Here is a 55399-nt window from a genome sequence, read left to right on the forward strand (position 1 = left end):
CGCCCGCGGCCCCCCCGCCCCCCCCCCCCCCCCCCCCCCCCCCCCCCCCCCCCCCCCCCCCCCCCCCCCCCCCCCCCCCCCCCCCCCCCCCCCCCCCCCCCCCCCCCCCCCCCGGGAGGGGTCAGCGGCGCCGGTTCTCCGGCAGCTGCACCCCGGCGCGGTTGGGCTTGTCGGTGGGGTGGGCGTAGCGGATGCGGTCGGGCGGCAGCGGGAAGCTGTGGTCCTCGCCGAACGGCGACAGCGGGCCGGCCATCTCACCCAGGAACTCGGTCACCGGGGGGCCGGCGTCCTCCGACTGGCCCCAGGTCGGCTCGACCAGGTGGGCGTGCTTCTCCTTGCGCTTGGCCATCTCGCCTCCGTGCTCGGGCGCACCCACGGGTGCGCGTTCGGCGCCATCCTCTCGCGCCGCTCCTCCTACCCGCACGACGCCCGGCCGCGACACGGGTTCAGCGGGACCGGCGGGCGGTCCGGGCGCCGTAGAGCGTCGGCAGTCCCTCCGCGGTGAGCACCCACTGCCCGCTGCCCACGGGGGCCGCCCGCACCTCCCCGCCGTCGAGGCCCTGCACCTGGCGGGTCCGCCACACCGAGGTGCTCACCAGGGTCAGCCGCACCGGCTCGTCGTCGGGGTCCCACTCGTCGTAGCCCTCCGGCTCGAAGGCCACGATCGCCGGGCCGGCGATGCGCAGCAGCCCGCGCTGCCACGGGACGGCGGCCAGCGCCCGGCGCCAGCGCAGCGCCCGCGCCAGCGCGCCCAGGCCCGCGGCGGCGGCCACCAGCCCGCCGAGCACCAGGCCCACGACCACCAGCCCGGCCAGGGGCAGCGGGCGGCCACGGTCCTCGGCCACGCTGACCGCGACCGCCCCCAGGAGCACCGCGAGGACGACGGCGATCACCCCGCCGGCCAGCCACCGCAGCGCGCCGGCGCGGTACCCCTCGAGCGCCGCGCGGGTGTGCGGGTCGTCGGCGGCCGGCTGCACGTCGCCCATGCTCGCAGGCCCGGCGCCGGGGGCGGCACCCGCGCGCGGGGACGTAACGTGGTCCGGATGCCTGCCGACCGTCCCGCCACGCTGTCGGCGTGGCTGCGCACCCGCAGCGACGCCCAGCTCGCGGCGCTGCTGGCCGCGCGCCCCGACGTGGCCCGCCCCGCACCGTCGGACGTCATCGCCCTGGCCAGCCGGCTGGCGGTGCCGGTGTCGGTGGACCGGGCCCTCGACGACCTCGACGCCGCCACGCTGCAGGTGCTCGACGTCGTGCTGCTCGCCCCCACCGACGGCGTGGAGGCCGCCGAGGTCGCCGCCTCGCTGCCCGGGCTGCCCGAGGACGTCGTCGCGGCGGCCGTCGAGCGGCTGACCACCCGGGCGCTGCTGTGGGGCGACGAGGTCCTGCACGCCCCCGACCACGTGCGGCGGGCGGTGCGCTACCCCGCCGGGCTGGGCCGCCGCGCCGCCGAGCTGCGGGTGACCCTGCCGGCCGACCTGCCCGCCGCCGTCGGCGCGCTGGACCCCGCCGAGCGCCAGGTGCTCGAGCGGCTGGCCGGCGACCGCCCGGTGGGGCACCTGCCCGAGGCCGGTGGCGGCGCGGCCTCCCCCGCGCGGCGGCTGCTGCAGGCGGGGCTGCTGGCGCGCGTCGACGCGCTCAACGTCGAGCTGCCGCGGGAGATCGGGCTGCTGCTGCGCGGCGACCAGCCCTACGGCCCCTCCCGCCCGGAGCCGCGGCCGGCCGCGGTCGAGCGCGACCCCGCCGCCGTCGACCGGCAGGCGGCCGGTGCCGCGCTGGAGGCGGTCGGGCGGGTGGGCGAGCTGCTGGCCGTCCTCGAGGACGAGCCCGCCGGGCTGCTGCGCAGCGGCGGGGTCGCCGTCCGCGACCGCAAGCGGCTGGCGAAGGCACTGTCGGTGTCCGAGGCCGACGCCGGCTGGCTGCTCGAGCTCGCCTTCGCCGCCGGCCTGCTCGACGTCGGCGGCCCGCACCGCGACGAGTGGCTGCCCACCCGCGGCTACGACCTGTGGCGCGAGCAGCCGCTGGCCGACCGGTGGGCGGCGCTGGCCGCCGGGTGGCTGGACAGCCCGCGGCTGCCCTCGCTGGTCGGGCAGCGCGACGTGGCGGGCAAGGCGGTCAACGCGCTGTCCCCCGACCTGGTGCGGCACACCGCGCCGGCGATCCGCCGGTCGGCGCTCGCCGCGCTGGCCGCCTCCCCGCCGGGCTCGGGCCTGGCGCCCGACGACCTCGTCGCCCTGCTGCGCTGGCGGACGCCGCGGCGCGCCGACCGGCTCGCGCCGGTGCCCGACGTGCTCACCGAGGCCGCGCGGCTCGGCGTGCTGGTCGGCGGGGTGCTGTCCACCGGCGGGCGGGGGCTGCTGGCCCGCGGCGAGGAGGGCGCCGCCGACGGGGTGCAGGGCCTGCTGCCCGAGCCGGTCGACCACGTGCTCGCCCAGCCCGACCTCACCCTCGTCGCGCCCGGGCCGCTGGTGGCCGCGCTGGCCGACACGCTGTCGGTGGTCGCCGACGTCGAGTCCTCGGGCGGGGCGACGGTGTTCCGGGTGTCGGAGTCCTCCGTGCGGCGGGCGCTGGACGCCGGGTGGTCGGCCACCGACCTGCACGACCTCTTCGCCCGCTCCTCCCGCACGCCGGTGCCGCAGGCGCTGGACTACCTGGTCGACGACGTGGCCCGGCAGCACGGCCGGCTGCGGGTCGGCTCGATCGAGTGCTACGTGCGCTCCGACGACCACGGGCTGCTGTCCCAGGTGCTCGGCGACCGGCGGACGGCGGCCGCCGAGCTGCGCCGGCTGGCACCGGGGGTGCTGGTCAGCGGGCTGGGCGCCGACGAGGTGCTCACCGTGCTGCGGGACGCGGGGTACGCCCCGGCCGGGGAGTCCCCGGGCGGCGCGGTGCTCACCCGCCCGCCGGCGCGGCCCCGTGCGGCCGGCCGCCGGCCCGGGCCGGCGCCGTCGGCGGTGGCCCGGCCGCTCACCGAGGCGGAGGCCGCGGCCACCGTGCGGGAGATCCGGGCCGGCGACGCCGCGCTGGCCGCCCGGCCGGCCGCGCCGGTGCGGCAGGTCCCGGGCGTCACCACCGCCGGCACGCTGGAGGTGCTCTCCCGCGCGATCCGCGACGGCGTGCCGGTGTGGCTGGGCTACGTCGACGCCCAGGGCAGCGGCAGCCAGCGCGTGGTGCAGCCGGTGTCACTGGCCGGTGGTTTCCTCCAGGGGTGGGACGAGCGCCGCCACGAGAACCGCACCTTCGCGGTGCACCGGATCACCTCGGTGGCGCTGGTCGACGAGGAAGCACCGGCCGCCGGCAACGGTTGACCAGTCAGACGCCCGCCGAGGAGAGGCTCCCCATCACGTGAACGACGGACCGCTCATCGTCCAGTCGGACAAGACCCTGCTGCTCGAGGTCGACCACCCGCAGGCCCGCGACTGCCGCGCGGCCATCGCGCCGTTCGCCGAGCTCGAGCGCTCCCCCGAGCACGTCCACACCTACCGGGTCACCCCGCTGGCGCTGTGGAACGCGCGCGCCGCCGGGCACGACGCCGAGCAGGTCGTCGACGCGCTGGTGCGCTACTCGCGCTACCCGGTGCCGCACGCGCTGCTGGTCGACGTCGCCGACACCATGGACCGGTTCGGCCGGCTGACGCTGGTCAACAACCCCGTCCACGGCCTGGTGCTCACCACCACCGACCGCGCCGTGCTGGAGGAGGTCGTCCGCTCCAAGCGGGTGGCGCCGATGATCGGGGCGCGGATCGACCCCGACACCGTCGTCGTGCACCCCTCCGAGCGCGGCCGGCTCAAGCAGGCGCTGCTCAAGGTGGGCTGGCCGGCGGAGGACCTCGCCGGCTACGTCGACGGGCAGGCGCACCCGATCGAGCTGGCCCAGGACGGCTGGCACCTGCGCGACTACCAGCGCGAGGCGGTCGAGGGCTTCTGGGCCGGCGGCTCGGGCGTCGTCGTCCTGCCGTGCGGCGCGGGCAAGACGCTGGTCGGGGCCGCGGCGATGGCCGAGGCCAAGGCGACCACGCTGATCCTGGTCACCAACACCGTCTCCGGCCGGCAGTGGAAGCGCGAGCTGATCGCGCGCACCTCGCTGACCGAGGAGGAGATCGGCGAGTACTCGGGCGAGCGCAAGGAGATCCGCCCGGTCACCATCGCCACGTACCAGGTGATGACCACCCGCCGGAAGGGCGAGTACCGGCACCTGGACCTCTTCGACGCGCAGGACTGGGGCCTGATCGTCTACGACGAGGTGCACCTGCTGCCCGCGCCGATCTTCCGGCTCACCGCCGACCTGCAGTCCCGCCGCCGGCTGGGGCTGACGGCGACGCTGGTGCGCGAGGACGGCCGCGAGGACGACGTCTTCTCCCTCATCGGGCCCAAGCGCTACGACGCGCCCTGGAAGGACATCGAGCAGCAGGGCTACATCGCCCCGGCCGAGTGCATCGAGGTGCGGGTCGGGCTCGACGACGAGGAGCGGATGACCTACGCCGTCGCCGAGCCCGAGGAGCGGTACCGGATCGCGGCCACGGCGACGTCGAAGCTGCCGGTGATCCGGCGGGTGCTCGAGCGGCACCCCGAGGAGCCCTCCCTGGTGATCGGGGCCTACCTCGACCAGCTCGAGGAGCTCGGGCGGGCGCTGGACGCGCCGGTGATCCAGGGGTCGACCACCAACCGCGAGCGGGAGAAGCTCTTCGACGCGTTCCGCGCCGGGGAGATCCGCACGCTCGTCGTGTCGAAGGTCGCCAACTTCTCCATCGACCTGCCCGAGGCCGCGGTCGCCGTCCAGGTGTCGGGGACGTTCGGGTCGCGGCAGGAGGAGGCCCAGCGGCTCGGGCGGGTGCTGCGCCCCAAGGCCGACGGCCGGCAGGCGCACTTCTACACGGTGGTCAGCCGCGACACCCTCGACGCCGAGTACGCCGCCCACCGGCAGCGGTTCCTCGCCGAACAGGGCTACGCGTACACGATCGTCGACGCCGCCGACCTCGCCGGCCCGGGTGAGGTCAACGGCCCCGACTGGGTGGACGAGCCCGCCGATTAGCGCCGCTCTCCTGCAGCCCCCGGTCCCTCCGGACCGGGGGCTGCGGTGTCCTCACTCCTCGGTGAGCTCGTGCAGGACGTCGGCGGCGTCGGCGTTGCCCTCCTCGGCCAGCCGGCGCAACTCGGCCAGGTCGCCCCGCTCGCTGGCCCGCTGCACGAGCTCGTCGGCGGCGTCGCGGTAGCCGAGGTCGGCCAGCCGGCGGAGCTCGGCGAGGTCGCCCTGCTCGCCGGCCAGCTCGATCAGCTCGTCGACGGCGTCGCGGTCGCCCTTGGCCGCTCGCTCGCGGAGTCCGGCGTACTCGGGTCCGGTCATGCCTGCAGGATGCTCCCGTGGCCGGTGAACGGGACCTCGACCGTCTGCTGTCCGGCATGGCGCCACGGCGTGCGCCCGGGACGTACGTCTTCACGACCGTGCCGGGCTCCGAGGTGCCCGGCGGGCTGACCCCCGTCGCCACGGTGCGGGAGGACGAGGGGCTCACCCTGGTCCTGCCCCGCGAGGAGGCCGACCGGGTGGGGCTGTCCTACGACCACGTGGCGGCCCGCATCACGCTGCTGGTGCACTCCGACCTCGCCGCGGTGGGTCTCACCGCCGGGGTGAGCACCGCCCTGGCCGGTGCCGGGATCAGCTGCAACGTGCTGGCCGCCTACCACCACGACCACCTGTTCGTCCCCGCGCACGAGGCCGACCGCGCCCTCACCGTCCTCGAGGGACTGACCCGTCCCTAGTAGGGCGGTGGTTCGGTGGTGGCGGTGAGGCCGGACGGGGTGGTGACGGTGAGGGTGCCGTCGGGGGCCAGCCGGTGCGTCCATCCCGGTGCCTGAGGAAGGACCCCGTCCTCCCCGCCCTTCGCAAGCTCAGGGCGGGACCCTGGACGGGGCCGTCGAGCGGTGGTGGCCGGTGCAGTAGCCGGCCAGGTTGGCCGCGGCGGTGGCCCCGGCGGGCCAGGGGGTGTGGTGGTCGAGTTCGCCGCGGCGGGGAACGGGGCGGCGGCAGCCGGGGAAGCGGCAGCGCCGGTCGCGGGCGCGCACGAACCGGTCCAGGGCGGCGGCGGGCCGGTAGCCGGGGCTCTCGCCGGGTGCGGTCAGGCCGGTGCCGGTGCGGGCAGCCTGCTGCAGGGCGGGCAGGTCGGTGAGGGCGAGCAGCGCGCCGCCGAGGGTGTGCGTGAGGGCGAGGCGGGGCCGGTCGGCCAGCCCGCCGCCGGCGGTGCGGGCGAGCAGGTCGGCCAGGTCGGCGCGGGCCTGATCGGCGGCGGCGGCGAGGGCGGTGAGTGCGTCGGGTGCGGCCGAGACCTGGCCGGCGGCACTGCTCGCCCCGGTGGCCTCATCGGCGGCGTCGGCGCGCTGCGCGGTGGCGACCAGCCGGCGGGCGTGGCCGAGGGTGCGCTGGAGGGTGAGCAGGGCGGTGCCGGCGTCGTCGACGGCGCGGTCGGCGCGCGCCCACCAGCCGTCAGGCACGGCCGGAGCGGAGCGGTACCGCGCTGTTGAGCCGACTGGCCAGGGGTCGGGTGGCCAGGGGTCGGGTGGTGGCCCGTCCTCGTCGAGGTAGCAGGGGGCCGGCTCGGCGTCGAACTCCCCGGCCAGCACCCGCTGCTCCAGCTCCTCCGACCAGCGCGCGAAGTCCTCCGCCTCGGACACCACCGCGGACGTGCCCGCCCTGTCATGCGGCTCGGGCCCGGCCGGTGCCGTGTCGGCGGGGGCGGTGTCGGCGGGGGCGGTGTCGGCGGGGGCGGTGTCGGCGGGCGCGGTGTCGGGTTCGACGGACTCGGTCCCGTTCGCCTGGCCCGTCAGGGCGGCGAGCAGGGCGCGCACCACCTCGGCGGGCACCACCTGCCCGTCGATCTCGCACGGGGCATCCCCGCCCAGCAGCGCGCCGACGGGTGCGACCACCGTCAGCGCGACCTGCACCGGCGGCCGGCCGGTCTCGCCGGGGCGCAGCACCAGGTCCAGCAGGCAGTCGGCCATCTTCTGCCCGCGGCTGCGGGTGTCGGCGGGCAGCGCGTCGGCGCAGGCGCCCAGCGCCGCGAGCAGCGCGGCGGCCTCCGGGGTGGTCAGCAACGCCGACACCACACTCATCCCGGCGGTGCGGTCCGGGCGGGCGGATACCCCGCGCCGGCGCAGCGCGCGGGCCAGGTGGCGGGCGGCGTCCCGGGCGGCGTGCTTGAGCACCACCCGGCGAACCTTGTCGCCCAGCTGCGCCGGGGTGGTCACCGACCGGCCGCCCAGCCAGCCCAGCAGCTCGGCCTCGATCCGGGCGCGCAGCGCGTGGTCGGCGATCGGGGCGACGTGCTCGAGCAGGCACCACAGGTGCCCGGGGTGCAGCACCCCGGCCTGCAGCGCATCGAGCGCCCCCGGCAGCCGGTGCACCAGGGTCAGCGACCGTGCCAACTCCTCCTCCGCGCGCTGGGTGGTGACGTTCAGCGCGATCGCCAGCTCGTGCGCGGCCCACTCGCTGACCGGCCGCAGCACCTCGGCCCGCGCCGCCCACCGCTCGGCCGCCATCGCGCCGGGCTCCCCGGGCTGCCGGTCGGCGGAGGCGGGACAGGTAGCGGCGAAGGCCGCGATCGCCCGCGCCCGCAACGCCGTCTGCCGGGAGATCTCCCGGTCGGCGGCCTGCACCGCGCCCAGCGGCCCCGACGCCCGGCCCACCACGGGCTCGTCGACCGCCAGGACCTCCGTCACGTCTTCGATCATACGTTCGATGGACGACGATGACAAGGTGAAGCCGCAGGTCAGAGCGGAGGAAGGTGGCGATTCCGGGACTAGCAGCCTCGTGAGCTCACCGTGGACACCCGCTCGACACCGCTCGACCGACTGCTCCCCGGGCTTCCCTGAAATACAGTTCGTCCATGCCCACGAAGGACCTGCAGGCACTCGTCCGGCGACGGCTGTGGGAGCTGGGCGGGTCCGTGTACGAGGCCTCCCGCCGCGCGCGGGGGGCAGTCGGCCCCGAGGTGCTCGAGCGGCTCGCGCACACCCGCGGCTGGGCGCTGATCAGCCCGTGGATGGCCGGCCACCTCGCCCGCGCCCTCGACGTCCCCGAGAACCGGGTGCGGCGCGCCGCCGGGCTGCCCGAGGTCCCCGACCCGCGGGCCGACGTGCCCACCGGCCCGCACCTGCGCCTCGTGCGGAACGGCGAGGACCGGGGCTGATCAGCCGACGGCGGCGCGCGCCGCCGTCCAGGCGGCGATCTCCGCCCGCGACCGCACGCCCAGCCGCGCCAGGATCTGCTCGACGTGGGACTCGGCGGTGCGCGGTGAGATCACCAGCCGGGCCGCGATCTGCCGGTCGGTCAGGCCCTCGGCCACGAGCCGGGCCACCTCCTGCTGCCGTGCGGTGAGCGGGCTGGGCCCGGCACCGGCCGGCGTCACGGACGGCGCCGGCCGCTCGTCGAGCGCCAGGGCCACCGCGCCCGTCCGGTCCAGGACGGCGCCCTCCCGGTGCAGGGCTCCCCAGCGGCGGTCGCCCAGCGCGCGGCGGGCCGCCGTCGTGCACTCCTCGCGCCGCCGGGTCAGCGGGGCGGGCAGGTCGGCGGGGATGGACCGCCACACGGCCTCGGCCGCGCCGCCGAGCCGCGCCGCGCGCTCCCACGCCCCCCGGGCGGCGGCGGCCCAGCTCAGCGCCTCGATGCACAGCGCCGTCCCGCTGCGGTCGTCCACCTCGCGCATCAGCCCGAGCGCGGACCGCTCGAGCGCGGTGGCCTCCTCCGCCTCCCCGGCACCCAGCCGCACCAGGCCCAGTCCCCACAGCGCGTGCGACCGGGTCCAGGGGTCGCCGCGCTCGGCGAGCGCGAGGCTGCGGGCGAACGCCTCCGCGGCGTCCGCGTCGCGCCCGGCGAGCAGCGCGGCGACCCCGACGTCGGCCCAGCAGAAGGCCTCGTACCGCCCGTCGGCCGCGGCGTGCCGCGCCGCCGCCTCGCGCAGCAGCCGGTCGGCCGCGGCCAGGTCGCCGTCGAACAGCGCCGCCTGGCCCAGGTACTGGGTGGCCGAGGCGACGACGGACGGCGCGCCGCAGGCCTCCCCGAGCTCCCGCGCCCGGGTGAGCAGCGGGAGCGCCGCCGCGGGGTCGGTCGCGGCGAGCGCGAGGAAACCGGCGGCGACCATGCCCCGGGCCCGGGTGCCGGACGGCTGCGGGCACGCGGCGAGGAGGTCCTGCAGCCGGCGGCGCCCCTCCCCCAGGTGGCCGCGCGCCGCCCAGTACAGCCACAGGTCGGCCGCCATCGCCAGGCCCCGCACCGCGTCCTCGGCCAGGTACACGTCGAGCGCGGCGCTCAGCTCCGCGTGCACGGCGTCGAGCCGGTCGAAGGCGGCCACCTGACCCGGCTCCACGAACTCCGCCGACGCCGCCGCGACCAGCCGGGCGCACCAGCCGGCGTGCCGCAGCTGCACCGCGGGCGCCTCGCCCGCGGCGTCGAGCAGCTCCCGGCCGTAGGCGCGGACCGTCTCGAGCATCCGGAACCGGCGGCCGCCCGGCCCCGGCACGGCCTCCAGCAGCGACGCCGCCACCAGCCGGTCGAGCGCGTCGAGGACCGCGCCGGCCGGCAGCACGTCGTCCGAGCACACCGCCTCGGCGGCCGCCAGGGAGACGTCGCCGGCGAACACCGCCGCCCGGCGCCACAGCACCCGGTCGGACTCGGTGAGCAGCTCGGCGCTCCACTCCATCGTGGCCTGCAGCGTGCGGTGCCGCTCCGGGACGGCGGTCCCCGACCGGCGCAGCAGGCCGAACCGGTCGTCGAGGCGGCCGGCGAGCTCGGCCGGGGTCAGCGTCCGCAGCCGGACGGCGGCCAGCTCGATCGCCAGCGGCAGGCCGTCCAGGCGCCGGCACACGTCGGCGAGGGCGGCGTCGTCGGCCGGGCCCAGGACCAGCCCCGGCACCGCCGCCGTCGCCCGCTGAACCAGGAGCGCCACGGCCTCCGACGGCGTCGCGGCCCCCGGCCGGTCGCGGGGCGGGACGCCGAGCGGGGGGACCCACAGCACCGCCTCCCCGTCGACGTCGAGCGGCACCCGGCTGGTCGCGAGCACCAGCAGGCCCGGGCAGGCGGCGAGGAGGGTGTCCACCAGCACGGCGCACGCGTCCCGCAGGTGCTCGCAGTTGTCCAGCACGAGCAGCACCTGCCGGTCGCCGACGACCTCGGCCACGGTCGCGGGCAGCCAGCGGCCGGACACGTCCCGCACGTCGAGGGCGCGTGCCACCTGCTCCCCCACCCGGGCCGGGTCCGCGACGGCGGTGAGGTCGGCCAGGGTCACGCCGTCGGGGAACGACCGGCGCAGGTCGGTGCCCGCGCGGACCGCCAGCCGGGTCTTCCCGACCCCGCCGGGGCCCACGAGGGTCACCAGGCGGGCGCCGGACAGCAGCCGCCGCACCTCGGCCAGCTCGGCACGTCGCCCCACGAACGAGCTGCGCTCGGCCGGCAGCCCGCGGCTGCGGTCGAGCCGGTGCCCCGCCATGCCGCAGGACCGTAGCGACGCCCGTACCGGAGAGGGGGCGTTCCCGTACCGCCACCCGGGGTTCTCCCGATGTCCCCCGCGGCGGGGCCGGACAGGGTGGCCGCCGTGGACGGCACCCGGCGGACGGGGAGGTCGGCGCCCCCCGGGGACGCGGACCTCTTCCTCGTCGAGTTCTGCGCCACCTGCGCGGCCGACGACGCCGCCCAGGTGCACTCCGCCCTGCGGTACGCCGTCCGGCGCCTGGCCGCCGCCGGGACGGCGATCCGCTGGTGCAGCGGACTGCTGGTCCCCGCCGAGCACCGGGTCCTGTGCCTGGTGGCGGCCGGCAGCCGCGACGACGTCGTCCTCGCCCGGGACACCGCCGCGCTGCCGACCGCGAGCGTCCACCGGGTGCGCCCGCTCCCCGATCCCCCGTCCCCCCGAAGCAGAGGCAGGTCCTGACGTGTCCGCTCTCGACGACACCCGCACCGGCCGCCGTCCGGCGGCCCCTCCCGGCACCCCGGCGCGCGGCTTCCGCGGCTGGGCGGCCCGGCACCCGATCGGCGCGTTCCTGGCGATCGCCCTGCCCCTCGGCTGGGTCGTGCTCGGGATCCCCGCGCTGGCCGAGCACGGCGTGATCCCGGGCGGGGCGCTGCCCGGGGAGCTCTTCGCCCTGGCCGCCACCGTGCTGGTCCTGCTGCCCACCGCCGTGTGGGTCGTGTCGGTCACCGAGGGCCGGGCGGGCGTCCGGGCGCTGTTCGCCCGCACGTTCCGCTGGCGGTTCGGCGGAGGCTGGTGGCTCGCGGCCCTGGCCGCCCTGCCGGTGGCCACCGTCGCCGTCGGTCTGCTGCTCGGCCGCTCGCTGACGGCCGACCCCGTGTCGGTCCTCGTGGAGGCCGTGCCGCTGATGCTCCTCCCGGTCGTCCTGGTCAACCTGTGGGAGGAGACCGTCTGGGCCGGCTTCGTGCAGACCCGCCTGGAGCGCCGGCACGGCCTGCTCGCGGGCTCGGCGCTGACCGCCGTCGCCTTCGCCGCCATCCACCTGCCGCTGCTGCTGTGGGGTGAGATCACGGTGGAGTCGGTGGCGACCGGGCTGGGGATCGTGTTCGGCGCCGCGCTCGTGTTCCGGCTGCTGGTCGGCGTGTTCCTGCGGGGGGCCGCGGGCAGCGTCCTGGCCGTCGCCGTGCTGCACGGTTCCTGGAACGGCAGCAGCGGCGAGGACGGGCTCGTCGACGACCTGCTCTCCGGCGGGCAGCCCGTCCTCGCCGCGGCCGTCGCCCTGGTCGTGGTCACCGCCGTCGCCGTCGCCGTCGTCCGGCCCGACCTCACCCGGCGCTCCCGCTCCTGACACCGGTCCCGCCGCGGGGGCGGCCGGCCCCGCCGGGGGGGGGGGGGGGGGGCGGGGCCGGGGGCCCGCGGGGGGGGGGGGGGGGGGGGCGGGGGGGGGGCGGGGGGGGGGGGGGGGGGGGGGGGGGCGGGCGGGGGCCGCCCCCCGGGACAGGCCACGGTCATGCCCGCACCGCCGGCCGGGTGGTCTGGGTGGGGCTCACGTCGTCCTCCGTCGAGGCGAGGATCTCGGCCAGGTGCACCGTCCGGGTGCCCGAGCGCAGCCGCGACAGCCCACCGCCGATGTGCATGAGGCAGGACGCGTCACCGGCGGTGCACACCTCGGCGTGCGTGGACAGCACGTCGGCCATCTTGTCGGTGAGCATCGCCGTCGAGGTGTCGGCGTTCTTCACCGCGAACGTGCCGCCGAACCCGCAGCAGGACTCCGCGCCCGGCAGCTCCACCAGGTCCAGCCCGCGGACGGCGCGCAGCAGCGCCAGCGGCCGGTCGCCGACCCGCAGCAGCCGCAGCGAGTGGCAGGTCGGGTGGTAGGTGACCCGGTGCGGGTAGTAGGCGCCGACGTCGGTGACGCCGAGGACGTCGACGAGGAACTGCGACAGCTCGTACGTGCGGGCGGCCAGCGCCTCGGCGTCGGCGGCCAGTGCGTGCTCCCCGGCCCGGCGGGCGACCAGCGCCTGCTGGTGGTGGATGGAGGCCACGCACGACCCCGACGGCGCCACGACCGCGTCGACACCCGACGACAGGGCGTCGGCGAAGGCGCGCACGTGGTTGGCCACGATCGGCACCGCCTCGCGCCGGTAGCCGGTGTTGACGTGCATCTGCCCGCAGCAGGCCTGGTCGCGCGGCACGACCACCTCGTGGCCCAGCCGCTGCAGCAGCACCGCCGTCGCCCGGGCCACCTGCGGCACCAGCGTGTCGACCAGGCAGGTGGCGAACAGCGCGACTCTCACCGGACCCCCTCCCTGTCGCAGAACAGCCTGCCCGACTCTCGCACCACCGACGCGTGCGCGACGAGGGCCCCTGTACAGGTCCCGGCCGGGCGCGCAGCATCGGGGGCTCACGCGCGGTGGGGAGGGGCCATGACGCAGCCAGGGGAGCAGTCCGACGGCGACTACAGCTACGACCTCGTCCACGAGGCGACCGCCGGGTCGGGGCGGCAGCCGGTGCCCCCGGCGCCCGCGGAGCCGCCGGCCCCGGCGGACGAGGACCCGGGCGGCGACCTCGGCTACGACGAGGTGCACCGTGGCTGACCTCGCACCCGGTCGCGCGCACGCTCGTGCTCTGCACACGCCTGTGTGCAGAGCACGAGCGCGCGGGGGAGCAACCGGCGGCTGACGGTCAGCCGCTGATCCGCTTGTAGAGGTCCGGTGGTGCGGCACCGCCGGCCACGACCGCCGTCGACCACGCGTCCAGCTGGCGGGTCAGCTCCGGCAGGTCGGCCCCGATCGCGGCGAGGACCGGCTCCATCGCGGCGTCGGTGCGCGCCTCGACGTCGTCGCGCAGCCGCCGCCCCTCCTCGGTGAGCCGGCCGCCGGCGACCAGCCCGCGCCGCTCGAGGTCGGCGTCGGCATCGGCCATCGCCTCCGGCGACCAGCCGCGGGTGCCGGCGTAGGCGGCGTGCTCCCAGCCGACCCAGTACTCGGTCAGCAGGTTCATCTGGACGGCGGTCAGGCCGGCGGCCACGTTGGCGGCCTGGTGGGTGTCGCCGCGGAACTCCCGCAGCAGCGTCGCCGCGTGCCACAGCTGCCCGAGCGGGTCGGCCGGCCAGGGCAGCGACAGCTGGCCGGCGAACAGCGGGCGGCCCACGACGTGCGGGGCGGCCGCGTCGGCGCCGCGGCGCAGGGCGGCGACCGCGCCGGTGACGTCGGCGTCGGGGAGCAGCTCGCGCAGCGACTCCACCACGCCCTCCTCCCGGGCCGCGAGCACGTCGGCGCGGCCGGCGGTGGCCCGCGCCTGCTCGTACCAGCCGGTGAGGACGCCGGGCTCGAAGACGCCGAAGGCGGCGACGACCACCGGGGCGGCCGGCGCGCCCATCGGGGCGGCGCGGCCCCACACGTACCCGGTGAGGAAGTCCAGGCCGAGCGCGGCGAGCCGGTCGTTGACCGGCCGGCCCCACCAGCTGATCGTGGCGATCGGCTCGGCGGCGTCGCGCAGCCGGCGGCCGGGGGTGTCGGGGATCCCGGCGGCGGGGCGCTCGGTCTCCGGCGGGGTGAGGAACAGCTGCTGCGCCAGCGCGTAGTCCACCCGGGCATGGTGCGCGCGCGACGCCGTGACGGGGAAGGCCGGGCCGGGCCCGGTGGTTGTCGGGCAGGTCCGGTCCCGACCCGTCAGGAGCCGCCATGACCCTCGCCGTCACCGGTGCCACCGGACAGCTCGGCGGGCGGGTCGCCCGCCGGCTCGCCGCCGCCGGGACCGACCAGCGGCTGCTGGTGCGCGACCCCGCCCGCGCGCCCGGGCTGCCCGGCGCCACCGCCGTCCGCGCGCCCTACGCCGACGGCGACGCCGTCCGCGCGGCCCTGGAGGGCGTCTCGACGGTGTTCATGGTGTCGGCGTCGGAGACCCCCGACCGGGTCGACCAGCACCGCACCTTCGTCGACGCCGCCGTCGCGGCCGGGGTGGCGCACCTGGTCTACGTGTCCTTCCTCGGGGCGGCGCCGGACGCCACCTTCACCCTGGCCCGCGACCACTGGGCCACCGAGGAGCACGTGCGCGCCCGCGGCCTGCCGGCCACCTTCCTCCGCGACTCGCTCTACGCCGACTTCGCGCCGGCGCTCGTGGGGGAGGACGGCGTCCTGCGCGGCCCGGCCGGCGACGGGCGGGTGGCGATGGTGGCGCAGGACGACATCGCCGACGTCGCCGTCGAGGTGTTGCGCGACCCGGCGGCGCACGCCGGGCGGACCCACGACCTCACCGGCCCGGAGGCCCTCACCCTGGCCGAGGTCGCCGAGGCGCTCACCGCGGTCTCGGGCCGGCCGGTCCGCTACCACGCCGAGACGGTGGCGGAGGCCTACGCGTCCCGCGCCCGCTACGGGGCGCCGGGCTGGCAGGTCGACGCCTGGGTGTCGACCTACACCGCGATCGCCGCCGGCGACCTGGCGGCCGTCTCCCCGGCGGTGCCCGAGCTGCTCGGGCGGCCGGCGCGCACGCTGGCGGAGGTGCTGCGCGGGCCGGCGGGCCCGGCCCGGTGAGTCAGGCCCGGCGGGGCGGGTAGACGACGCCCGTGCGCCTGCCCGGTCCCTCGGACCTCCTCGACCTGCCCTGGACGCTCGCCGACTCCGTCCGCAGCCTCAGCGCCGCCCTGCCCCGCGCCGAGACGCTGCTCCCGCTGGCCGACGACGTCCTCCGCCGCGCCCGCGCGCTGCTCGACGGCGCCGGCCCCGCGGTGGCGCGTGCGGCCGCGGTGGGTCCCGAGGCCGTGGAGGCGGCCGCCGGGGTGGTGCAGCGCCTCGCCGCGACGCTCACCCCCGAGCGGGCCGCCACCCTGGGCGCTGTGGTCGACCGGCTGGGCACCGCCCTGTCACCGGACCGCGTCGAGGCGCTGACCCGGACGGTGGACACCCTCCGCTCACGGGCCGACGTCGTGCCGCGCGTCCTGGACGCCGTCGACGGCCTGCTGTCCTCGGGACGGCTGGACCGGCTCGCCGACGGGCTCGACCGGGCCCTGGCCACCGACCTGCTGCCCCGGCTGGACCGGGCGCTGGACCTGCTGGGGGACGAGCGCCTGGACCGGGCGCTGGACGTGGTGACCGACGCGCGCCTGCAGCGGGCGCTGGACCTGCTGGCCGACCGGCGCGCGGAGCGGGCCCTGGAGCTGGCCGCGGACGACCGGGTCGGGGTGGCCCTGCACCTGGCCGCCGACGAGCGGGTCGGCCGGCTGCTCGACCTGGTCTCCGACGAGCGGATCGGCCGGGCCCTCGACCTCGCCCTGGACGACCGGATCGGGCGGGCGCTCGACGTCGTCGTCGACGACCGGGTGGACCGCACCCTCGGCATCCTGACCGGCGAGCGGGTGGAGCAGGCCCTGCAGCTGGCGGCCGACGACCGGGTCCGCGCGCTGCTCGACCTCGCCGCCGACGAGCGGGTGCGCCGGCTGCTGGACCGGCTCGACCGCGAGCTCACCGACGACGCCGCCCGCGCGCTGGGCACGCTGCTCGACCGGCTGCCCGCGCTGCTCACCGAGGACCGCACCGCCGCCCTGGCCACGCTCGCCGACCAGGTGCCGCGGCTGCTGCGCGGACTGGAGTCGGGGCACCTGCCGACCACCGCCGAGCTGGGCCGGGTGCCGACGGACCTGCACGCGCTGCTCGAGCTCATCGACGACCTGCACCAGGTGGTGTCGGGCCTGCCGGGGGCCGGCCGGGCGCGCGACCGCGGCGACGACCCGCACCCGCAGGTCGAGGACCCCCGGCCGCCCGACGACGACCCCCAGCCGCCGGCCGAGGACGTCCAGCCGCCGCCGGCGGAGGACGTCCAGCCGCCGCCGGCGGAGGACGTCCAGCCGCCGCCGGCGGACGAGCTCCCGCCGCCGGCCGGTGATGCCCCGCAGGGAGGCTGAGGGAGCCCGGGTCAGCTCCGCGGGCGCCGGCCGATCCGCGAGCCGAGCCAGGTGATCGGGTCGAACCTGCGGTCCACCACGCGCTCCTTGAGCGGGATGATCCCGTTGTCGGTCAGGTGGATGCCCTCCGGGCACACCTCCGTGCAGCACTTGGTGATGTTGCAGTAGCCGAGGCCGAACTCCTCCTGCGCGGCGTTGCGCCGGTCGGTCGTGTCCAGCGGGTGCATGTCCAGCTCGGCCAGCCGGATGAGGAACCGCGGGCCGGCGAAGGCGCGCTTGTTCTCCTCGTGGTCGCGGATGACGTGGCAGGTGTCCTGGCAGAGATAGCACTCGATGCACTTGCGGAACTCCTGCGAGCGCTCGACGTCGACCTGCTGCATGCGGTGGTTGCCGTCGGGGTCGCGCGGCCGCGGGGTGAACGCGGGGATCTGCGCGGCCTTCTCGTAGTTGTAGGAGACGTCGGTGACGAGGTCCCGGACCACCGGGAACGTCCGCAGCGGGGTGAGCGTCACCGTCTCGTCCTCGCCGAACGAGCTCATCCGGGTCATGCACATCAGCCGCGGCCGGCCGTTGATCTCCGCGCTGCACGAGCCGCACTTGCCGGCCTTGCAGTTCCACCGGACAGCGAGGTCGCCGGCCTGGGTGGACTGCAGGCGGTGGACGACGTCGAGCACGACCTCGCCCTCGTTGACCGGCACGGTGAACGTCTGCAGGTCACCGCCCGAGGCGTCCCCGCGCCACACCCGGAACGTCGCGTCGTAGGTCACGCCGAGCCCTCCTCGAAGATCTCGGCGAGCTCGGCCGGCATCTGGGGGAGCGGTTGCCGGGTCAGCGCGACGGCCCCGTCGGGGCCGACGGAGCAGACGAGGTTCGTCCGCGCCCACTCGGCGTCGGTGGCGGGGAAGTCGTCGCGGGTGTGCCCGCCGCGGCTCTCCTGCCGCTCCAGTGCCGCCCGGGCGATGCACTCGCTCACCAGTAGCATGTGCGGCAGGTCCAGGGCGAGGTGCCAGCCGGGGTTGTACTGCCGGTGGCCCTCGACGGACAGGCGCGCCACCCGTTCCCGCAGCTCGCCGATCCGCTCGAGCGCCTGCCGCATCTCCGGTTCGGTGCGGATGATCCCGACCAGGTCGTGCATCGTCTGCTGCAGCTCGTGCTGCACGGTGTAGGGGTTCTCCCCGCCCTCCCGCTCGAAGGGGGCCAGCGCCGCCCGGGCGGCGTCGGCGAGCGCGTCGTCGGCGAGCAGTCCCCGGGTGTGCTCGCGCTTGGCGGCGTGCTCGGCCGCGGCCAGGCCGGCCCGCCGGCCGAAGACCAGCAGGTCCGACAGGGAGTTGCCGCCCAGTCGGTTGGACCCGTGCATGCCGCCGGCCACCTCGCCCGCGGCGAACAGGCCCGGCACCCGCGCGGCCTCGGTGTCGGGGTCGACCTCCACCCCGCCCATCACGTAGTGGCAGGTGGGGCCGACCTCCATCGGCTCGGCGGTGATGTCGACCTCGGCCAGCTCCTTGAACTGGTGGTACATCGAGGGCAGCCGCTTGCGGATGTACTCCGCCGGCCGGCGTGAGGCGATGTCGAGGAAGACGCCGCCGTGCGGGGTGCCGCGGCCGGCCTTGACCTCGCTGTTGATCGCCCGGGCGACCTCGTCGCGGGGCAGCAGCTCCGGGGGCCGCCGGTTGTTCTTCTTGTCGTCGTACCAGCGGTCGGCCTCGTCCTCGGTCTCCGCCGTCTCCTTGCGGAAGAAGTCGGGGATGTAGTCGAACATGAAGCGGTTGCCGGCGGAGTTGCGCAGGACGCCGCCGTCGCCGCGCACGCTCTCGGTCACGAGGATGCCGCGCACCGACGGCGGCCAGACCATCCCGGTCGGGTGGAACTGGACGAACTCCATGTTGACCAGCGTCGCGCCGGCCTGCAGCGCCAGGGAGTGGCCGTCGCCGGTGTACTCCCAGGAGTTCGAGGTGACCTTGTAGGACTTGCCGATCCCGCCGGTGGCCAGCACCACCGACGGCGCCTGCCAGGCCACGAACCGCCCGGACTCGCGCCAGTAGCCGAACGCGCCGGTGACGCCGTCGTCGTCGGTGAGCAGCCGGGTGACCGTGCACTCCATGTAGACGTCGATGCCGAGCGCCACCGTGCGCTGCTGCAGGGTGCGGATCAGCTCCAGGCCGGTGCGGTCACCGACGTGGGCCAGCCGGGCGTAGCGGTGGCCGCCGAAGTCGCGCTGGCTGATCAGCCCGTCGGCGGTCCGGTCGAACAGCGCGCCCCAGTCCTCGAGCTCGCGGACCCGGTCGGGGGCCTCCTGCGCGTGCAGCTGGGCCATGCGCCAGTGGTTGAGCATCTTCCCGCCGCGCATGGTGTCCCGGAAGTGCACCCGCCAGTTGTCCTCGGGGTAGAGGTTGGCCATCGCCGCGGCGATGCCGCCCTCGGCCATCACCGTGTGCGCCTTGCCGAGCAGGGACTTGCAGACGACGGCGGTGCGCGCCCCGCTCTCGGAGGCCTCGATCGCGGCCCGCAGGCCCGCGCCTCCCGCCCCGACGACGACGACGTCGTACTCGTGCTTCTCGAGCTCCATCAGAAGAACCTCGGGTCGGAGATCGTGCCGGTGGCCAGGAGGAAGACGTAGAAGTCGGCGAACGCGACCGTGAACAGCGAGATCCACGCGTACTGCATGTGCCGGCCGTTGAGCCGGGAGGCCAGCGTCCAGGCCCGGTAGCGCAGCGGGTGCTTCGAGAAGGAGTTGAGCCGGCCGCCGACGATGTGCCGGCAGGAGTGGCAGGAGACCGAGTACAGGAACAGCATCACGGCGTTGACCAGCAGGATCAGCGTGCCCAGCCCCATGTGGCCCCACTCGCCGGTCTCGTCGCGGAACCCGCGGACAGCCTCGTAGAAGAGGATCACGTTGAACACCAGCGCCGCGTACAGGAAGTACCGGTGGACGTTCTGCCCGACGAGGGGGAACCGGGTCTCACCGGTGTAGCGGCGGTGCGGCTCGGCCACCGCGCAGGCCGGCGGGGACAGCCAGAACGACCGGTAGTAGGCCTTCCGGTAGTAGTAGCAGGTCAGCCGGATCCCCAGCGGCAGCACGAGGATGTAGAGGGCGGGGGAGATCCAGGCCGGGCCCTCGAAGAACTCGGGGAAGCTGTCGCCCTCGCAGCGCGTGGTGATGCACGGCGAGTAGAACGGCGAGATGTAGGGCTCGGCGGAGTAGTAGGCGTTCTGGAAGGCGCGGAACGTCGAGTAGGCGATGAACAGCAGCAGCACGACGACGGTGACCAGCGGCTGGACCCACCAGCGGTCGGTCCGCAGCGTCCGCGCCGCGATCGTCGCCCGCCGCGGCGCCGGACCCCCGCTGCCGCGTCCGGCGGACACCGCCCCGGAGCCGCGGGGCGCGGTGGTGGTCACCGGCGCGCCGTCACGGGTGCGCCCACCCGTGCCGGGGCGTCGACCGCCCCGCGCGCCGTCGTCACTCCTGCTCCAGGGACATCGCTGCCTCCAGATCGCTCTGACGCCGCCGGGAGGGCGGGGCCGCAGTCCACCACGGACGTGCGCACCGGGGAAAGGGGCTGCGCCGGGGGTTCCGCGACCGGCCGGTTCCCCGTGCCGCGGGGGTGCCCCGAGGTGTCGGCGACGCCGGGGACGGGCATCCCCGGTCCGTGTCGGATCCACGACCGGGAGAGGACGACGTCGACCGCGACGACGCGCAGGCGCTGTCGCGGGCCACGGGCGACGGCGGCGGCGGGGGGCCGGACGCCGACGCGACGACCGGGACCGGCGACACGGGGACCTTCGTCGGGCGGGTGTCCGGGCAGGACGTCGGCTACGCGGAGGAGACCGGTGCCGAGCGGCGGGCGGCCGCGCAGCAGGACGACTGACCGCCGCCGATCCGGGCACTTCCGCGGACGTGCCCGCTGCGCCGTCGGCAGGAGCAGGATGCGGGCATGCCCCTGTTCACCGGTGTCGGCGTCGCCCTGGTCACCCTCTTCCGCGAGGACGGCGCCCTGGACGCGCCGGCCACCGCCGACCTCGCGGCGCGGCTGGCCGGCCTCGGCGTGCGCTGCGTCCTCGTCGCCGGGACGACGGGGGAGGCGGCCGCCCTGACCGCCGAGGAGCGGGACGTGCTCGTCGGCGCGGTGCGCGCGGCGGTGCCGGCGGGGGTCCCCGTGCTCGCCGGCACCGGCGCACCCACCGGCCGGCAGGCCGCGGAGCTGACCGGGCGTGCCTTCGCCGCGGGCGCGGACGCCGTCCTGGCGCTCTCGCCGCCCGGCGTCGCCGACCCGCGGCGGTACTACGACACCGTCGCCGAGGCGGCCCCCGGGCCGCTGCTGGCCTACCACTTCCCCGGTGCGGCCGCGCCCGGGATCCCCGTCGACCTGCTGCCCGACCTGCCGGTGTCCGGGCTCAAGGACTCCTCCGGCGACGCCGGGCGGCTGCTGCACGAGCGTGAGGTCCTCGCCGGCGACCTCTACACCGGGGCGGCGTCCCTGGTCGGGCTGTGCGGCGCGATCGGGGCCGCCGGCTCGCTGGTGGCGGCCGCCAACGCCGCCCCCGAGGAGTGCGTCGCGGCCTCCGGGGGCGACGCCGGCGCCCAGGTGCGGCTCGCCGCGCTCGACCGCCGGGCGTCGGCCGACTTCCCGGCGGGCTACAAGCGGGCGGCCGCGGAGCGCTTCGGCACGTCGGTGGTCACCCGGCTCGGCGGCTGACCGCGCTCAGTGCGACTCGCGGCTCACCGCCGACCCGCTGGAGCCGACCAGGAAGTCCAGGTCCGCCCCGGTGTCGGCCTGCAGCACGTGGTCGACGTAGAGCCGCTCCCACCCGCGCCGGGGGGCGGCGAACCCGGCGAGGGTCGCCTCGCTCGGCCGGCGCCGGGCCAGCTCGTCGTCGGGGACCTCGACGTCGATCCGCCGCGCGGCGACGTCCAGGGTGACGACGTCGCCGGTGCGCACCCGGGCCAGCGGCCCGCCGGCGGCCGCCTCCGGCGCCACGTGCAGGACGACGGTGCCGTAGGCGGTGCCGCTCATCCGGCCGTCGCACACCCGCACCACGTCGCGCACGCCCTGCTCGAGCAGCTTCCTCGGCAGCGGCAGGTTGGCGACCTCGGGCATGCCGGGGTAGCCCCGCGGGCCGCAGCCGCGAAGGACGAGCACGGAGTCGGCGTCGACGTCGAGGCCGGGGTCGTCGACGCGGGCGGAGAAGTCCTCGATGGAGTCGAAGACGACTGCCCGCCCGCGGTGCCGCATCAGGTGCGGCGAGGCGGCGGCCGGCTTGATGACGGCGCCGGAGGGCGCGAGGTTCCCGCGCAGGACGGCGATGCCCCCGTGCTCGAGCAGCGGCTCCGCGCGCGGCCGGACGACCTGCGGGTCCCAGGTCGCGGCGTCGTCGAGGGTGTCGACCAGCGGTTGCCCGGTGACGGTGCGCGCCGTCGGGTCGAGCAGGTCGCGGACCTGGGCCAGCACGGCGGGCAGGCCGCCGGCGCGGTGGAGGTCCTCCATGAGGAACCGGCCCGCCGGGAGCAGGTCGACGAGCACCGGCACGCCGGACCCGATGCGGTCGAAGTCGTCGAGCGTCAGGTCGATCCCCAGCCGGCCGGCGATCGCCAGCAGGTGGACGACGGCGTTGGTGGACCCGCCGATCGCGGCCAGCGCCACGATCGCGTTGGCGAAGGACGCCTTCGTCAGGAAGGTCGAGGGCCGGCGGTCGGCGGCGACCATCTCGACCACCAGCCGGCCGGTGCCGTGCGCGGCCTCCAGCAGCCGGCTGTCCGCGGCCGGGGTGCCGGCGACCCCGGGGACGACGGTGCCCAGCGCCTCGGCGACCAGCGCCATGGTCGAGGCGGTGCCCATCGTGTTGCAGTGCCCGCGGCTGCGGATCATCGCCGACTCCGACCGGGTGAACTCCGCCGCCGACAGCGTGCCCGCGCGGACCTCCTCCGACAGCCGGAACACGTCGGTGCCGCAGCCCAGCGGCACCCCGCGGAAGGTGCCGGTCAGCATCGGGCCGCCCGGGACGACGACGGCCGGCAGGTCGACCGACGCGGCGGCCATCAGCAGGGCCGGGATGGTCTTGTCGCACCCGCCGAGCAGCACCAGCCCGTCGACCGGGTTGGCCCGGAACGCCTCCTCCATCTGCATCGCGGCGAGGTTGCGCCAGAGCATCGCCGTGGGCCGCACCTGCGTCTCGCCCAGCCCGAACACCGGCAGCTCCAGCGGGGTGCCGCCGGCGGCGTGCACGCCGTCGCGCACCGCGGCCGCGACCTCGGTGAGGTGGCGGTTGCAGGGCACGAGGTCGGAGGCGGTGTTCGCGATGGCGATCTGGGGGCGGCCGAAGGCGTCGTCCGGGAGCCCGCGGCGCATCCAGGCGCGGTGGATGTAGGCGTTGCGGACGTCACCGGCGTACCACTGCGCGCTGCGGAGGGTCACGGCCGCCATCCTGGCGCCGTGTCGAGGACCATGCGCGCGGTCGTGCTCACCGGACCGGGAGCCTGCACGGTGCAGGAGGTGCCCGCGCCGGCCGCCGCCCCGGGCGAGGTGGTCGTCGACGTCGAGCGGGCCGGGGTCTGCGGCACCGACGTCGAGCTGTTCACCGGCGAGATGTCCTACCTGCACAGCGGGCACGCGGCCTACCCGCTGCGGCCCGGGCACGAGTGGTGCGGCCGGGTGAGCGCGGTGGGCGACGCGGTCGACCCCGCGTGGCTGGGCCGGCGGGTCACGGGGGACACGATGCTCGGGGACGGGACCTGCCGCCGCTGCCGGCGCGGGCGGCAGCACGTGTGCGAGGACCGGCAGGAGGTGGGCATCCGGGGCGGCCGCCCCGGCGCGCTGGCCGAGCAGCTCGCCGTCCCGGTGGGGTCGCTGCACGCGCTGCCCGACTCCGTCGACGCGACGCTCGGCGCGCTCGTCGAGCCGGGCGGCAACGCCTGGCGGGCGGCCCGCGCGGCCGCGGCCGGCCCCGGCGACCGCGCCCTGGTGATCGGGCCCGGGACGATCGGCCTGCTGACGGCGGCGTTCCTCCGTGCGGCGGGCGCGGAGGTGCACCTGCTCGGCGTCACCGCGTCCTCGCTCGCGTTCGCCCGCGGTCTCGGCTTCGCCGCCGCCTGGACCCGCGACACGCTGCCCGACCTGCCCTTCGACGCCGTCGTCGACGCCTCGACCGACCCGGGTTCCCCGGCGCTGAGCCTCGAGCTGGTCGAGCCCGCCGGCCGTCTCGTCTGCATCGGCATCGCCGGCACGCCGAGCACGATCGACACCCGGAGGCTGCTGCTCGAGGACGTCACCGCGGTCGGGATCCTCTCGGCGTCCCCGGGGCTGGCGGCGACGGTCGCCGCCTACGCGGCCGGTGCGGTCGACCCCCGGCCGCTGGTCGCCGCCACCGTCGGGCTCGGGGAGGTCGGCGCGGTGCTCGCCGGCGGACGCCCGGAGGGCAGCGGCGCCGGGCCCAAGGTGCACGTGGACCCGCGGCTGCCCGCCTGACCCGTGCACGACCCCGGACGTGCACGGGGGCACGTCCGCGGACGTGCACGGGGGTCAGACGCGCAGGGCGTCGTCGTCCCGGTCGTCGTCGCGCTCCTCGCGCAGGGTGGGCTGCCCGGCCGGGACGGCGGCGTGCGCGCCGGACCGCAGCAGCGCCTGGAGCTCCTCCTCGGACTCCACCGCCTCGCCGCGGGCGACCATGCCGGCGTGCTCGGACAGCGGGATCTCCCGCAGCGCGAACGACAGCAGCAGCGCCACGGCGAGGATCGGCACCAGGTACCAGAACACCGGCGCCAGCGAGCTCGCGTAGGCGTCGACGATCGCCGTCCGCAGCGGGTCGCCGGCGGCCTCGACCGCGGCCGGCACCAGGGTGTCGGGCGAGGTGATGCCGGCCTGGACGGCCTGCTCGGCGTTGCCGGCCAGCGCGCCGGCGAGGTCGTCGGCCAGCCGGCTGGTGAACAGCGTGCCGAAGACGGCGACGCCGAGGGTCGCGCCCACCTCGCGGAAGTAGTTGTTCGTGGAGGTGGCGGTGCCGATCTGGCGGGCCGGGACCGCGTTCTGTGCGGCCAGGACGACGTTCTGCATGATCAGCCCGAGGCCGCAGCCGAGCGCGAAGAACATCGCGCCGATCGTCCACAGCGACGTGCCGCCCGACAGCGTCGTCATCCAGACCATCGTCGCGAGGATCACCGCGACCCCGGCGATGGTGAACCGCTTGTACCGGCCGTCCTTCAGGATGAGCGACGCCGAGGTCTGGATGGTCAGGATGATCCCGGCGGTCATCGGCAGCATGAGCAGGCCCGAGTTCGCCGCGGACAGCCCCGAGCTCATCTGCAGGAACGTCGGCATGAAGGCGATCGCCGAGAACATGCCCAGGCCCACGGCCATGCCCAGTGCCGTGGCGACGACGAAGGTCGGGTTGCGGAACAGGCTCAGCGGCACGATCGGCTCGACCGCGCGCCGCTCGACCAGCACGAAGGCGACCGCCGAGACCACCAGCGCGGCGAGGAGGGCGAGGGCCTGCCAGGAGCCCCAGCCGTCACGACCGCCGACGTCGGTGAACAGCACCAGGGACGTGGTCGCCGCCGACAGCGCGGCGATGCCCGCGACGTCGAGCGGGGTGGTGCTGCGCCTGCGCGGCAGGCTCAGGGCGGAGAAGCCGATGGCCAGGACGGCGACGCCGACCGGCACGTTGATCCAGAACGCCCACTCCCAGCCGAGGGCGTCGTGGTCGGTGAAGAAGCCGCCGACGAGCGGCCCGACGATGGCCGACAGGCCGAACAGCGCGCCGATCGGCCCCATGTACCTGGCCCGCTCCCGGGCCGGGACGATGTCGGCGATGATCGCCTGGGAGAGGATCATCAGGCCGCCGCCACCGAGACCCTGCACGCCGCGCCAGGCCACCAGCCAGGTGAAGTCCGGCGACAGGGCGGCGCCCACGCTGGCGACCGTGAACAGCCCGATCGCGACGAGGAACAGGTTCCGCCGACCCCAGAGGTCGCCGAACTTGCCGTAGATGGGCATGACCAGGGTGGTGGCGAGCAGGTAGGCGGTGGTCATCCACGCCATGTGCGAGACGCCGCCGAGGTCGCCGACGATCGTCGGCATCGCCGTCGAGACGATCGTCTGGTCGAGCGCGGCCATCAGCATGCCCGCGAGCAGTGCGGAGAAGATCAGGTTGACCCGGCGGCGGGTCAGGACGATTGGCGGGGCGGAGCCGTCGACGGGCGGGGACTGCACGGGTTCTCCAGGGGTCGTTCGGCGGTGCCGCGGGCGCGCGGCACCGAGGGGGAGCGGACGACGGCGGCCGCTCGGGGGATCAGGGGCGCGGGGCGGGGAGCCCGGCGGCGAGCGCGTCCCACGCCTCGTCGACGAGGGCGGGCAGCGAGGTGGTGCAGTCGCTCGCCAGCCAGGCGCGCAGGGCGGCGCGTACGGCCGTCCCCGAGACGGCCGCGAGCAGGGTGGGGTAGACGTCGCCGGCGGCGTCGGTCCCCGTGCGGACGGCGACGGCCTCGGCCAGCGCCCGCTCCGCGGAGTTGAAGACGGCGTGCAGCCGCCCGACGAGCACCGGGTGGGCCTCGATGACCCGCAGCCGCAGGGGCCACAGTCCCTCGGGCTCGTCGGCCATCTCGGCGGCCTGCTGGGCCTGCACGGCGCGCAGCGCGTCGACCGGCGACTCGTGGGCGGGCCGGGCGGCGAAGCGCTCGGCGGTCTGGGCGACGGCCGAGGCGTCGATGCCCACGACGGCGTCGTCCTTGGTGGGGAAGTAGTTGAAGAACGTGCGCGGGGAGACACCGGCCCGGGCGGCGACGTCGTCGACGGAGACGCCGTCGAGGCCGCGCTCGGCGACCAGCTGCAGCGCCGCCTGGTGCAGGGCCAGGCGGGTGGCGAGCTTCTTGCGCTCGCGCAGGCCGGTGCTCACCCGGACATCATGGCGCGAACCGTGCAGACCGTGCAATGTTGCGTGCACTGCACGGCGTGTCGGGGCGTTCCTGCTGGGGTCCCTGGTCGGCCGTGTCGACGTCTCGGGCGGCGTCCTCCCTCACCGCCGGGCGTCCTCCCGCACGGTGCGCCGTCGGGGAGGACGACCCACGATCAGGTCACCTGATCCCGGCGCGACCGGCTCAGTCGGGATCGCGCCGGCGCTCGATCGCCTCGAGGACGGTCTTGCGGCCCTTCCCGAGCTCGCGCTCGGCCCGCTCCGCCCGGTCGAGCTGCGAGTCCCCGTGCATCCGGCCCACCCGCTCGCGCGCCTCGAGGGCCGTCACGTCGAGCAGCTCGGCGGCCTTGCGCGCCTCCTTCGCGGCGTCGGTGTCGGCCACGTGCTGCTCGTCGGACCCGCGCTTGCGCGCGTCGGTGGCCCGCTTCTCCTCGTCGGAGAGCAGCTCCCACGCGGCGTCGGGCAGGTACCGCTTGGTCCCGTCGGAGCCGCGGGCCCGGTCGTCGCCGTCGGCGGTGTGCCAGTCCTGGCCGGTCCACTCCTGCAGGTGCCGCTGCGACTCGGTGCGCTGCCCCTCGTGCCGGTAGCCGCCGCCCTGCGCCTCGTACTCGTGGGCGAGCAGCTGGCTCTTGCGGGCGCTCCACTGACCGGGCCGCCCGCCCCGGTCGCCGGCCTTGATCTCCTCCTTGAGCCGCGCGCGCAGCTCCGGTTCCGTGTAGTCCTCGGCGTAGTCCTCGGCCGACTTCCCGCTCATGACACCGCGGTACCCGATCCGGCCGCGCCTCACCCGGTGGAGTGCGACCGGTCAGCGGCGGGCGGGGGCGGCGCGCACGTGGATGCGCTCGCCCTGTGGGCCGAACAGGCCCAGCACCTCGGCCGGCCGGTCGTCGGGGTTGCCCAGCCAGTGCGGGGTGCGGGTGTCGAACTCGGCCACCTCGCCGGGCGCGAGGACGACGTCGGCGTCGCCGAGGAGCAGCCGCAGCCGACCCGACAGGACGTAGACCCACTCCCAGCCCTCGTGCGACCGCAGCTCGCCGGGCTCCCCGCCCCAGCCCGGCGGCAGCACCATCTTGTAGGCCTGCAGCCCGCCCGGGCGCCGGGTCAGCGGCAGGAACGTCGCGCCGTGCCGCACGATCGGCTTGAGCCGCACCCGGGGGTCGCCGGTCTCGGGCGCGTCGACGAGCTCGTCGAGCGGCACCTGGTGGGCGCGGGCCAGCGGCAGCAGCAGCTCCAGGGTGGGCCGGCGCTGCCCCGACTCCAGCCGCGACAGCGTGGACACCGAGATGCCGGTGTCCTCCGACAGCTGGGTCAACGTGGCGCCCCGCTGCCGGCGCAGCTCGCGCAGCCGCGGGCCGACGGCGTCGAGGACGGCGTCCAGCTCGGTCACGTTGCCAGTATGGCAAAGGAACTTGCCTGTGCGGCAGGTCGGGGAGCACCGTCGTGGGCATGGACGAGACGTACGACGTGGTGGTCGTCGGCGGGGGAGCGGCCGGCCTGTCCGGCGCCCTCGCCCTGGCGCGGGCCCGCCGCTCGGTGGCGGTGGTCGACGACGGGACGCCGCGCAACGCGCCGGCGCACGAGATGCACAACTACCTGGGCCGCGACGGCACCCCGCCCGGCGACCTGCTCGCCGCCGGGCGGGCCGAGGTCGCCGGGTACGGCGGCGTCCTGGTCGACGGCACGGCGACGGCGGCCGGCGGGTCGGCCGGCGCGTTCACCGTCGACCTGGCCGGCGGCCGCGTGCTGCGGGCCCGCCGGCTGCTGGTCACCACCGGCCTGAGCGACGAGCTGCCCGCGATCCCCGGGGTGCGCGAGCTGTGGGGCACCGACGTGCTGCACTGCCCGTACTGCCACGGCTGGGAGGTGCGCGACCGGCCGATCGGCGTTGTCGCGACCGGGCCGATGTCGCTGCACCAGGTCCAGCTGTGGCGGCAGTGGAGCGCCGACGTCGTGTTCTTCCTGCACACCGCCCCCGAACCGGACGACGCCACCGCCGAGGCGCTGGCCGCCCGCGGCGTGCGGATCGTGCGCGGCGAGGTCGCGGCGCTGGAGACCGACGGCGGCCGGCTGACCGGCGTCCGGCTGGCCGACGGCGAGGTCGTGCCGCGCGCCGCCGTCGTCGTCGCCCCGGTGTTCACCGCCCGCTCGGCCGTGCTGACCGGGCTCGGGCTGGCGGCCGAGCCCTTCCGCACGGGCGAGGCGGTCGTCGGGTCGCACGTCCCGGTCGACCCCCGCGGCGCCACCGCGGTGCCCGGCGTGTGGGCGGCCGGCAACGTCGCCGACCCCGGCGCCCAGGTGATCGGTGCCGCCGCCGCGGGGCTGATGGCCGGCGCCGCGATCAACGCCGACCTCGTCGCCGACGACACCCGCGCCGCGGTGGACGTGATCCGGGCGATGAGCGACCCCGAGTACGGCGAGCGGTGGTGGGAGGAGCGGTACCGCTCGCACGGACACGGCGTCTGGAGCGGCCGGGTCAACGACGTGCTGGCCACCGAGGCCGCCGGCCTGCCGCCCGGCCGCGCCCTCGACGCCGGCGCCGGGGAGGGCGGGGACGCCGTCTGGCTGGCCCGGCGCGGCTGGCAGGTGACCGCGCTGGACCTCTCCCGCACCGCACTGGACCGGGCCGCCGCGGCGGCCGAGGCGGCCGGGGTGCCGCTGGAGACCCGCAAGGCCGACATCTCGTCGTGGGAGCCCGGCGACGAGCGGTGGGACCTCGTGACGGCGTCCTTCCTGCACTTCCCGCCCGGCACCCGCGACGACGTGCTGCGCCGACTGGCCGCGGCCGTCGCCCCCGGCGGCACGCTGCTGGTGACGATGCACGACGGCGGGGACTCCGCCCGCGGCATCCAGCGGCCCGGCCTGCCCGACTGGTACGCCACCGGCGACCAGCTGGCCGAGGCGCTCGACCCGGGGGACTGGGAGGTGCAGGTGGCCGAGGCGCGGCCGCGGGAGGCCCGCGGGCACGAGCACGGGTCGGCCCACGCCGCCGACGCGGTGCTGCGGGCGCGGCGCCGTCAGCCGGCCGTGTCGTCGTCCTCCCGCGGGTAGAGGAACCGCAGCCGCGCCGGCGGGGTGAACGGCGCCCAGCCGTCCCGCGTCTGGGCGAGCCGGTCGGCCACCAGCCACAGCACGGCGGGGTCGTGGCCCATCCCCAGGTGGCTGGCGTGCACGCCGACGTTCTCCGCCCGCGGCCCCGGCTGCTGCCGGCAGGCCCGCCAGTCGACGACGCCGTCCCACCGCGAGTAGACGGCGGTGCTCGGCACCGGCAGGCCGGAGGCGAGGCCGCCGCGGGCGCGGGGCACGGCGTGCAGGTGCCGGTAGCGGGCGTAGGCCCGCGCGCCGGGGGTGTCGTCGGCGGGGCGGCCGGCCGTGCCGAAGGGCGAGCCCAGGCTGACCACCTGCCGGACCAGCCGCGGCACCCGCAGCGCCAGCCGCCGCGCGTAGATGCCACCGAGGCTCTGCCCGACGATGCTCACCGGCCCGTCGTGCTGCTCGGCCAGGCGCTGCACCAGGCGGGGCAGCTCGTCGGTGATCTCCTTCGTCGGGCCGCGGTTGCGGCCGAGCTCCCAGCCGACCACCGGGTAGCCCAGCCCGCGCAGCCAGCGGCGCAGCGTCACCGTGGAGGCGTCGGAGGCGAGCAGCCCGGGGAGCACGAGCACGCCGTGGCGCTCACCGCGCGGGGCGCCGCGCAGCAGCGGGTAGGCCAGCGCCAGCGCGCCGGCGCTGGCCGCGGCGCGCACCGGCTCGGTGGCGGCCAGCAGCGTGCGCCGGCGTCCGGCGGTCCGGGGGTCCGGGGCGTCGGTCACGGGCTCTCCTCCGACGGCGGGCGGGCGGTGTCCGGGTGGCCATACCCGCCCGGACGCCTCCGGACCGCCCGCATGACGTGGCCCCGGTCGCGTTCTGCGGCGCTCCCCGGCGCTCCGGCCCGCGTCATGCCGGGTGGGCGGAGGGGTCTCCACCCGTGCACGCGACGACGTCCCCGAGCAGGACCGACCACCAGGTTCGGTCCGCCGGGTCGCGCCGCTGCAGCCCCCCGGCCGGGGCCGTGCCCCCGACCCGGCCGGGGGTCCTCCCTCACCGCGGGCGCAGCAGCGCCCGCTGGGCCATGTCCGACGTCGCCAGCACCTCGCAGAGGAACTCCGACGCGGCGGCCGCGACGTCGGCCAGCTCGCCGGTGGGGGTCTCGCGGAGGACCTCGAGCAGCACCTCGTGGTGCACGTACACCACCTCGAGGATCCCCAGCCCCTGGGTCACCGCGGCCCGGCCGAGCTCGTACCCCCGGTGCAGCGAGGCCTCGCCGCGGCGGGCCAGGTGGGCCAGGAAGGCGACGCGGTAGTCGCGGGCGAACCCCTCGACGCCGGTCACACCGGCCCGCCCCGCGCCGTCGTCACCGGCCGCCGCGGCCCGACGACCCGGTCGAGGAAGGCCAGTCCCTCCTCGAGGTCGAGCGCGGTGTGCACCGACCCGGTGTCCATCCCCAGCGCGACCATCGCGAAGGCCACCTCCGGCTGGATGCCGACCACCACCGTCACCGCGCCGCGCAGCCGGGCGACCTCGCCGATCGTGCGCAGCGTCCGGGTGCCGAAGGAGTCGAGCACGTCGAGCGCCGCCACGTCGATCACCACCCCCCGCGCGCGGTCGCGGCCGATGCGCTCGACCAGGTCGTCCTGGAAGGCGGTCATCTGCGTGTCGTCGAGGGCGGTGTGGATCGAGGCGATCAGGTAGGAGCCCTGCCGCAGGATCGAGACCAGCCGGGGCCCGGTCACGTCGCCGCCGTCGCGTCGTCCCTGCCGGTCGCGTAGCCGAGGAGGCGCTCGGCCTCCTCCAGGCCGCCCTGCAGGTCGCCGATGGTGTCCATCTTGCTGAGGTCCACCCCGATGGTCACCAGCGTCTGCGCGATCTTGGGCGAGAGACCGGTGATGATGACGCTGGCGCCCATGAGCCGGGAGGCGTCGACGGTCTGCACGAGGTGGTTGGCCACCGACTCGTCGACCTCGGGGACGCCGGTGATGTCGATGACCACCACCCGGGCGCGGTGGGTGCGGATGCCGGTGAGCAGCTGCTCGGTGAGCTGGCGGGCCCGCTCGCTGTCGAGCACCCCGATGATCGGCAGGATGAGCAGGCGCTCGCGCACCGGCAGGACCGGGGTGGACAGCTCGCGCAGCGCGTCCTGCTGCTGTCTGATGACCCGCTCGCGCTCCTCGACGAAGCTCACCGCGACGGTGTTGGCGATCCGGTTGGCCGCCGGCTCGTAGGCGTCGAGCACCCGGTTGAGCAGGCCGAAGTCGCGCTGGTACTTCTCGAACAGCGAGCGGGCGAGCACGTCACGCAGGAGCAGCACGATGCCGACGACCTCGTGGGTCTCCACCCCGCGCGGGATGATCCGCTCGGAGAGGTCGCGGGCGTAGCGCCGCAGCGCCTCGACGCTGCCGGTCTCGAGCACCTCGACGTAGTTGTCGTAGACCGACGTGGTCTCGGCCACCATCTCCTGCGGGGTCATGGCGTGCAGCAGGCCGGCCTGCTGGATGCGCTCGGACCACTCGTGCCGCAGCCGCGTGCGGTGCTCGCGCAGGTGCGCGACGAGCTGGGGGAGCAGCTGGTCCTCGCCGGGACTCTGGTCTTCGGCCGTCGTCGTCTCCGTCCCCTGCGCGCTCATCGCCCACCACACCATCTCGTCATCGTCACCGTCGTCCCCCGCCCCACCTCGGAGGCGATCGCGAACTCGTCCATCAGCCGCCGGGCGCCGGGCAGCCCCAGCCCGAGGCCCGCGTAGGTGCTGTAGCCGTCCTGCATCGCCCGCTCGACGTCGGGGATGCCGGGGCCGGCGTCGCGGGCGGTCACCTGCACGCCCTTGCGCGGCTCGTCGAGGACCTCCACGACGACCTCGCCGGAGCCGGCGAACTTGACGATGTTGCGGGTCACCTCGGAGACCGCCGTGGCGATGAGGGTCAGGTCGGTGGCCGAGAAGCAGCCGAGCCGGCCGGCCAGGTCGCGGGCGGCCTGCCGGGCGGCGACGACGTCGGCGTCGCCCCCGATCGGGATGCGGACCTCGTCGTCGCGCTGCGGCGCCCGCTCCAGCAGCGGCTGGCTGAGCGCGGCGCAGACGTCGCACTCGAGCAGGTGCCGCCCGGCGTCGACCTCGCGCTGCCGGCGGCGGTCGCCGCTGGAGAGGGCGAACAGCACCGGGCGGCAGCGGTCGGTCGGCGGCTCGGTGCGGTCGCGGGCGAGCAGGTACTCCACCCGCAGGCGAGCCCGGGCGCGGTGCAGCTGCGCGGCGACGGCGCCCGCGGTCGAGCCGAGCTCGGTGGCCAGCGCCCGGGTGTCCCGGCCGGACACCTCGTGCTCGAGGAGGGCCTGCCGGTCGCGCTCGGAGAGCCGGGTGAGCGCCTCGGCGACGGCGGAGCGCTCCTCCGCGGCGAGCAGCTCGCCGTCGGGCGGGTCGGGCACCCGCAGGTCGACCACCCGGTGCTGGTTGCGCCGGTGCCGGTCCTGCTCCCGCCAGGAGGTGGCGACGACGTTGCGCGCCGTGGCGATGGCGTAGGGCTCGAGCATGCCGGGCTCGACGCGGCCGGAGGCGGCGAGGACCCGCACGAGGGTCTCCTGCACCAGGTCCTCGGCGGCGGTCGCGTCGGCCACCCGCGCAGCGACGATGCGCCGCACCATCGGCAGGAGCGCGGCCACGGCGTCGGCGTCGCCTGCCGGCGACTCGGCGACGGACTCCACGGCCCCCACCCGCGGCACGCTACGCGCGGACGGCCGTCCCGGCGCGCTCTCGCGTCGCCGGGACGGCCGTCGGGCCCAGCGCTGGGCTCCGCGCTGGGCGAGTGCAGCTGGGGGAGGCGTCTTCCGGTTGATCATCGGCTGAGTGCACGCGACACGCGCGGACACGCCGGTGGGAGCGGCACGCATCCGATGATCAACAACCGCCGCTGGCGTCAGCGGGGTCGCGGGCGGTGCAGTGGCCGACTGCCGAGTCGATCATCGGCCGAGTGCACGCGACACGCGCGGACACGCCGACGCGAGCGGCACGCACCCGATGATCGACTCACCGCGGCTGAGGACCGCTCACTCCGCCGGCGGCAGGATCCGGGGGACGAAGACCTCGTCGATCGGGCGCGGGCCGACGTACTGCCGGCAGGTGCAGGGCACCCAGGTGTGCCCGGCCCAGCGGCCGCGCTTGTCGTAGGTGTCGCGGCGCAGCTCGGCGTAGCAGGTGTTGGTCTCGGTGTCGTGCTGGCTCAGCGCGTGACCGCAGCCGCACAGCGGCACGGGGTTCGGCGGCGGCGCGGCGGGACGGCGCCGTCCGAGCCGCCCGGCCACGAACCCGACGGCCAGCAGTGCCGCACCGACCACCAGGCTGACTGGCTCCACCGAAGACCCCTCTCACCGCCGCTGCCCTCCCGACGGTAACGCCGGGAGGGCAGCGGCGGTGCCGGACGGCTCAGGTGTCCTGCTTGCCCCGCCCGCTGACGGCGTCGCGCAGGTGGTCGATGAGCGCGGCGACCGGCCCGACCACCGTCCGGACCACGCCCTCGTTGGGCGTCATCGGGTGCGGCCGGGTCGGCGCGATCTTCTTGACGCGCTCCACCTGCTCGGCCATGCGCACCAGCTCCGCGTGGTCGAAGGAGGCGCGCAGCTCGGTGAACATGCGGCCCTCCTCGTGCTCGACGTGGCCGCGGATCTCGTGGATGAGCGTCCGGATCTCGGCGTCGTAGCGCTCGTCGGACGGGTCGAGCCGCTCGAGCTGCTTCATGGTGTGCTCGGCCCGGTCGTGCTCGTGCTTGGACCGCTGCGCCTCCTCGGCGTCGACCTCCTTCTGCACCCGCGGGTAGACCTGGGTCTCCTCGGCGACGGAGTGCTTGACCAGGCCGATGCTGACCTCGTCGACGAGGGCGCGCTTGCGGGCGAGCGCGTCGGGGTCGGTGCTGCCCATGAGCTGCTCGAGCTCACGGAAGATGCGGTCGAACTCGCGGTGGTCGGCGCTGAGCAGCTCCACCACGTCGCGCTGGTTCTCGGTCACGGTGTCTCCCGGCTGATCGGGCTCGGTCCCCGCGGCTGGGGAGGTCCCGACCCTTCCCCGCGCCCCGCCCGGGCACACGCAGGGCGCGTGAGCGCCCGCCCGCTCAGCGCCGGCGGCCGCTGATCGCCGACAGGCCGGTGATCTCGCGGCCGACGATGAGCGCCTGCACGTGGTCGGTGCCCTCGAAGGTGTAGATCGCCTCGATGTCGGCGTGGTGGCGGGCGATGTGGTGCTCGAGCAGGATGCCGTCGCCGCCGAACAGGTCGCGGGCGTCGGCGACGATCTGCCGGGCGGTGGCGCAGCAGTGCCGCTTGGCCAGCGACGCCATGGCCGCGGTCATCCGGCCGGCGTCGGCGAGGGTGGACAGCCGCCAGCACATGAGCTGCATCGTCGTGATCTCGGCGAGCATCCGGGTCAGCTTCTCCTGCACCAGCTGGTAGCCGGCGATCGGCTGGCCGAACTGCTCGCGGTGGAGGCTGTGCTCCAGCGCCAGCTCGTAGGCCGCCGTCGCCAGCCCCAGCGCCCGCCACGCCACCGTGTAGCGGGTGCGGTCCAGGATGGTGGAGACGTCCTTGAACGACCGGCAGTTCTCCAGCCGGTTCTCCGCCGGCACCCGCGCGCCCTGGAGGGTGATCTCGGCCTGCCACACCGCGCGCAGCGCCGTCTTGCCGGTCATCACCCGGGCGGTGAAGCCGGGCGTGCCCTTCTCGACCACGTAGCCGCCGACCTGGCCGTCCTCGCCGCGCGCCCACACGATGACGTGGTCGGCGATCGTGCCGTTGCCGATCCACTTCTTCTGCCCGTCGAGCACGAAGACGTCGCCGTCGCGGCGCGCGCTGGTCTCCAGGGCGACGGCGTCGCTGCCGTGCTGCGGCTCGGTCAGCCCGAATGCGCCGATCTGCTCCATCCGCGCCATCGGCGGCAGGAACCGCTCGCGCTGCTCCTCCGAGCCCAGCAGTGCGATCGACTGCATCGCGAGGAAGCTGTGCACCCCGTTGAAGGTGCCGATGCTGCCGTCGGCGCGGGCGAGCTCGGCGGCGACCAGCCCGGCGGCGACGCAGCTCATCCCCGGCGAGCCGTAGCCCTGGATGGTGCCCCCGGCGATGCCAAGCTCGGCGAAGCCGGGCACCAGCTCGAAGGGGAACTCGGCGCGCTCCCAGTAGTCGTTGATCCGCGGCGTGACCTCCTTGGCGCACCAGTTCCGCACGCGGTCGCGGATCTCGACCTCCTCGGGGGTGAGCAGGTCCTCGAGGGCGTAGAAGTCGGTGAGCGCGGTCTCGGCCACGCGCCGACGCTACGCGCGGGCGGAGTCCGCCGCCGGACGGCGCGGATCGTCGCCGTCCCGCCGCCGAGTGGGCAGCCGTGGCCGCCCGGGACGGCGTGTCGGCGCGCGTCGCCGACCGCAGGCGCTCACTCGGGCAGCGGGGCGCGGCGGGTCAGGCGCCGAGCAGCCCCCGCACGTATGCGGCCTGGCCCACGTGCTGCAGGTCGTCGGAGAGCACGCTGACCAGCCGCACGCCGAGGGTCACCGGCGGGTCCCACCGCTCGTCGACGACGCGGTCGAGGTCGTCGTCGGTCAGCCCGTCGAGGAACGCGGCACTCGCGGCGGCGACGGCGTCGGCGTACTCCAGCAGCAGCCCCGTGGAGGGCACCCGCACCGCGTCGACCTCCGCCGCGGACATGCCGTAGCCGGTGGCGGCGTCGTCGACCGGCAGGCCGAAGCGGGCGGCGAAGCCCTGCGCGGTCCACACCTGCTCCGTGCCGGCGACGTCGGCGAGGTGGTCGTCCTGCACGCGCAGCAGGTGCCAGGCCAGCCAGCCGACGGGGTTGGCGTCCGGCCCGGGCCGCTGCGCCAGCTGCTCGGGGGTCAGGTCGGCGACGGCGCGCCGCAGCGTCTCGCCGACCTGCGCGTAGGCGTACCGGAGGAGCTCGGAGGTGCGCATGCCGCAGCGCTACCCCTCCCGCTCGCGGGGGACGCCCCGGGCGGCGGCGCGACGGTAGGTTGCGGTGTCCGCCCGCCCGGCCGAGGGGGTCCCGCGTTGCCGTTCCTGCTGCAGCGGCTCCTGCGCACCCTGCGCCTGCGGCTCGGCGGCTGGCGGCTGCCGCTGGCCGTCGCCGTCCTGGTGTTCCTCACCAGCTGGGCGGCGATGGCGCTGGTCGAGCCGCCCGGCAGCGGCATCGCCGAGCCGGCCAACTACTGGTGGTACTTCGTCGTCACCGCCGCCACCGTCGGCTACGGCGACCTGTTCCCGGTGTCGGCCGGCGGCCGCGTCGTCGGCGCCTACGTCATCGTCGGCGGGATCGTCACGCTGACCCTGCTGTTCACCGAGCTGGCCACCGCCCTGCAGACCACGCGGGGCAAGCGGCTGAGAGGAGTGGTCGGCCTGGACCTCCGGGACCACGTCGTCGTCCTGGGCTACACACCCGGGCGCACCGAGCGCATCGTCGCCGAGCTGACCGTCGAGCCGGGCACGCGGATCGCGCTGTGCGCGCACGACGACGTCGCGGTCAACCCGATGCCGGAGGAGCCGGCGGTCTCCTTCGTGCGCGGCGACCTGACGCACGCCGACGTCATGACCCGCGCCGGGGTGGCCCGCGCCCGCACGGTGGTCATCGACGGCCGCGACGACAACGAGACGCTGGCCATCGCCGTCGCCGTCGACCACGCCAACCCCGACGTGCACATGGTCGCCGCCGTGCGCGACCTCGGCCGGCGCGCGACGCTGCGCTACGTCAACGCCGGGGTGCAGGTGGTGCAGTGGCACATGCCGTTCCTGCTGTCGGAGGAGGCGGCCGACCCCGGGCTCACCCAGGTCTACAACGAGCTGATGACCGCCGGCGGGCACGGCAACACCTACTCGGTGCGGGTGCCGGCGGGACTGCCGCACCGCACCTTCGGCGAGTGCCAGACCGCCTTCGGCCGCGACCACGCCGCGACGGTGCTGGCCCTGCGCACCGGCGAGGGCCTGCAGGTCAGCCCCTCCTGGGACACCCCGGTGCCGGAGGGCGCGACGCTGTACTACGTCGCCGAGCACCGGCTCGACCCCGCCGGGCTGGTCCGCCGGGGCTGATCACCAGAAGCCGAGGAGGGCGGCGACCAGCGCCACCAGCCCGCCGAGGGCGGCGAGCACGGCCAGCACGGTGACGACGACCGGCACGACCACCCAGCGGCGCTTGAACCGCCAGCGCTGCACTCCCCGCCGGCGGGTGTGCTGCGGCGCGCGCGGCATCCCCCGGGGGGCCGCGGGCCGGGGAGTCTGCGGCGCGGGAGCCGGTGGCGCGGCCGGGCGCGCACGGTGCGCGCGGTCCGGCGCGCGCTCCGCGCCGTGCCGCTGCTCCTCGGCGTGCCGCTGCTCCTTGCGCTCCTTCCGTTCCTTGCGCTTGTCGGCGAGGTAGCGGGCCTGGTCACGCGCGTCGCGGGCGACGGTGCCGATGACCGAGGCCAGCGCGCGCAGGTCGTCGAGCTCGAAGCGCTCCACCTGGCCGCCCAGCGCCGGCGCGTTCTCGGCGGGAGGCCCGGCGGGCTCGGGCGGGGACCAGGCCGGACCCGGCCCCGCTCCGGCGAGCGCGTCGCGCAGGCCGGCCCGCGCGCGGGCGACGTCCCACCGCTGCGCGGTGTCGCGGGTGAGCAGCCCCTGCAGCACCGGCGCCAGGGGGCCGGCCCGCTCGGCGGGGGCGGGGTCCTCCTGGACGACGGCGAGCAGCGTGGCCATCGGCTCGGGCCGGTCGAAGGCGAGCCGGCCCTCGACCGCCGTGTACAGCGTGGCGCCCAGCGACCACAGATCGACGGCGGGCCCGGGCTCCTCGCCGCGCGCCCGCTCGGGCGACATGTAGGCGGGGGAGCCGAGGATGGCGCCCGAGGTGGTGATGGACGCGTCGCCGGTGGCCGTGGCGATGCCGAAGTCGGTCAGGTGCGCCGAGCAGTCGGCCCCGACGAGCACGTTGGCCGGCTTGACGTCGCGGTGCACGATGCCCGCCGCGTGCGCGGCCTCCAGCGCGTCGAGGACGTCGAGGCCGATGCGGGCGACGGTGCGCCACGGCAGAGGGCCCGAGCGCTGCACGATCTCCTGCAGGCTGCGGGACTCCACGTGCTCCATGATCAGCCAGGGCCGGCCGTCCTCCTCGACGACGTCGTAGAGGGTCGTGACGCAGGGGTGCACCAGCCGGGCCGCCGTCCGGGCCTCGCGCAGGGTCCGCAGCCGCAGGGACTCGCGCTCCTCGTCGGTGAGGTGCGACGGGTAGACGATCTCCTTGAGGGCGACCGGCCGGTGCAGCACCCGGTCGGTGGCCCGCCACACGACGCCCATGCCACCGCGGCCGATGACCTCGGACGCCGCGTAGCGCCCGGCGACCAGGCGTCCGGTACCGGTTTCGGCGGACATGCGAGAACGCTACGCCCGGGAGCGGGCCCGCGTCCCCCGCTCAGGCCGGGTTGGCCGGCTGCTCGGGGTCGCTGCGTTCCTCCAGGTCGGCGGCCACCTCCTGGGTCTCCATCTCCACGGCGATGTCGCGCGGCTGGGGGGCGTCGGGCTCGGGCTGCATCGGCGTCGTCATGTCCGGCAGCCTGCCCCGGATCGCGGCGGCGCGCTCCCTAGACTCCGGCGTCCGTGAGCGTCACCCGGCTGCTGGTCGCCAACCGCGGCGAGGTCGCCGTCCGCGTGCTGCGGACCGCCGCCGCCCTCGGGCTGTCCACCGTCGCGGTCGCCCCCGACGACGACGCCGGGAGCCTGCACGTGCGCCGCGCCGACGACGCCGTCCGGCTGCCCGGCACCGGCCCGGCCGCCTACCTCGACGTCGCCGCGGTGGTCGGTGCCGCCGTGCGCAGCGGCGCCGACGGCCTGCACCCCGGCTGGGGCTTCCTCGCCGAGAGCCCGCGGCTGGCCCGCGCCTGCGCCGACGCGGGCATCGCCTTCGTCGGCCCGGACGAGGGCGTGCTGGCGCTGTTCGGCGACAAGACGCGGGCCCGGGCGAGGGCAGTCGAGCAGGGCGTGCCGGTACTGGCCGCCACCGGCGCCGACCCGGCCCCCGAGGCGGCCGCGGCGTTCCTCGCCGGCGGCCCGGCGATGGTCAAGGCGCTCGCCGGGGGCGGCGGGCGCGGGATGCGGCCGGTGCACGACCCCGCCGCGCTGCCCGCGGCCCTGGAGCGCTGCCGGTCGGAGGCGCTCGCGGCGTTCGGCGACGGCGCGCTCTACCTCGAGCGGCTGCTGACCGGCGCGCGGCACGTCGAGGTGCAGGTGGCCGGCGACGGCGCCCGCGTGGTGGCCCTCGGCGACCGGGACTGCTCGCTGCAGCGGCGCCGGCAGAAGCTGGTCGAGGTCGCGCCCGCCCCGGCCCTCGACGACGACCTGCGCGCCCGCCTGGCCGCCTGGGCGAGCGCGCTGTGCGGCTCGGCGGGGCTGCGCGGCCTGGCGACCGTGGAGTTCCTCGTCCGCGGCGGCGAGGTCGCCTTCCTCGAGGTCAACCCGCGGCTGCAGGTCGAGCACACCGTCACCGAGGAGGTCACCGGCCTCGACCTCGTCGAGGTGGGCATCCGGCTGGCCGAGGGGCTGTCGCTGGCCGACCTGGGCCTGTCCGCGCCGCCCCCGGTCCGCGGCGCCGCCGTCCAGGTCCGGGTCAACGCCGAGACGCTGCTGCCCGACGGCACCGTGCGGCCGGGCACCGGCGTGCTCGAGCGGTTCGTCCCGCCGACCGGGCGCGGCGTGCGGGTGGACACCGCCGCGGTGCCCGGCGCCGAGGTCGGCCCCCGCTACGACTCGCTGCTGGCCAAGGTCGTCGTGCACGACCGCGACCTGCCCCGCGCGCTCGCCGGTACCGCCCGGGCGCTGGCCGAGCTCGACGTCGCCGGCGTGCCGGTGAACGGGGACCTGCTCGCCGCGCTGGTCGGGCTGCCGGAGGTGGCCGCCGGAACGGCCACCACCGACCTGGTCGACGCGCGGCTGGCCGAGCTGGTGCCCGACCGGCCCGTGGAGGAGGTGCGGCCCGTCGACGGCGTGCTGCCGGTGACCGCGCCGCTGTCGGGGGCGGTGGTCGAGGTGGCCGCCGCCGACGGGGACGCCGTCGCCGCGGGCGCTCCGCTGCTGGTGCTGGAGGCGATGAAGATGGAGCACGTGGTCGCCGCACCGGCCGGCGGCGTGCTCACCGGCCTGGCGGTGCGCGTGGGCGACGTCGTGACCGCCGGCGCGGTGCTCGGCGGGGTGGTGCCCGGCGAGGTGGGCGGTGCCGACGGCGGACCGGCCGACGACGACCCCGGCGCGATCCGCCCGGAGCTGGCCGAGCTGCTCGAGCGGCAGGCCGCCACGCTCGACGAGGCGCGGCCGGAGGCGGTCGCCGCCCGGCACGCCGCGGGCCGGATGACCGCCCGGGAGACCGTGGCCGCGCTGGTCGACGACGGCACCTTCGTCGAGTACGGACAGCTCGGCCTCGCCGCGCAGCGCGCCCGCCGGTCGCTCGCGGAGCTCGTCGCCCGCACGCCCGCCGACGGCATCGTCACCGGCCTCGGCGAGGTCGGCGGCGTCCCCTGCGCGGTGCTGGCCTACGACTACACCGTGCTGGCCGGCACGCAGGGGCGCACCGGCCACCGCAAGACCGACCGGCTGCTGGAGCTCGCCGCCGACCGGGGGCTGCCGGTGGTGCTGGTCGCCGAGGGCGGCGGCGGGCGGCCGGGCGACACCGACGGCGGCGGCTTCTCCCACCTCGACGTGCCGACCTTCACCACCATGGCGCGCCTGGCCGGCCGGGTGCCCACCGTCGCCGTCGTCTCGGGGTACTGCTTCGCCGGCAACGCCGCGCTGGTGGGCTGCTGCGACGTCGTCGTCGCCACCGAGGACAGCAGCATCGGCATGGGCGGCCCGGCGATGATCGAGGCCGGTGGGCTCGGCGTCGTCGCGCCGGACGACGTCGGCCCGACGGCGGTGCACGCGGCCACCGGTGTCGTCGACGTCGTGGTGCCCGACGACGCCGCCGCCGTGGCCGCCGCCCGGCAGGCGGTGGGGCTGCTGGCCGGGCGGATCGAGCCGGGGGAGGGCGCCGACCAGGGGCCGCTGCGGACGGCGCTGCCGGCCAACCGGGTGCGCAGCTACGACGTGCGGCCGGTGGTCGCCACGCTGGCCGACGCCGGGAGCGTGCTGGAGCTGCGTCCGGCGTTCGGCCGCGGCGTCGTCACCGCGCTGGCGCGGCTGGGCGGGCGGCCGGTGGGCTTCCTCGCCAACGACCCGCGCCACCTCGGCGGCGCCATCGACGGGGAGTCGGCGGACAAGGCGGCGGCGTTCCTGCGGCTGTGCGCGTCGGCCGGGCTGCCGGTGGTCTCGCTGGTGGACACCCCGGGGTTCATGGTCGGGCCGGAGTCCGAGCGCACGGGCACCGTGCGGCGCTTCGGCGGGCTCTCCGTCGCCGGCGCGCAGCTGGGCACGCCGCTGCTGGCGGTGGTGCTGCGCAAGGCCTACGGCCTGGGCGCGATGGCGATGCTCGGCGGCGACCTGCGGGCCCCGCTGCTGACGCTGGCCTGGCCGACCGGCGAGTTCGGGCCGATGAGCCTGGAGGGCGCCGTCCGGCTGGGGTCGCGGCGGGAGCTGGAGGCGCTGCCGCCCGCGGCGCGCGAGGCGCGCTTCGCCGAGCTGGTGGCGGAGTCCTACGCGCGGGGCGGGGCGCTGACCGTGGCCTCGGCGTTCGAGGTCGACGACGTCGTGGACCCGGCGCAGACCCGGGAGGTGCTGCTGCGGGCGCTGGCCGGGCTGGCCTGAGCCGCGCTCAGCCGGACTCGCCGAGCCGGCGCTGCAGCACCTCGTGCTCGCGGCGCAGCACCACCTGGGTGACCAGGTCGCGGACGGCGGCCTCGGCCTGCCGGCCGATGAGCGGGGCGTGGACCTTCGCGTCGCCGGTGACCGTGGCGCGCGTCCCGTCGGCGGAGGGGGTCAGCCGCCGCTCGCAGCGCACCCGTGCCTCGCGGCCCATGATCTCGGCGCGCAGGTCGAGGGCGCCGCGGTGGCCGCCGTCGCCGTCCGGGGTCCAGGTGGTGGTCTGCGAGACGGGCACGGTGCTGCCGACGAAGCGGGCGAAGACCGGCGGGATGCCCGTCGTGGGGGCCGACAGGCGCACCCGCGTCGTGGTGGCGGTGCCGTCGGCGCTGCTGGACGCCTCGTGCACCTGCGCCTCGAGGGCCGCGGCGACCTCGCGCAGGAAGGTCTCGTCGGTGAGGACGGCGAGGACGCGGTCGGGGTCGGCGGTGTAGGTGGTGGTGGCGTCGATGGGCACGCCCCATGGTCGTCCGCCCGTCCTCCGGCTGCACGAGCGGGGTCCGCGGGGGTGGTGGGACGGGTGCGTCCGGCACGGTGCGGACCTCCGCGGTACCGGGCCGACGGCGACCTGGCGTCCGGGCACCGCGCCGGAGACCGTGTCCGGCGCCCTCACCGAGGAGACGACGCGTGCGCCGCAGCACCGCCGTCGCCGGGGCTCTCGCCGCCGGCGTCACCATCCTGCTCACCGGTCCGGCCGCCCAGGCCGCGGAGACCGAGGTCCTCAAGGCCCCGGGGGACTTCATCGGGATCCTGAGCGACACCCGAGCGACTGGTCACTACGAGGTCCGGGGCACTGCGCTGCACATCTGGACCGAGGGGAAGACGAGCACCGACAAGGTCGCCGAGTACGTCTCTGCCGACGACGTCCCGCTCTCCGGCGTGGGGGAGCCCAGCCTCGACTACACGCCGATCTCGGGGACGATCCCGCCAGGCTTCCAGCTCGTCGTCGACTTCGACGCGGACGGCAGCGGGGACGGGATCCTCGTAGGCGAGCCGGGGTCGTACGGGACCGACTGGTGGGTCAACAAGGCCGCCAAGACCTTCGTCAAGGCCGCAGCCCCGGAGACCGGCGGTGGTTCGGGTAGCGACTGGTACGGCACCCCCGACGAGTGGCGCACGGCCTTCCCCAGGGCCGAGGTGAAGGCGTTCGGCTTCTCCCTCGGCTCCGGCGTCGAGGGTGAGGGCCTGCTCGAGGCCATCGAGTTCGACGGCACCCGCTACACGTTCGGCAGGGGTGGTCGCCTGAACAGCGGCCAGATGTGCCAGGACGGCGGCTGGGCCCTCAGCTTCCAGCCGACGTTCCGCAACCAGGGCCAGTGCGTGGCCCACTTCGCCAAGGCCGCCGAGCGCTGACCTGCTCGCGGCCCGGGGCCTGCCTGCCGGCGCCCCGTGACGTGACGGAGGCCCCCACCCCGTGCCAGGGGTGGGGGCCTCCGTTCGTCCTCGGTCAGGGGGCCGCGGGCGCCGGCTCGGCCGGCGTGCAGGCGGTGGCCTCCGGGGTCTCGGCCGGGGTGGTGGCCGCGGGGTCGGCGGCCGGCTGCTCGGGTGCCGGTGTCGCCGGGTCCGTCACCTCGGGGTCCTCGCACGCCGGGTCGATGGGCGCGGGGGCCGGTGTGTCGGTCGGCTCCGTCGGGGCCGGGGTCTCGGCGGGTGCCGGCGTCGGTGCGGGCGTCTCGGTGGGCGCGGGCGTCTCCGTCGGCGTCGGGGTCTCGGTCGGCTCGAGGGTCTCGGTCGGCTCGGGGGTCTCGGTCGGCTCGGGGGTCTCGGTCGGCTCGGGGGTCTCGGTCGGCTCGGGGGTCTCGGTCGGCTCGGGGGTCTCGGTCGGCTCGGGGGTCTCGGTCGGCTCGGGGGTCTCGGTCGGCGTGGGCGTCTCGGTCGGCGTGGGCGTCTCGGTCGGCGTGGGCGTCTCGGTCGGCGTGGGCGTCTCGGTCGGCGTGGGCGTCTCCGTCGGCGTGGGCGTCTCCGTCGGCGCGGGCGTCTCCGTCGGCGTCGGGGTCTCGGTGGGCGACGGGCTCGGCGTCCCGGTCGGCGCCGGTGTCCCGGTGGGGGCGGCGGCCGGGGCGGTGCTCGGGCTGGTGGATGCCGGCCCCGTCGGCGTCGGGGTGCCGGTGGGCGTCGGGGTGGCGCTCGGGGTCCCCGCCGGAGCAGGCGCGGGCGTGACGCCGGGAGCGGTCGACGGCGCTGCCGCCGTGCTGCTCGACAGGGCGGCCGCGGGGCTGCTCGACGGCGCGGCCTGGGTCCCCGCGGAGGCGCCCTCGTCGAGGTAGCGGTCCAGGTCGCGGGCGAGGGGCGGGAACGGGTCCGCGGGCGTCAGGGTCGTCCAGTCGACGACGGGCTCCAGCGGCGGCGCGGGCGCCCACCCGTTCTCGAAGCCGGGGGCGAGCACGCCGATGCTCGGCACGGCCAGCGGGCCGGCGTCGGAGGCCGGGTCGGACGCCGACGCGTCCACGTCACCGGCGGAGGAGGGTGCCCCTCCGACGCCGCCGGCGGCGGGTGCCCCCGATGCCGCGGTCAGTGCCGCCGCCACCCCCAGGGCGCAGGCGCTCGCGCCCACGGCCGGGATGAACCGGGCCGAGCGGATCCCGCGTCGTGACCTGTCCACTGCTCTCCCCCCTGAGCTGCCGGACGGCGTGGACGCCCATCGTGACCCGGACCGTTCCGGTCGTCTACGGGAGTCCGCGCGTCGCGGTCGACCGGCCGCGTGTCGCGGGGCCACCTGGCCGCGCGGGTCGTCACTGCCCGTGTGCGCCGCTGTCCGGAGCGCGGCACGTGGTCGGGCCAGCCGTGGCGCGCCGGTCAGAAGGGCGGCAGGTCGAGATCACTCCCGAAGCGCGGGGGACGGCTGTGCCGCACCTCGCCGCCCGGTGTCGTCACCTCGAGAGCGCCGTCGTCGCCGGCGTCGAACCGCCAGCCGGGCGCCTGGTGCTCGAGCCGGTGGTGGTGCTCGCACAGGCAGCACAGGTTCGCGTGGGTGGTGTGGCCCTCGGGCCACCGTGGGCAGTGGTCGAGGTCGCACGTGCGCGTGCGGGCGCGGCACCCCGGGAACCGGCAGCGCCGGTCGCGCAGCCGGACGAAGCGGTCCAGCTCGGTGCCCGCGGCGTACCGGCCGGTCCCGGCAGGCGGGCCGAGGGCGCGACCGCGGCGGGGGCCCGCGGCGTCGGTGAGGGCGGCCAGGCTGCCGCGGAGCGCGTCGACGACCGCGGCGTGCGGGCGGTGTGCCGCCGCGCCCACCGGTGCGGTGAGCGCGGCGGCAGCCGTCGTCGAGCAGGGAGGTTCAGACCGGCACGGCCTCCCGGGTGGCGGGCGCCGACACGGCCGGCCGGGAGCGGCGGGCGCGGGCGGCCGCCGCGCCGATCAGGGTCAGGCCGGACAGGCACCAGGCCGTGAGCACGAGCACCGCCGACCCCGCCCCGGCGCCGTCGAACCACGAGGTGGCCCGCAGCAGGGTCCCGGTCGCCCCCGGCGGCAGCCACTGGCCGACGGTGCCCCACGCGCCCGGCAGCAGGTCGGGCGCCCCGGACAGTCCGGACAGCGGGTTGCCGAGCAGCACCGTGACCGCCGCGCCCAGGGCCAGCCCCGGCGTGCCGAGCAGCTCGTGCAGGCCCAGCAGGACCAGTGCGGTCGCCGCGATGCCGAAGGCCACCACGGCCGACGTCGTCCACCACGACCCCTCGACCGACCCCAGCCAGCTGCCCAGGACGGTGGCGGTCACCATCCCGCCGGCCACCGCGGCGGCGAGCGCCGTGGCCACCCGCCGCCCCCGCCCGCGGACCAGCCGCGAGGTCAGCCCGGCGGTGACGATCCCGCCCAGGGCGAGCGGCAGGGCGGCGGCGGCGAGACCGGCACCGCGCGGGTCGGCCTCCGGGGCGGGGACGACGTCCTCGACCGGCACGGGCGTCCCGGTGGCCGCGCCGAGACCGGCCGCCACCTGGCGCAGGGCGTTGGCGACGGTGGGGGAGGCGGCCGAGGCGACGAGCAGGCGGGGCCCGCCGGTGTCGACGACGACGGCGCCGTGGACCTCGCGCTCCTCGATCGCCCCGCGGGCCGCGGCCTCGTCGGCCACCGGCCGGACGTCGAACGCACCCGGCGCGGCGGAGTCGAGGGCGCCGGCCACCTGCCCGACGGCGGCCGTCGGCCCTGCGACGGCGAGGGGCAGGTCGTGCGGCGCCGACCGGACGGCGGGCCACGCGAACGCGGTCAGGACGACGGTGAGCAGGACGGCGACCGCGGCGACGGCCGCGACGGCGGACCCGCGCGGGGTCCGGGCCGGGGGTGTGGCGGAGGTGGGCATCGGGACCGCTCCTGTAGAACGAATGACCGTTCGCTTGCGTGCGCCAGTGTGGACCCGCCGCACCTCGTCGTCAAGAACGGTCGTTCGCTTTATGATGGGTCCGTGCCCCGCGTCCCCGAGTCCCACCTCGCTGCCCGCCGCGACCAGATCCTCGACGCGGCCACCGCCCGCTTCGCGGCCAACGGCTTCCAGGCCACCGGCATGGCCGACGTCATCGCCGCCTCCGGCCTCTCGGCCGGCGCGGTCTACCGCTACTTCCGCAGCAAGGACGAGCTCATCGCGGCGATCGTCGAGCGGGTGGTCGGGGAGGCCGCCGGCCGCTTCGAGGTGCTGCTGCGCGACGACGTCCCCGACCCGGCGACGGCGGTGGCGACGGCGGTGCGGATGGTCGCCGACGTGGCCGGGCGCGGGCCGGTCGACCTCACCCGGGTCGCCGTCCAGGCGTGGGGGGAGTCGCTGCGCAACCCCCCGGTGCACGCCGCCGTCGAGCGCGCCTACCGCACCATGCGCGGGTTCTTCGTCGAGGTCGCCCGCCGGAACCAGGCGGCCGGCCGGCTGCCCGCCGACGCCGATCCCGAGCACCTGGGCGCGACGATGCTCTCGTCGGTCATCGGCTTCCTGGTGCAGCGGCTGCTGCTCGGCGACGTCGACCCCGCCGCCTACGGCGCCGCGGTGCAGGTCGCCTGGGGCGGCGCCCCGGTCGCCCGCGGCTGAGGCCGGGTCAGCCGCGGTTGCGGCGGGCGATCTCCCCGCTCAGCACGGTCGCGAACGCCGTCCAGACCGCGTAGGGGAGCAGCGCCTGGCCGGCGGTGCGGTCGAGCCGGGCGGTCCGCCGGGCGAGGTCGGCGGTCGACGCGGCCAGCACCGCCGCCTCCACGGTCGCCAGCGGCGGCCGGTGCGCGCGGAAGAACGCCCACGACCAGCCCGCGTTCAGCACCAGGTTGCCCGCGAAGGCGCGGGCGTAGCCGGGGTCGGCCGCGCCGGCGAGCCGCAGGCCGCGCCCGCCGGCGAACGCCAGCAGCGCGTAGAGCCCGGTCCACACGATCCCGAACACCGGTCCGGGCGGCTGCCAGCGGGGCTTGTCGAGGCGGCGGTACCAGGTCGAGTCGACGTCGGTCGCGGCCGTGCCCGCCAGGGCGGTCAGGACGACGGCGGCCGAGGAGGTCAGCGTGGGACGTCGCACGCGCCCAGCCTCCGCCGTCCCCGGCCGGTGCGCGCGGCGCCGGCTCAGGGGCGCCAGCGGTGCAGGCCGGTGAGCCGCCGCACGGCGACCGCCGTCGCCCGGTAGGGGAGCCGGCCCAGGACCCCGGCGAGGCGGGCGTCCGGGCCGACCGTCACCCGGAACGGCGGGCGCCCGGCGGTCAGCGCGCGCGCCACGGCGCGGCCGACCTCCCGCGGGTCGCGCGAGCGCGGCAGGTGCTCCTCGACCACGAAGCGCTCGACCGTGGCCAGCAGGCCGGCGTAGGGGCTCTCCGGCGGGGCGACGCGCGGGGTGGTCGACCAGATGGCGGTGTCGTAGTTGCCCGGCTCGAGCAGGACCACCCGGACGCCGAAGGGCTCCACCTCGTAGGCCAGCGACTCCGCCCAGCCCTCGAGCGCCCACTTCGACGCGCAGTACAGCGACAGGCCGGGGTTGCCGTAGCGCGCGGAGTCGCTGGAGACGAACAGCAGGCGCCCGGAGCGCTGCGCGCGCATCACCGGCAGGACCAGCTTGGTCAGCCGCATGGCGCCGAGCAGGTTGGTGTCGAGGACCCGCTGCCACTCCGCCTCGTCGGTGTCCTCGAAGGCGCCGCCCGAGGCCGTGCCGGCGTTGCTGACGAGCGCGTCGAGCCGGCCGCCGGTGAGCTCCAGCGTCTCCTCCACCGCCCGCTTCGCCGCGTCGGGGTCGGTGACGTCGAGCGCGACGACGTCGAGCGGGTCGAGGCCGGCCTCCCGGGCGCGGGCGTCGAGCGCCGTGCGCCGCTGCGGGTCGCGCATCGAGGCGACGACCTGCCAGCCGCGGCCGGCCAGCTCGACGGCGGTCTGCAGGCCGAGGCCCGAGGAGCTGCCGGTGACGAGGACGGAGGGGCGCTGCGGCTTCACCCCCCTCCCATCGGCGGGCCGGGACCCGGACCGGACGTCCTGGCCGGTCCGCACGCCGGGTGGCCGGGCCCGTGGTTGTCGCCCGCGCCTGCGGGGCGCAACCTTGCGGCATGGCACGCAGCGGCAGCTCGGCGGGCACCGTCGTCCGGTGGGACGAGGGCACCGGCGGCGTCATCGAGGTGACCGACCCGCCCGAGGAGTGCTGGGCCGACGCCGCCGTGGTGGACGGCGGCCCGCTGCGGGCCGGGCAGGTCGTCACCGTGGACTGGACCGAGCCGGGCGACCACGGCAGGCCGCTGCGGGCGGCGCGGGTCCGGCTGCGCGACGACCTCCAGGCCACGCCCGGCGGCTGACGGCGACCGGGGATCCGGAACCCGTCGACGCGTCCCACCCGCGACGCGCCGCGTTCCCGCGCGCGACGCGCCGGTTCCGGGACGGCACCACACCGTGACCCGGTGACAGCGGGGGCCACCGTGCGCCAGCCTGGGCGGAGCCGGACCCGGGGACATCTGAGCACACGGATGGGGCGGTGGGTGCCCGTGGCGGACCTGACGATCCAGCGGTCGCCCGAGCGCCACGGCCCGGGCCCGGACCCCGACCTCGCCCCCGGCCGGCAGCCGCCCGCTGCACCGCCGGTCCCCCGCGACGGGGTCGCGCTCCCGCGCCTGCTGGCCCTCGCCCGGCTCACCCCTCCCCAGGCGCTGGAGCTGGCGACGGCCGTCCTCGAGGCGGTGGCGGAGCTGCCGGCCGCCGGGGCCGCCGACCCCGCCGGGGCACCGGGCGGGGTCGTGGTCGGACCCGACGGGTGCGTGGTCCTCGACGGCGGCCCGCCCCCGACCGCCTCCGCCGTCGCGGCGGTCCTCGCCGGCGTCGCGGCCGCCACCCGGCCCGGCGCCGATCCCACCGCGGACCCGCTGTCGGCCGCGGTCGACGCCGGGATCGCGGACCTGCCGGGCGACGGCGTCCCCGCCGTGGCGCGCCGGCTCACCGAGTCGGCCGCCGCGCTCGACCGCGGCGCCGTCCGCGCCGAGCTCGGCGCGCTGGTGCGGGCGATCGGTGCGGGCGGGCCGTCGGGCGGGCCCCCACCGGCCGCGGTCCGCGCTCCGGTGGCCCGCCCGGTCCGGCGGGAGGGCTCCCGGACCGCGCGGCGCGTCGGCGCGTGGCTGCTGTCGGTCGTGGTCCTGGCCGCGGTGGTCACGGTCGAGGTCGTCGTGCTGCGCGACGACATCGCCGAGGACGTCGAGGTGCTCCTCGACGCCGGCCGCAGCGGTGAGGAGGCGACCGCCGCGGAACCCGAACCGGACGGCGTCGCGATCGCACCCCCCGCCCCGGCGGCGGCCGGCAGCGTGACCGGGGTCGACCTGCGCGGCCTCACCGGGTGCGAGCCGGGCACACCGTGCACCGTGCGGGTGCAGGTGCGGCTGGTCGCCGGGGCCGCCGACCAGCAGGTGACCTGGTCCTACCTGCTCGTCGACCGCTGCACCGGCGCCACGTCCACGGCGCCGGGGGGCACGCGCACCGTCCCGGCGGGAGGGACGCGGGCCGAGGCCGTCGGCGTCGTCGCGCTGCCGCCGCTGCCGGCCGTCGCGGTGCTGGCCGTGACCGACCTGCCCGCGGCGGCCGCCTCCGCGCCGCTGCCCGTGGGGTCGTGCCCACCCGAGCTCCTGACCCGCTGACCGACGGGAGGGCCGCATGCCGTACCCCGAGCCCGCCGGCCGGCCGGCGGACGAGGCCAGGAGCCGGCGGTGGAGCAGGCGGCAGCGCCGGGTGCTCTGGACCGGCCCCGAGGAGCCGTCCGGGGGACCGGACGGGCTGCCCACCGGGGCGGACGGCAGGCGGCGGCGGACCCGGGAGGAGCGCCGGGCCCGCCGCAGCGCCCTGTTCGACCTGCTCGCCGTCGTCGCCGCCCTCGCCGTGGTCGGGCTCGGGCTGGCCAACCTGTACCTCATCGGCGACGAGGAGCTGGCGCTGCGCCAGGGCGCGATCGCCGCCGGGGGCGTGCTGGCCCTGGCCGCGTTCTGGCGGGTGCGCGTCCGGTACCTCGGCGTGCTGGGCTGGGCCGCCTACGCCGCGGCCGTCGTCTTCCTCGTCGGCGTCCTCACCGTCGGGGTCACGGTCAAGGGCGCCACCCGGTGGTTCGTCCTCGGCTCGGTCACCTTCCAGCCCTCCGAGCTGGCCAAGCTGGGGCTGCTGCTGGTCCTCGCCGCCGTCCTCGGCTCCGCCCGGCCGGCCTGGCGGCGGTTCTCCCTCGCCCTGCTGCTCGCGGCCGTGCCCATCGGGCTGACCCTGATGCAGCCCGACCTCAGCACGACGGCCCTGCTGACCGTGCTCACCGCGTCGATGCTCGTCCTCGGGCGGGTGCCCGCGCGCTTCCTGCTGCCGCTGGGCGCCGCGGTCGTCATCGCGGCGCCGCTGATGATCAGCCTGCTGCAGCCCTACCAGCTGCAGCGCCTGGGCACCTTCCTCGTCGGCGCGCAAGAGTCGCCGACCGGGTCGGGGTGGGCGCTGCGCCAGGCGCACATCGCGGTGGCCTCCGGCGGGCTCACCGGCCGGGCGGACGACCCGCTGCGTGAGCTGCGCGCCGAGTACCTGCCCGAGGGGCACACCGACCTCGCGCCGGCCAGCCTGGTCGGGCAGTGGGGGCTGGTCGCGGGTGCCGGGGTCGTGCTCGCCGTCGTCGTGCTCGTGTGGCGGCTCGCGCTGGCCGCCCGCCGGGCGCGCACGCCCCACGCCGCGCTCGTCGGCGGCGGGCTGGCCGTCCTCATGGGCGTCGAGACCGTCGTCTCGGTCGGTGCCAACCTCGGGCTGCTGCCCCTGGCCGGCGTGCCGTTCCCGCTGCTCAGCTACGGCGGGACGGCGCTGGTCGTGCACCTCGCCGCGATCGGCGTCGTCCTGGGCGTCCGCCGCGACAGCACGCGCCGGCGACTGTGGGCCGAGCCGGTCCGGCGCAACCCCCGCCCGCGGCTGGTCCGGCTGGCCGCGGCCGCCGTCTCGGTCCTCCTGGTCTCCTTCGGCCTGTACGGCTGGCGGCTGCAGGTCACCCGCGGCGAGGAGCTCTCGCTCGCCGGTGAGGAGCAGATGACCCGCTGCACCCGGTTGCCCGCGCCCCGCGGCGCTATCACCGACCGGCACGACGCCCCGCTCGCCGTGGACGCCGCGGCCGCCGGCACCGGCGTGGACCGGGTGCTCGTGGTCCCGGCCCTGCTCCGCGACGACCCCGCGGCCGTCGAACGGCTCGCCGCGCTGACCGGCCGGCCGCCCGCCGACCTGCAGACCGAGCTCGACGCGGCCGATCCCACCGCGCTGTCCCTGCCCGTGGCCGAGGTGCCCCGGCCCGTCGCGGACGCCGTCGCCGCGGCCGGCCTCACCGGCGTGCTCGTCGTCCCGGAGCCCCGCCGGTCGTACCCCGAGGGTGCGGTGCTGGGGCCGGTCCTCGGCTTCGTCGGCGTGGCCACGCCCGAGGCGGAGGAGCGCTGGCCCGGCCTGCCCACCGGCGAGATGGTCGGCCGGGCCGGGCTCGAGCTGCAGTACGACGCCGTGCTCCGCGGCACCAACGGCCGCCAGTGCTTCTACGTCGACCCGGCGGGCGTGCCCGTCGCCCTCGCCGAGCGGGTGGAGCCCGTCCCCGGCGCCGACCTGCGGCTGTCGCTGGACGTCGGCCTGCAGCGGCGACTGTACGACGGGCTGGTGACCGCGCTGGCCGCCCAGCGCCGGCCGGTGGGAGCCGTCGCGGCCGCCGTCGCGATGGACCCCCGCTCGGGACAGGTGCTGGCCATGGCCAGCGCCCCCTCCTTCGACAACGGCGTCTGGGGGCCGCCGGCCGACGCCGCCGCGATCGCGGCGCTGAACGAGGCACCCGGGTCACCGACGCTCGAGCACGTGACCCAGGCGGCCGTGCCGCCCGGGTCCACGTTCAAGCTGGTGGTGGCCGCGGCCAACCAGGCGCACGGCACCTGGGACCCCCGCCAGGTCGTGCCCACCGGCGGCAGCCTCACCTACGGCGGTCACACGTTCGGCAACTGGAAGCCGATGGGGCCGATGGACCTCGTCGAGTCGATCGCCATGTCGAACGACGTCTACTTCTACAAGCTGGCCCTCGCGCTCGGGCCCGAGGCGATCGCCGAGACCGCGACGGCGCTGGGGGTCGGGCAGCGGACCGGCATCGACCTGCCCGGTGAGTCGGCCGGCTACCTCGGCACCCCGGAGTCGGTGGAGGCCGACGGCGGCACCTGGTACGGCGGGTCGACCGTCATCCTCGGGATCGGGCAGGGCGAGATCCAGGTCACCCCGCTGCAGAACGCCCGGTGGACCGCAGCCGCGGCCACCGGCCAGCTGGTCACCCCCCGGCTGGGGATGGCGATCGGGACGGCGGCCTCGGGGTGGAGCGCGCTGCCGGCGCCGGCGGCCACGCCGCTGCCCTTCGCCGCGGCGCTCGGGCCGGTGCGGGAGGGCATGCGCGCGGTGGTGACCTCCGGCACGGGCGCCCGGTACGCCGACCTGCCGGCGCCGGTCGGCGGCAAGACCGGCACCGCTCAGGACGGCGGCCTGGCCGACGACGAGTACGACTACTGGATGACCGCCGCGGCCCCGATGGAGGCACCCGAGATCGTGGTCACCACCCTCGTGCAGGCCCCGGACACCGCGCCGAGGAGCGCGGGCGACGTCGCCGAGGACGGGCTGCGGTACTACCTGGAGAACCGGGACGGGGTGCTGGCCACCGCCCCGGTGCAGGCCCCCTGACCCGCGGTCAGCGGCGGCCGTAGGCCGACAGCAGCGCCCGGTTGCGCAGCGCCCGCGCGGCACCCTCGGCGACGCAGGTCAGCGGCTCGTCGGCGCACTTGACCGGCAGGCCCAGCGCCCGCTCCAGCTCCTGCGGCAGGCCCGGGACCAGCGAGGACCCGCCGAAGAGGAGCACGCCCTCGCCCATCACGTCGGCGATCGCCTGCGGCGGGAGGTCGTCGAGGCAGGGGACCAGCGTCCGGAGGACCTCGTCGACGACCGGGCGCAGCGCCCCGGCGACCTCCGCCGCGGGGACCGTCGCGAGCCGCGGCCGCCCCGTGACGCCGTCCCGGCCCTGCACGACCAGCGGCTCGTCCCCGGCCGAGGCCAGGCGCACCTTGAGCGCCTCCGCCTCGAGGTCGCCGACGTGGAGCTGCTGCTGCTCGCGCAGGTACCGGGCGACGGCGAGGGTCATCTCCTCGCCACCGGTCTTGCTGGTGCGGGAGGCGAGCACGCCGCCGTAGCAGAAGGCGACCGCCTCCGACCGGCCGCCGCCGACGTCGACGACCATGTGGACGCGCCGCTCCAGCGGGTCGATGCCGCAGCCGACGGCCCCGGCGACCGCCTCGTCCAGCGCGGTCACCGGGCGGATGCCGGCCTCCTCGGCGGCCTCGAGGAGCGCGCGGTGCTCCAGGGCGCTGGAGCCGGCGGGCACGGTGACCACGGCGCGGACGGGCAGTTTCCACACTCGCTGTCCCGCCGCCCGCAGCACCGCGCGCAGGTAGGTGCGGGTGGTCTCGAGGTCGGTGACCACGCCGTCGTCCAGGGGGCGCACCGAGGCGTACCGGGACGGTGCGCGACCGAGCAGCTCGGCGGCCTCCCGGCCGACGGCGAGGACGCGTTCCCGGCGGCCGCTGCCGCGCCGCACGAGCATGACGGTGGGCTCGTCGTAGAGGATGCCGCGGCGCACGTCGCTGACGACCGTGGTGGCGGTGCCGAGATCGATCCCGAGTTCCACGCGGTGCCTCCTGACCGCCGGGACCGCCAGTGTGGTGGCGGGGCCGTGCCCGGTCCAGTCCCCGGCCGGTGACACCCCGGAGTCATCCGTACGTCCCGGGGCGACCGCGACCTCCGACCCTGCCGGGGCGGGCCTGCGGTCCCGAGCATGGGGCCGTGACCGGGGAGCTGACACGCGCGCCGACGACGGGGCGCCGGGTGGGCGCCGCCGTCGCGGTGCTGGCCGACGTGGTGGTCCTGCTGCTGCTCCACGTCTGGCCGGGCTGGGACGTCGTGCCGTTCCTGACCGACGACACCCCGCAGGTGCTGCCGTTCGTCGACGCGGCGCTGGTCGCCGGCATCGTCGTCGGGCTGGTGCAGCTGGCGCGCCCCCGGGGCGCGGCGATCCCCGGGGGCACGCTCGTGACGACGGCCGTCGGGCTGGTGGCGCTGGTGCGCGTGCTGCAGGTCTTCCCCTTCGACCTCGACCCCGGCTGGGAGGTCGTCGTGCGGGTCGCCCTGTGGGTCGCCGTCGCCGGTGCGGTCCTGGCGGTGCTCGCCTGGCTCGTGGCGCTGCTGCGGCTGCGCGCCGCCCGCCGGTAGCCCCACCGGGGAGGGCCGGAGGTCCCGGCGGCCGGGACCTCCGGCCGGGGGAGACGGCGGGCCGCCCGTGTCACGGTCGGGAGGACACACCGACACGGGGAGGACCGATGAGGGACAGCACCGCGACCGACCGGGCACCGGCCTTCGGGGCGCCGGTCGAGCGCGACGGGGCCACGGTGGTCCCGGTCGTGGCCTCGACGGGCCACACGGCGAGCGCCGGCGACGGCCGCGAGGGGCACGGCCCGACCGCGCGGATGTCCGGGGTCCGGCCGCTGGGCGCCTTCGAGGTCCGCGACGGCCGGGTGCGCTGGCACCCCGTCGTCGACGTCACCCGGGTGGTGACGACGGCGGAGGTCGTCGTCGGCGCGGTCGCGGTCGCCGCGCGCCTGGCGCGCCGGCCGAGCCCGGCGGTGGCGCGGGTCACCATGGGCCCGGGCGGCTGGGTGAGCATGAAGGGCGGGGCGATGGCCGTGCGCCCGGCCGCCCGGCTGTGGCGGCAGGCCCGCCCGGCCGCACCGGTCCGCCGGCCCTGGTGGGCCCGGCTGCTGGCCGCCACCGCGCTCGAGCGGCTGGTCGGCTGAGGACGCCGGTGGGGCGGCTGCGCGACCGGTTCGTCAACCCGGTGGTGCGCCGGCTGTCCCGC

Annotated in this window: 56 protein-coding genes (1 of these 56 cut by a window edge); 23 read left to right on the forward strand and 33 right to left on the reverse strand. The window is 77.1% G+C overall.

Annotated features, from left to right (window positions below):
- Positions 1–121: 121 nt before the first annotated feature.
- Positions 122–349 carry a hypothetical protein gene (locus ACI8AD_RS08765; RefSeq protein WP_089405286.1) on the reverse strand — a complete coding sequence of 76 codons (228 nt, stop codon included), beginning with the start codon at positions 347–349 and terminating at the stop codon, positions 122–124.
- Between the two features lie 97 nt (positions 350–446).
- Positions 447–986, reverse strand: coding sequence for a hypothetical protein (locus ACI8AD_RS08770; RefSeq protein ID WP_456870144.1), 540 nt, complete (start codon positions 984–986; stop codon positions 447–449).
- 57 nt (positions 987–1043) lie between these two features.
- On the opposite strand from ACI8AD_RS08770, the gene ACI8AD_RS08775 reads away from it, so the two are divergent.
- Positions 1044–3305, forward strand: coding sequence for a helicase-associated domain-containing protein (locus tag ACI8AD_RS08775; protein WP_456870145.1), 2262 nt, complete (start codon positions 1044–1046; stop codon positions 3303–3305).
- A 37-nt stretch (positions 3306–3342) separates the two neighbouring features.
- Positions 3343–5028: a DNA repair helicase XPB gene (locus ACI8AD_RS08780; RefSeq protein ID WP_456870146.1), complete on the forward strand. Its 1686-nt coding sequence runs from the start codon at positions 3343–3345 to the stop codon at positions 5026–5028.
- A 51-nt stretch (positions 5029–5079) separates the two neighbouring features.
- Here ACI8AD_RS08780 and ACI8AD_RS08785 read toward each other — a convergent pair whose 3' ends face one another.
- Entirely contained in the window at positions 5080–5340 is a 261-nt protein-coding gene (locus ACI8AD_RS08785; protein ID WP_456870147.1) for a hypothetical protein, read from the reverse strand.
- Between the two features lie 17 nt (positions 5341–5357).
- On the opposite strand from ACI8AD_RS08785, the gene ACI8AD_RS08790 reads away from it, so the two are divergent.
- Positions 5358–5753, forward strand: a complete 396-nt coding sequence (locus ACI8AD_RS08790; protein ID WP_456870148.1) for an ACT domain-containing protein — start codon at positions 5358–5360, stop codon at positions 5751–5753.
- Positions 5754–5882: 129 nt separating this feature from the next.
- On the opposite strand, the gene ACI8AD_RS08795 is transcribed toward ACI8AD_RS08790, so the two are convergent.
- A complete protein-coding gene (locus tag ACI8AD_RS08795) occupies positions 5883–7706 on the reverse strand; it encodes a DUF222 domain-containing protein (protein ID WP_456870149.1) in 1824 nt (607 codons plus the stop codon).
- 167 nt (positions 7707–7873) lie between these two features.
- On the opposite strand from ACI8AD_RS08795, the gene ACI8AD_RS08800 reads away from it, so the two are divergent.
- Positions 7874–8176 carry a hypothetical protein gene (locus tag ACI8AD_RS08800; RefSeq protein ID WP_456870150.1) on the forward strand — a complete coding sequence of 101 codons (303 nt, stop codon included), beginning with the start codon at positions 7874–7876 and terminating at the stop codon, positions 8174–8176.
- Here ACI8AD_RS08800 and ACI8AD_RS08805 read toward each other — a convergent pair whose 3' ends face one another.
- Positions 8177–10471: an ATP-binding protein gene (locus ACI8AD_RS08805; RefSeq protein WP_456870151.1), complete on the reverse strand. Its 2295-nt coding sequence runs from the start codon at positions 10469–10471 to the stop codon at positions 8177–8179.
- A 105-nt stretch (positions 10472–10576) separates the two neighbouring features.
- Here ACI8AD_RS08805 and ACI8AD_RS08810 point away from each other — a divergent pair, with 105 nt between their 5' ends.
- The gene (locus ACI8AD_RS08810) at positions 10577–10912 is read left to right on the forward strand and encodes a hypothetical protein (RefSeq protein ID WP_456870152.1); all 336 of its coding nucleotides are present in this window, start codon (positions 10577–10579) and stop codon (positions 10910–10912) included.
- 1 nt (position 10913) lies between these two features.
- On the forward strand, positions 10914–11798 hold the full coding sequence (locus ACI8AD_RS08815; RefSeq protein ID WP_456870153.1) for a CPBP family intramembrane glutamic endopeptidase: 885 nt from the start codon (positions 10914–10916) through the stop codon (positions 11796–11798).
- Positions 11799–11958: 160 nt separating this feature from the next.
- Here ACI8AD_RS08815 and ACI8AD_RS08820 read toward each other — a convergent pair whose 3' ends face one another.
- Positions 11959–12747, reverse strand: a complete 789-nt coding sequence (locus ACI8AD_RS08820) for a (Fe-S)-binding protein (RefSeq protein WP_456870154.1) — start codon at positions 12745–12747, stop codon at positions 11959–11961.
- 129 nt (positions 12748–12876) lie between these two features.
- Here ACI8AD_RS08820 and ACI8AD_RS08825 point away from each other — a divergent pair, with 129 nt between their 5' ends.
- Positions 12877–13047 carry a hypothetical protein gene (locus ACI8AD_RS08825; RefSeq protein WP_456870155.1) on the forward strand — a complete coding sequence of 57 codons (171 nt, stop codon included), beginning with the start codon at positions 12877–12879 and terminating at the stop codon, positions 13045–13047.
- A gap of 88 nt (positions 13048–13135) precedes the next feature.
- On the opposite strand, the gene ACI8AD_RS08830 is transcribed toward ACI8AD_RS08825, so the two are convergent.
- Positions 13136–14041 (reverse strand): SCO6745 family protein, encoded by a 906-nt coding sequence (locus ACI8AD_RS08830; RefSeq protein WP_456870156.1) that lies wholly within the window; start codon positions 14039–14041, stop codon positions 13136–13138.
- A gap of 95 nt (positions 14042–14136) precedes the next feature.
- Between ACI8AD_RS08830 and ACI8AD_RS08835 the strand changes: the two genes are divergently transcribed.
- On the forward strand, positions 14137–14985 hold the full coding sequence (locus ACI8AD_RS08835; protein ID WP_456870157.1) for an SDR family oxidoreductase: 849 nt from the start codon (positions 14137–14139) through the stop codon (positions 14983–14985).
- Positions 14986–15017: 32 nt separating this feature from the next.
- Positions 15018–16352, forward strand: coding sequence for a hypothetical protein (locus ACI8AD_RS08840; protein WP_456870158.1), 1335 nt, complete (start codon positions 15018–15020; stop codon positions 16350–16352).
- Positions 16353–16363: 11 nt separating this feature from the next.
- On the opposite strand, the gene ACI8AD_RS08845 is transcribed toward ACI8AD_RS08840, so the two are convergent.
- The 3 genes from ACI8AD_RS08845 to ACI8AD_RS08855 are packed head-to-tail and all read right to left on the reverse strand — an operon-like array spanning position 16364 to position 19748.
- Positions 16364–17119, reverse strand: a complete 756-nt coding sequence (locus ACI8AD_RS08845) for a succinate dehydrogenase/fumarate reductase iron-sulfur subunit (RefSeq protein ID WP_456870159.1) — start codon at positions 17117–17119, stop codon at positions 16364–16366.
- Positions 17116–18918, reverse strand: a complete 1803-nt coding sequence (locus ACI8AD_RS08850; RefSeq protein ID WP_456870160.1) for a fumarate reductase/succinate dehydrogenase flavoprotein subunit — start codon at positions 18916–18918, stop codon at positions 17116–17118. Before ACI8AD_RS08850 ends, ACI8AD_RS08845 begins: the two co-directional genes overlap by 4 nt.
- The gene (locus ACI8AD_RS08855) at positions 18918–19748 is read right to left on the reverse strand and encodes a hypothetical protein (RefSeq protein WP_456870161.1); all 831 of its coding nucleotides are present in this window, start codon (positions 19746–19748) and stop codon (positions 18918–18920) included. Before ACI8AD_RS08855 ends, ACI8AD_RS08850 begins: the two co-directional genes overlap by 1 nt.
- Before the next feature lie 251 nt (positions 19749–19999).
- On the opposite strand from ACI8AD_RS08855, the gene ACI8AD_RS08860 reads away from it, so the two are divergent.
- Positions 20000–20218 (forward strand): hypothetical protein, encoded by a 219-nt coding sequence (locus ACI8AD_RS08860; protein ID WP_456870162.1) that lies wholly within the window; start codon positions 20000–20002, stop codon positions 20216–20218.
- Positions 20219–20284: 66 nt separating this feature from the next.
- Positions 20285–21046 carry a dihydrodipicolinate synthase family protein gene (locus ACI8AD_RS08865; RefSeq protein ID WP_456870163.1) on the forward strand — a complete coding sequence of 254 codons (762 nt, stop codon included), beginning with the start codon at positions 20285–20287 and terminating at the stop codon, positions 21044–21046.
- A 6-nt stretch (positions 21047–21052) separates the two neighbouring features.
- Here ACI8AD_RS08865 and ACI8AD_RS08870 read toward each other — a convergent pair whose 3' ends face one another.
- Complete coding sequence (locus ACI8AD_RS08870) at positions 21053–22771, reverse strand: IlvD/Edd family dehydratase (protein ID WP_456870164.1); 1719 nt, start codon at positions 22769–22771, stop codon at positions 21053–21055.
- Positions 22772–22780: 9 nt separating this feature from the next.
- On the opposite strand from ACI8AD_RS08870, the gene ACI8AD_RS08875 reads away from it, so the two are divergent.
- Positions 22781–23812 (forward strand): zinc-dependent alcohol dehydrogenase, encoded by a 1032-nt coding sequence (locus ACI8AD_RS08875; RefSeq protein WP_456870165.1) that lies wholly within the window; start codon positions 22781–22783, stop codon positions 23810–23812.
- 54 nt (positions 23813–23866) lie between these two features.
- Here ACI8AD_RS08875 and ACI8AD_RS08880 read toward each other — a convergent pair whose 3' ends face one another.
- From ACI8AD_RS08880 to ACI8AD_RS08895, 4 genes are all read right to left on the reverse strand, one after another.
- Positions 23867–25552 carry an MDR family MFS transporter gene (locus tag ACI8AD_RS08880; RefSeq protein WP_456870166.1) on the reverse strand — a complete coding sequence of 562 codons (1686 nt, stop codon included), beginning with the start codon at positions 25550–25552 and terminating at the stop codon, positions 23867–23869.
- 79 nt (positions 25553–25631) lie between these two features.
- Entirely contained in the window at positions 25632–26234 is a 603-nt protein-coding gene (locus ACI8AD_RS08885; RefSeq protein WP_456870167.1) for an acyl-CoA-like ligand-binding transcription factor, read from the reverse strand.
- 202 nt (positions 26235–26436) lie between these two features.
- Positions 26437–27006, reverse strand: coding sequence for a hypothetical protein (locus tag ACI8AD_RS08890; RefSeq protein WP_456870168.1), 570 nt, complete (start codon positions 27004–27006; stop codon positions 26437–26439).
- 51 nt (positions 27007–27057) lie between these two features.
- Positions 27058–27639, reverse strand: coding sequence for a helix-turn-helix domain-containing protein (locus tag ACI8AD_RS08895; RefSeq protein ID WP_456870169.1), 582 nt, complete (start codon positions 27637–27639; stop codon positions 27058–27060).
- A gap of 59 nt (positions 27640–27698) precedes the next feature.
- Between ACI8AD_RS08895 and ACI8AD_RS08900 the strand changes: the two genes are divergently transcribed.
- Positions 27699–29300, forward strand: a complete 1602-nt coding sequence (locus tag ACI8AD_RS08900; RefSeq protein WP_456870170.1) for an FAD-dependent oxidoreductase — start codon at positions 27699–27701, stop codon at positions 29298–29300.
- On the opposite strand, the gene ACI8AD_RS08905 is transcribed toward ACI8AD_RS08900, so the two are convergent.
- The 9 genes from ACI8AD_RS08905 to ACI8AD_RS08945 all read right to left on the reverse strand — a co-directional run bounded on the left by ACI8AD_RS08905 (position 29267) and on the right by ACI8AD_RS08945 (position 36215).
- Entirely contained in the window at positions 29267–30058 is a 792-nt protein-coding gene (locus ACI8AD_RS08905) for an esterase/lipase family protein (protein ID WP_456870171.1), read from the reverse strand. The genes ACI8AD_RS08900 and ACI8AD_RS08905 overlap by 34 nt on opposite strands.
- Before the next feature lie 268 nt (positions 30059–30326).
- Entirely contained in the window at positions 30327–30617 is a 291-nt protein-coding gene (locus tag ACI8AD_RS08910) for a phosphatase RsbU N-terminal domain-containing protein (protein ID WP_456870172.1), read from the reverse strand.
- Positions 30614–31018: an STAS domain-containing protein gene (locus ACI8AD_RS08915; RefSeq protein WP_456870173.1), complete on the reverse strand. Its 405-nt coding sequence runs from the start codon at positions 31016–31018 to the stop codon at positions 30614–30616. Before ACI8AD_RS08915 ends, ACI8AD_RS08910 begins: the two co-directional genes overlap by 4 nt.
- On the reverse strand, positions 31015–31908 hold the full coding sequence (locus tag ACI8AD_RS08920) for an STAS domain-containing protein (RefSeq protein ID WP_456870174.1): 894 nt from the start codon (positions 31906–31908) through the stop codon (positions 31015–31017). Before ACI8AD_RS08920 ends, ACI8AD_RS08915 begins: the two co-directional genes overlap by 4 nt.
- Positions 31905–32984, reverse strand: a complete 1080-nt coding sequence (locus ACI8AD_RS08925; RefSeq protein WP_456870175.1) for a sigma-70 family RNA polymerase sigma factor — start codon at positions 32982–32984, stop codon at positions 31905–31907. The genes ACI8AD_RS08920 and ACI8AD_RS08925 overlap by 4 nt, the downstream gene beginning before the upstream one ends.
- 333 nt (positions 32985–33317) lie before the next feature.
- Positions 33318–33623 carry a hypothetical protein gene (locus tag ACI8AD_RS08930; RefSeq protein ID WP_456870176.1) on the reverse strand — a complete coding sequence of 102 codons (306 nt, stop codon included), beginning with the start codon at positions 33621–33623 and terminating at the stop codon, positions 33318–33320.
- A 70-nt stretch (positions 33624–33693) separates the two neighbouring features.
- A complete protein-coding gene (locus ACI8AD_RS08935; protein ID WP_456870177.1) occupies positions 33694–34272 on the reverse strand; it encodes a hemerythrin domain-containing protein in 579 nt (192 codons plus the stop codon).
- Between the two features lie 103 nt (positions 34273–34375).
- The gene (locus tag ACI8AD_RS08940) at positions 34376–35557 is read right to left on the reverse strand and encodes an acyl-CoA dehydrogenase family protein (RefSeq protein ID WP_456870178.1); all 1182 of its coding nucleotides are present in this window, start codon (positions 35555–35557) and stop codon (positions 34376–34378) included.
- Positions 35558–35708: 151 nt separating this feature from the next.
- Positions 35709–36215 (reverse strand): mycothiol transferase, encoded by a 507-nt coding sequence (locus tag ACI8AD_RS08945; RefSeq protein ID WP_456870179.1) that lies wholly within the window; start codon positions 36213–36215, stop codon positions 35709–35711.
- Positions 36216–36311: 96 nt separating this feature from the next.
- Between ACI8AD_RS08945 and ACI8AD_RS08950 the strand changes: the two genes are divergently transcribed.
- Positions 36312–37343 carry an ion channel gene (locus tag ACI8AD_RS08950; RefSeq protein ID WP_456870180.1) on the forward strand — a complete coding sequence of 344 codons (1032 nt, stop codon included), beginning with the start codon at positions 36312–36314 and terminating at the stop codon, positions 37341–37343.
- On the opposite strand, the gene ACI8AD_RS08955 is transcribed toward ACI8AD_RS08950, so the two are convergent.
- The gene (locus tag ACI8AD_RS08955; RefSeq protein ID WP_456870181.1) at positions 37344–38654 is read right to left on the reverse strand and encodes a serine/threonine-protein kinase; all 1311 of its coding nucleotides are present in this window, start codon (positions 38652–38654) and stop codon (positions 37344–37346) included.
- 40 nt (positions 38655–38694) lie between these two features.
- Complete coding sequence (locus tag ACI8AD_RS08960) at positions 38695–38826, reverse strand: hypothetical protein (protein WP_456870182.1); 132 nt, start codon at positions 38824–38826, stop codon at positions 38695–38697.
- A gap of 53 nt (positions 38827–38879) precedes the next feature.
- Here ACI8AD_RS08960 and ACI8AD_RS08965 point away from each other — a divergent pair, with 53 nt between their 5' ends.
- Positions 38880–42011 carry a carboxyl transferase domain-containing protein gene (locus ACI8AD_RS08965; RefSeq protein ID WP_456870183.1) on the forward strand — a complete coding sequence of 1044 codons (3132 nt, stop codon included), beginning with the start codon at positions 38880–38882 and terminating at the stop codon, positions 42009–42011.
- A 7-nt stretch (positions 42012–42018) separates the two neighbouring features.
- Here ACI8AD_RS08965 and ACI8AD_RS08970 read toward each other — a convergent pair whose 3' ends face one another.
- Positions 42019–42522 (reverse strand): DUF2505 domain-containing protein, encoded by a 504-nt coding sequence (locus ACI8AD_RS08970; RefSeq protein WP_456870184.1) that lies wholly within the window; start codon positions 42520–42522, stop codon positions 42019–42021.
- 170 nt (positions 42523–42692) lie between these two features.
- Between ACI8AD_RS08970 and ACI8AD_RS08975 the strand changes: the two genes are divergently transcribed.
- The gene (locus ACI8AD_RS08975; RefSeq protein WP_456870185.1) at positions 42693–43418 is read left to right on the forward strand and encodes a hypothetical protein; all 726 of its coding nucleotides are present in this window, start codon (positions 42693–42695) and stop codon (positions 43416–43418) included.
- A 94-nt stretch (positions 43419–43512) separates the two neighbouring features.
- Here the strand turns inward: ACI8AD_RS08975 and ACI8AD_RS08980 are convergent, their stop codons facing one another.
- The 3 genes from ACI8AD_RS08980 to ACI8AD_RS08990 form a co-directional block, all read right to left on the reverse strand.
- Positions 43513–44514 carry a hypothetical protein gene (locus ACI8AD_RS08980; RefSeq protein ID WP_456870186.1) on the reverse strand — a complete coding sequence of 334 codons (1002 nt, stop codon included), beginning with the start codon at positions 44512–44514 and terminating at the stop codon, positions 43513–43515.
- A 347-nt stretch (positions 44515–44861) separates the two neighbouring features.
- Positions 44862–45296 (reverse strand): HNH endonuclease signature motif containing protein, encoded by a 435-nt coding sequence (locus ACI8AD_RS08985; RefSeq protein WP_456870187.1) that lies wholly within the window; start codon positions 45294–45296, stop codon positions 44862–44864.
- A gap of 43 nt (positions 45297–45339) precedes the next feature.
- Positions 45340–46356 carry a hypothetical protein gene (locus tag ACI8AD_RS08990; protein ID WP_456870188.1) on the reverse strand — a complete coding sequence of 339 codons (1017 nt, stop codon included), beginning with the start codon at positions 46354–46356 and terminating at the stop codon, positions 45340–45342.
- A 102-nt stretch (positions 46357–46458) separates the two neighbouring features.
- Here ACI8AD_RS08990 and ACI8AD_RS08995 point away from each other — a divergent pair, with 102 nt between their 5' ends.
- Positions 46459–47070 (forward strand): TetR/AcrR family transcriptional regulator, encoded by a 612-nt coding sequence (locus ACI8AD_RS08995; RefSeq protein WP_456870189.1) that lies wholly within the window; start codon positions 46459–46461, stop codon positions 47068–47070.
- A 7-nt stretch (positions 47071–47077) separates the two neighbouring features.
- Here ACI8AD_RS08995 and ACI8AD_RS09000 read toward each other — a convergent pair whose 3' ends face one another.
- Both ACI8AD_RS09000 and ACI8AD_RS09005 read right to left on the reverse strand, forming a co-directional pair.
- Positions 47078–47539, reverse strand: a complete 462-nt coding sequence (locus ACI8AD_RS09000; RefSeq protein WP_456870190.1) for a TspO/MBR family protein — start codon at positions 47537–47539, stop codon at positions 47078–47080.
- A gap of 44 nt (positions 47540–47583) precedes the next feature.
- Positions 47584–48438, reverse strand: a complete 855-nt coding sequence (locus ACI8AD_RS09005) for an SDR family oxidoreductase (RefSeq protein ID WP_456870191.1) — start codon at positions 48436–48438, stop codon at positions 47584–47586.
- A gap of 110 nt (positions 48439–48548) precedes the next feature.
- Between ACI8AD_RS09005 and ACI8AD_RS09010 the strand changes: the two genes are divergently transcribed.
- The 3 genes from ACI8AD_RS09010 (at position 48549) to ACI8AD_RS09020 (ending at position 53178) form a co-directional block, all read left to right on the forward strand.
- Positions 48549–48791, forward strand: a complete 243-nt coding sequence (locus ACI8AD_RS09010; protein ID WP_456870192.1) for a hypothetical protein — start codon at positions 48549–48551, stop codon at positions 48789–48791.
- 186 nt (positions 48792–48977) lie between these two features.
- Positions 48978–50114, forward strand: coding sequence for a hypothetical protein (locus ACI8AD_RS09015; protein ID WP_456870193.1), 1137 nt, complete (start codon positions 48978–48980; stop codon positions 50112–50114).
- 16 nt (positions 50115–50130) lie between these two features.
- Positions 50131–53178, forward strand: coding sequence for an FtsW/RodA/SpoVE family cell cycle protein (locus ACI8AD_RS09020; RefSeq protein ID WP_456870194.1), 3048 nt, complete (start codon positions 50131–50133; stop codon positions 53176–53178).
- A 7-nt stretch (positions 53179–53185) separates the two neighbouring features.
- On the opposite strand, the gene ACI8AD_RS09025 is transcribed toward ACI8AD_RS09020, so the two are convergent.
- On the reverse strand, positions 53186–54175 hold the full coding sequence (locus ACI8AD_RS09025; protein WP_456870195.1) for a rod shape-determining protein: 990 nt from the start codon (positions 54173–54175) through the stop codon (positions 53186–53188).
- 155 nt (positions 54176–54330) lie between these two features.
- Between ACI8AD_RS09025 and ACI8AD_RS09030 the strand changes: the two genes are divergently transcribed.
- From ACI8AD_RS09030 to ACI8AD_RS09040, 3 genes are all read left to right on the forward strand, one after another.
- Positions 54331–54756 carry a hypothetical protein gene (locus tag ACI8AD_RS09030; protein ID WP_456870196.1) on the forward strand — a complete coding sequence of 142 codons (426 nt, stop codon included), beginning with the start codon at positions 54331–54333 and terminating at the stop codon, positions 54754–54756.
- Between the two features lie 107 nt (positions 54757–54863).
- Positions 54864–55337 (forward strand): hypothetical protein, encoded by a 474-nt coding sequence (locus ACI8AD_RS09035; RefSeq protein WP_456870197.1) that lies wholly within the window; start codon positions 54864–54866, stop codon positions 55335–55337.
- A gap of 8 nt (positions 55338–55345) precedes the next feature.
- A protein-coding gene (locus ACI8AD_RS09040; protein WP_456870198.1) for a nitroreductase/quinone reductase family protein crosses the window boundary here: on the forward strand, positions 55346–55399 show its beginning. 360 nt of this gene lie beyond the right edge of the window; only the first 54 of its 414 coding nucleotides appear in the window; it begins with the start codon at positions 55346–55348; the stop codon falls past the right edge of the window.

This window comes from Geodermatophilus sp. SYSU D00766 (assembly GCF_054049915.1).

Coding starts and splice junctions, on each gene's coding strand:
- ACI8AD_RS08945 (WP_456870179.1), bottom strand. CDS start 36,215: ATGCGCACCTCCGAGCTCCTCCGGTACGCCTACGCGCAGGTCGGCGAG.
- ACI8AD_RS08805 (WP_456870151.1), bottom strand. CDS start 10,471: ATGGCGGGGCACCGGCTCGACCGCAGCCGCGGGCTGCCGGCCGAGCGC.
- ACI8AD_RS08765 (WP_089405286.1), bottom strand. CDS start 349: ATGGCCAAGCGCAAGGAGAAGCACGCCCACCTGGTCGAGCCGACCTGG.
- ACI8AD_RS08990 (WP_456870188.1), bottom strand. CDS start 46,356: ATGCCCACCTCCGCCACACCCCCGGCCCGGACCCCGCGCGGGTCCGCC.
- ACI8AD_RS08865 (WP_456870163.1), top strand. CDS start 20,285: ATGCCCCTGTTCACCGGTGTCGGCGTCGCCCTGGTCACCCTCTTCCGC.
- ACI8AD_RS08870 (WP_456870164.1), bottom strand. CDS start 22,771: ATGGCGGCCGTGACCCTCCGCAGCGCGCAGTGGTACGCCGGTGACGTC.
- ACI8AD_RS08770 (WP_456870144.1), bottom strand. CDS start 986: ATGGGCGACGTGCAGCCGGCCGCCGACGACCCGCACACCCGCGCGGCG.
- ACI8AD_RS08850 (WP_456870160.1), bottom strand. CDS start 18,918: ATGGAGCTCGAGAAGCACGAGTACGACGTCGTCGTCGTCGGGGCGGGA.
- ACI8AD_RS09010 (WP_456870192.1), top strand. CDS start 48,549: ATGGCACGCAGCGGCAGCTCGGCGGGCACCGTCGTCCGGTGGGACGAG.
- ACI8AD_RS09020 (WP_456870194.1), top strand. CDS start 50,131: ATGCCGTACCCCGAGCCCGCCGGCCGGCCGGCGGACGAGGCCAGGAGC.
- ACI8AD_RS08835 (WP_456870157.1), top strand. CDS start 14,137: ATGACCCTCGCCGTCACCGGTGCCACCGGACAGCTCGGCGGGCGGGTC.
- ACI8AD_RS08785 (WP_456870147.1), bottom strand. CDS start 5,340: ATGACCGGACCCGAGTACGCCGGACTCCGCGAGCGAGCGGCCAAGGGC.
- ACI8AD_RS08920 (WP_456870174.1), bottom strand. CDS start 31,908: ATGAGCGCGCAGGGGACGGAGACGACGACGGCCGAAGACCAGAGTCCC.
- ACI8AD_RS08775 (WP_456870145.1), top strand. CDS start 1,044: ATGCCTGCCGACCGTCCCGCCACGCTGTCGGCGTGGCTGCGCACCCGC.
- ACI8AD_RS08960 (WP_456870182.1), bottom strand. CDS start 38,826: ATGACGACGCCGATGCAGCCCGAGCCCGACGCCCCCCAGCCGCGCGAC.
- ACI8AD_RS09035 (WP_456870197.1), top strand. CDS start 54,864: ATGAGGGACAGCACCGCGACCGACCGGGCACCGGCCTTCGGGGCGCCG.
- ACI8AD_RS08825 (WP_456870155.1), top strand. CDS start 12,877: ATGACGCAGCCAGGGGAGCAGTCCGACGGCGACTACAGCTACGACCTC.
- ACI8AD_RS08800 (WP_456870150.1), top strand. CDS start 7,874: ATGCCCACGAAGGACCTGCAGGCACTCGTCCGGCGACGGCTGTGGGAG.
- ACI8AD_RS08890 (WP_456870168.1), bottom strand. CDS start 27,006: ATGAGCGGGAAGTCGGCCGAGGACTACGCCGAGGACTACACGGAACCG.
- ACI8AD_RS08955 (WP_456870181.1), bottom strand. CDS start 38,654: ATGTCCGCCGAAACCGGTACCGGACGCCTGGTCGCCGGGCGCTACGCG.
- ACI8AD_RS08900 (WP_456870170.1), top strand. CDS start 27,699: ATGGACGAGACGTACGACGTGGTGGTCGTCGGCGGGGGAGCGGCCGGC.